Below are 42,437 nucleotides of genomic sequence, written 5' to 3' on the forward strand. Positions count from 1 at the left end.
TTGCTTCAGCGTCGCTGAACCGGGGAGGGGTGGCGGCACGCCAGCGATTCAGCGCGTACTCGGCGCGAGCGCGGCGGTGCCATTCGCGGTCTCCCGGGTTTTCTTGCGGTGACTCATCGGCAGAGCTGTCGGGCACGACCTGAATTCCTTTCGCAGCGAGTATTCGTTCCATGGAGCGCATTGACTTGGCGCTGCCCGCGCGTTCCGGCTCTGCCATGATCAAAATCCGTTCTGGTAAGCGCTGGGCTCGGCTGTGTTCTGGAATGAAGCCCAGCCTCCGGGCTGCCGACGCAGGGGAACGACGTTGCCTTGGGGTTTCGCTGCGGGGGCGTGCGACGGGAGGTCCGCCCAGATGCGGAGCAGGTAGCGGGCCGACTGCGGGGGCCGGTCGGCGTTCCACCGCCGCGCGACCATCTCGACCAACCGTTCATGTCCCCAACGGGCCGCGAGAGCTGTTACCCGATCCCATTCTGATTCGGTCAGCCGCCAGCCGACGAGCATTCCGGCACTGGTTATGGCTGTTACCAGATCCTTGGCGCTATCTGGGACTTTGACCGGATCATGATTGGCTGCGCGGTTCTCTCGGCTCGACCCAAGCAAGCTAGCTTGCTCTGTGGTGGTGGTAATACTCCCGTAGGGAGTATTACCACCACGCGTGCGCGAGGAAGAAACTTCTGAATCGCCGTGCAGAAACTTCCCACTTGCCGCCGCCGAAGGGTAATTCTGGGAAGAGATTTCCTGGAAACTTGTTCCCTCTCCTGGCGCTTCGGGAGACGGAGTCGGAAGTTCCTTCTCTGAATCGTCCGGGGCCTCGGTGCCCATGCTGAACAGGAGTATCGAGTAGCTGTTGGGGTTCGAGGCGCCCCCTCCGCGTTCGTGGCTGAGTTCACCGAGCGCCGCTAGCTCTCCGAGGCACTTTGTTACCGAGCGCGCGGTGAGGCGAGTGAGGCCGGATATATCCTCGAGGGTCAGCGTGGCCCTGCCCTTATCGTCTGCCTCACGGGCAAGTGCGAGCATGACGAGGCGTGAACCCCTGCATGACTTAGATTCCGACCAGACCAGTTCGGTGGCTATGTGGCTCATCAGTCTTTCCCGCCGGATATTGCTATGAGGCGTGCAGGCGCAAGGCCAAATGAGTAATCGTCCTCCGGGACGTACCCGATCCGGTGTGGTTCGGGAGTGAGATACAGCGCCCCAGCGGGCAGGTAGAAATCATGTGCGCGGCGCCAGTCAGCCGCACGTCCGAACCCCTGCCTGATAAGGCGTGCCACTCTCTCTTCGGTCTGGCGGTCGATGAGCATGCGGTAGAAGTCCGATTCGAAGAGATGGGTAACAGACCGGCTCACGGGATACACGCGGGCCAAAACCGTCGTGGGCGCAATTTCACGGATCGCATCAACCAGATTTGAGCAAGGCGAAGCCGCAGGATCATTTCGAGACATGGGAGAACTCCCGGAATCGCAAGGACGGCCTTGCGTGAAGATTCGTTGCCCTTTGGGGCGTATCAGGCAGCGTCAGCGCTATGAACAGAGGAAGACGCGGCCGACACCGACTGGGATTTCTGGCGATGACGTCGCACGAGCTTCAATAGGTATTCGTGCGTCACCCCGAGCCCACGGGCCACAGTGGCGGGTTCGAACGATGGTTCTCCCGTGAATCGAGCGATAACCGCGTTCCGCTCCAGCCTGCTCAGCACGGTGGTAGATCCATGCAGGGCCGCTTGGACGGCTTCTTCGTTCACACGGCCCTGCCATGCAGCACGCAGCGCGGACCGTTCCGAGGCGAGCAGCCCCGCACGGATACCGAACTCGTCGTCGTCCCGGAGGGATTCGACCAGACACCGGGCAGCCACCGACAGCGGACAGGATGCACAGAGATTGCGTGGCCGATTGAGGGAGACGCCCAGCTTGTGCTTCACGATCTCGGGGTCCTCGCGTGGACCGTCACCGAGCGGCACGAAGAGGTTAATGTCTTGGTTTGCGCACCGGGCTTCTTCAGCCCAGTGCTTCCCAGGAGCATTCCTAGACTCCTCGATGAGAGGAGACCAGTCTCCCTGAAAAGCAGCCTCGACGAGACTGGATATGTCAGTGCTCATTTCGTCTCACGATGTTCACGGCGCTCGACGCAGTTCCGCTCGAACGCAGGAGGAAGAGTCAGAAGCGCTTGCGCGACCGCTTGGAAGGCTGGAGCGACATGACTGCCGACTCGTGCTCCTTCCTATCCGCCATGCCCGGGTTGACGAAGTGCATGTCGGAGATCGCGCGAAGGTCTTCTTCTGCGAATTGCACGAACTTTCCGAACTTTCGATGGGGGAGCGTGGAGATTCGCTCTCGCAGCCACTTCTCCGGAATGTTCAGTCGCTCGGCGGCTTCGCTGTATCCGATGTGGAGACGGTTATCGTGGGGCTCAGAAGGGTGGTTGCTCAGCAGTGCGTCGACGTCGCCAACTTGTGCGAGCAGGCGCATCACGGCGGCGAGACCCTGCAACTCGGAGGGGCCGAGGGCAGTCGGGCCTCCGCTCGCCTGCGCCACGACCGGCATCATGCTTCCAGCCCATGCAGCCGAGCCGTCCGCAGGTCGAACGCATGGCCCGTGGCTGCCCATCCGGCGTGAGGGAACGAGCGGATGATCCACCGCGCGATCGTCAGTGCCTTTGCCCGAGGAACACGAAGGGTGTGTCCGCGGTCGTTCACGGCGGTGAGCCCCAGGTGGGGCCAGAGCGTCCGAGGGCCCTGGAGACGAACCTGTACGACGGCGGCCCCGGGCAGCATGGACGCCAGCTGTGCAGCCAGCCGTTCAGCCGGTCCCGGAGTGCTCTCCGGCTTCGGGTTGCAGTCCGCAGTAGGGGACATGCGAGACTCCTCTATGTGGTACGCCGCTCCGTAGTGCCGTGCGAAAGGACAGCGGAGCGGCCGTGCGAGTGATCTTGCGCCCCTCAGGGGCAGCGGATCACGAGCTGTCTGGCGTCCGAGGGGTGCGAACTCTCGGGCGCCGATGGCGTTTTGAGGGGAAGAGCGCGCACGAGTCGTGCGCGACTTCTCCTCTCCACCGGGCCGGTCTCCGGGTGGGGGGTCGACCTGGTGGGCGAAAGCAGAGGGGGTGCGAACGCCCTCGTTTTTCGATAAACTGAAGCTATCCCGGTTCCCACGAAAAGTCAACAGTCCGAGGTTTCCTCGGTTCATCCAAAAAACGAGGTCTGATGCCAGCCCGACGCTTCGATAGAGCCCGTGTGCGCGCGGTACGTCGAGCCGCCGAGATCTCGCAGTCTGACGTGGCATCTGCCACCAGCTCTGCGGACTCGACGGTCGCGGGGTGGGAGTTGGGCTCCAGCGCCCCGGACCAGGAGAAGCTGCCTGCCCTCGCCGGGGTGCTCCAGCAGCCGTTGGATGAACTGTTCCCGCGCGACGGCTTGCCCGACCTCACCGACCTACGATGCGACGCGGGTCTCTACCGGTACGAGATGGCAGCGGTCATCGGCACCAAGAGCGACGGCCCAGTGGCCGGCGCGGAACAAGGGGTCCGGCGCCTCAAGGACAGGTACCTCCCTGACCTGGCGAATGCTTATGGCGTGACCGTGGACGAGCTGAAGCGAGCGCAGGAGCGTTCATTCGCGAAGGCCCGGGGCGAAGAGGTGAAGGACGAGGCTGCCGCCGTCGCGGCGGCCGAGGAGCCCCCTCGAACGCTCGCTGAGAAGATCTCCCTCCTCCTGGAGCGCTCGTACCCGGCGGGGACGGCACCGGGAGACAAAGAGATCGCGGAGGCCGTGAACAGTTACGCGGGGTCGCAGGTCACCACGGCCGAGAAGATCGAGGCCCTTCGAACGGGTACCGATGAAGCCCCCGCCCCAGTCGTCTTGGAAGGTCTGGCCCAATTCTTGGGCGTCACGCGTCTGTACTTCGAGCCTGACGATGCTGTCGCTCGTCAGGTCTACGAAGGACTTCGCCTGATGTCGGCCGCCAAGAGCGGGAAGGTGGGCCGAGTCCGGGCCCGCGGTCTCGGCGCGGAGGGGCTGCCGGCCGACGTTCTCTCGATCCTGAACGATCTCGCGACCGAGTTCGAGAAGAAGGCTGACCCCGACGCCCGCGGCTGATTTAGGGCGTGGGCCATTGATAGCGGTGATCACGACGCGCCTTGTCAGGGCGCAAGTGCTTACCCTCATGGACATTGCCCAGCCACCCGACGACCAGAGTGGCCTCCGCGTCTGACAGCCCTATCGCAGCACATTTGTCGCGGAGAGCTGAGGGGGAAACTTGCAACCAGCGGCCCCGTTCGTACTCCATCTCCGTCTTGATCAGCTGCTTCTCCTCGAAGACGAAGCCGCCGGACGCCTTGACGTTCTGGCCGATGACGTTCATGAACACGTCGATGTCGTCGGGCAGGCTGGAAGTACCCATAAGCCACATTGTGGCCCCAGTGTCGAGCCGCCGCAGCCGCCGCCGCCGCCGCCGCAGCCGCCGCCCAGCCCGTCGGCTGCCTCTACTCCGCCGTGGTGTTGGGCTCGTGACGCAGGCCTGAGGCGAACACAGCCCGGACGTCCTTCAGCGCACCGAGACCAGCGAGCGGGTCCCCGTCGACCAAGAGAAGATCCGCGCGGTAGCCCGGAGCGATCCGCCCCGTCACGGAGCCCAGCCCCAGGGCCGTGGCCGCTTCGGACGTCGCCATGTCGATGATCGAAGCGTTCGACAGGCCCAGGTGGGAGTAGAACGACAGCGCAGAGACCAGGCCGTCGAAGCCCGCGCGCTGCACACCCGCGTCCGTACCGGCTACCAGGCGTACGCCCGCGTCGGCCATCCGCCTCACGAGATCGAACATCGCTGCGGCGCGCTCCTCGCCAAAGATCCGGGGGAGCATCTGCCAGTGAGGGCTTACCGCCGGGCAGACGGTGATTTCCCGGTCGATGATCTGCTTCACTACGTCCGGCCGGAAGTCGAGGCCACCGCCTGTCATCCATGTGCAGTGCTCGATCGTGTCCACCCCGGCCTCCACGGCCGAGGCGATGCCGTCGGCACCGTGTGCGTGGGCCGCGACGGGGACACCTGCCTTGTGGGCCTCGTCCACGAGGGCGGTCAGTTCCTCTGCGGTGAACTGAGACTGGTGGCTCTTGGGGCCGTCCTTCGTCAGCCCACCACCGGTGACCATGGCCTTGATCACCCCGGCTCCCGCTGCGAGGTTGCGACGTACGAGGTCGCGGATCTCGGCTTCACCGGAGACCTCGCCGCCGAGGAAATGGCAGTGCCCGCCCACGGTGGTCGCGGGTGTGCCCGCGGACACGATCCTCGGTCCCGGCGTTCGACGCTCACGGGTCTCCGTAGCCAGACGGATAGCCAGCCCACCCCGGTCACCGAGGTCACGGGCTGTGGTGACACCACTGTGCAGGAGCTGCTCCGCACGACGGCGCATGTCCTCGAACAGGACCTCATCCGTCGAGTCCTTGAGAGTGGACACCGGATCAGGCCCGCCATCGAAAGCGAGGTGGACGTGTGCATCGATCAGCCCCGGCAGAACGGTTCCGTCGAACGCGCAGCGGGGGACGTTGGCGCCAGCCTGTGCCTCGATCTGCTCGCGCGGCCCGACCGCAGTGATCGAGTCGCCGTCGATGAGAACCGCGCCGTCTTCCAGGTAGGTCCCCGAGTCGACAAGCACTCGGCTACCGGTGATCAGCATCTCGTCTCCTTGGTCATTGAGGTTCATGCAGCACCGCGCAGAGCGTCGGACACCGCAATCAGTTGTTTCACATCGGACTGCCGGTCGCTGCCCAGTGCCATGGCGAGGGGAACCGCTCGACGTGGAGCCGGGACGCCCTGCCCGATCCGGGCCGAGGCTCGATGGAGCCTGGAAGCGAGCTCCGTGGAGTCGATGCTGAGGACCGCGCTGTCATCGTCCTCAGTGAGCAGGTGCGGGCTGATGTCCACCAGGCCGTCACGGCACTCCACGATGCGTCGGTGGTAGCGCCGGTGCACGCCCCGAGCCCGCCACCGGTCCAATGCGGCCGGGGACGCCGGCCTCAACACGTTCTGGGGGAATGCCTCCGCCAGCAGCTCCCACAGCGGGGCGAGCCGACGGTGATCACGCCGATGCTGGAGCCAGAGCCGCAGGGAGGAGATCCGGGCTCGCGCTCCCGAGTACGTGATACCCGCTGCGAACAGCAGGATGGATGCCACCAGGAGGAAGGCCACGGCTGCCATGAGGGGTCCGGGGACGTCTACGTCGGCCCAGCGAACGGCGACGATGACGGCGCGGACAGCGCAGGCAAGTGCCATCGCACCCAGGCCGACCGCTGCCATCCAAAGACCGGTGGAGTGCGGGCGCCGGGACATACGGGCGTAGCGGCGAGTCCACCGGCACGCCATGCCGAGGGCGTACATGAGGTAGAGACCGGCCCCACCGTAGAAGAAGGCGATCTGCGGAATCGTCATATCGGCCGTACTGAAGCTGCCGGCGAAGACCTCGTGCGGCACCGACTCCGCAGCCACGGTGATGGCAACCGCCACGACCCCGACCCCGACGGCTTCCTTGCGTGCCCGCCTGCGGCCCGCTTCTTCGTCGGCGGAGGAGTACAGGTAGAAGCACATGAGGAAGTAGACGGCCAGAAGCAGCAGCACGTTCTGGATCAGCTTCGCTGTCCCGTGGCCGGCGACCGTGTCGACGCCGGACGCGCCCCCAGGCATGGCTACGGGGTACGACAGCGCAGCGCAGACCAAGCAGAGGGTGACAGAACGCAAGGGAGCGTCATGAGGGGATCGCTTCAGCTGGTAGAGCTTCCATACGAGAGCAGCCACGAGCCCCAGGAGTAGCGGTTCCACGGGTTACAGCCATCCTCGCCGGTCACCGAGAGCCGACTCCACCCGACGAAGCGACGGGTCGTCCGACAACGGAGTGGAGCCGTCCAACACGGACGACCACTCCAAGATGATGGTGGCGACCAGTTCGACGGAGCACTCCTCGCCGTCCTCGTACGAGCATCGGCGCGCAACGCGCTTGATCGTCTCGGGCTGGAAGACCGGCAACATGGTGGCCCAGCCCTCGACCAAGACAGCGGTCTCCTCGTCTGGATCGACCGCGGGGGCCTCCGCCTTCGTCTCGCCTGCGCTCTCCCGTGCGGCGGCCTCTTCGTTCTCCGCTACAAGGATGTGCCCTATCTCGTGGAGCTTGATGTGATCTTGATGCAGGCGTGTTGTCTCCTGCTGAAAGAGGATCACGTCGTAGTCCTCGTACTCGACCCACATCCCCGAAGGCCCCGGCTTCGGCAGCGGAGCCTCTCGCAGGTACAGGGGCCGCCCACGCCGTCGACTGAGCGCCTGGCAGAGCTCTTCGACGTCGAGCGGGGGAGTAATCCCCAGGTCTTGAAGCTCACGCCGAATCAGACGGTGCAGATCCCTCTCCACGGTCCGATTCGCGGCTGTACGCCAACGTCCAAGGCGCCCGCGGCTGGCTCCGCTCTGCGCAGGCACAGTCGGCTCCGCCGCGTCCCGACCACTCTTTTCTGACCACATTGAGTAATCCCTCCAGCGGCAGTGATGGCTCCCCCGAGCCGGGCGACACCGCGCCCGTATCGATGACGTCCGGTTCCCGGTGCCGGATACGGCCGCAGTCGGACGTGCCTGCGTGCCCCACCAAGCCCCTCAAGGGGGCCCGGATGCCTGGCCTCCAGATCGTCTCGCCCACACCGATGTCACGTACGCGAACGCGCAATGAGACACCCGGTGAGCTGTCTCGATGGAGCCTCCGGGAACTCTTTGGACAGTACGTGACCGTTCAGACAGGGCATGGCGCGAAAAACATGATCGATTCGTGTAGCCCACAGGTAACCACGACCTGGCAAAACGCTCAAAATCGACTGCGGCGCGCCGAGAAGTGGTTTTGAGCTGGAGTTTTGCGTTCTGGCGTGGACTCTTCAAGGCTTGGAACTTGAAGCTGAGTCCGTTATCGATCCGAGACTTTTACCGTTAAAGGACTTCTGACATACGCGCCCGAATCGGGCAAGTTGCCTGCTCAGGCTGGGTGTGGTCGTGGTCACTTCAGGGCAGTTCGGGCAACTGGCGCTATTACGCTTCCAGTCATGTCGAACGCGATACTGAGCCAAACCGATGACTACCTGGAGTTCTTGTCCGAGTACCATCTGTGCACTTTGACTACGCTGCGTCCTGATGGTCGCCCTCACGTTGTGCCCGTGGGAGTGACGGTCGATGTCAACGCAGGGGTGGCCCGAGTTATCACCCGCAAATCCAGTCGGAAAGTCGCCAACGTCCTCGCGGGTGGCAATACGGCACGAGTCGCGGTGTGCCAGGTCGATGGAGGTCGGTGGGCCACGCTCGAAGGCGTGGCGGAGGTCTGCACCGATGCGGCAGTGGTCGAAGACGCGGTTGCCCGGTACGGGCAGCGGTACGGGCGTACGCCAGCCCCGGACCCTGAGCGAGTCGTCCTTCTGATCTCGATCGAACGGGCGATGGGTCAGGCGCTCCGTGCTCGCCCCCGGACCGCCCAGGCTGCGGCGTAGCGCCTAAGCGGGCAGGGCGTAACTACATTCCCCCATCGGCACAAGGCCGGTGCCGCCCGGGGGAGGCGTTGCTCTCGCTTTGGGGAACATGCGGGCCTATGGATGGCCAAGGCCCAGAGCCACTACGGGCCGGGTAATCGGCGCCGCGACCCGGACGGGCGCAGCGGTCGCGCCCTGTTCTGGTTCCAGGAACTGCCCGGCCTTTGTGTGTCGCCCATTGCGACCCCAGGTAGGGAGCCCGGCCTGGCTACGCAGCCTCGTAGTGGTGCGCTCGCCCGCCTCGCCACTTCACTCATGCGGGGTCATCGAGCAGACCCTCCGAGTCCGGCAGCCCGGCCCGGCGCAGGAACTCGATCACGTCCGCGTCCGAGTGGGCGAGGCCGAAAATCTCCCCGCGCGCCGTGACCCGACGTCCCCCGGTGCGGGATGGCGGGTGCACGACTATCGGGGCGGAGTCCATCCTCTTAGCGTCGCGTGGCCGAACGGGCGGCGCATCCGGGCCAGGATGCGGGGGCAGTCGGTGAGAGAAGAGCCTCCGTCCCCGGACCCTGCCCGGGGGCTTGTCACGCGGACACGGTCAGGGCGAGGGCGGCGACGATCAGGGCGCAGGCCACACCGATCATCAGGTAGCGAAACGTTCCTCCTGGGTGGCGCGGAGGCTCGTCGTCATCGAGGGCGTAGAAGCGCAGGCCTTTTCGTTCGAGGACCGGTGAGTCGAGCCAGTAGGCGGGGGACGGCTCGGTCCGCGGCTGAGGAATCGAGGCATCGCTCATGGCCTGTGAACGAGCCCCGCGGAGCCCAGTGCAAGGGCGCCCTCTGAATTTCACACGCCCTTCACGGACCAACTGCACCTGCGGTAGGCCGGAGTACGGATCGACACGCCCCAGCGGCCTGGCTGTGTCAGTGTCTTAGTTTGAGTACCGCGTCCTCGGCCGTCTGGTGTGCGGGCTGGTAGGTGGTTTCGGTCGTGTCGGTGGTCGTGGGGCGTTTCGGCTGGTGCAGGCTGGCTGAGTGACTGCTCCCTTGCGCTGCCTCGGCGCCACACTCTTCGTAGGGGAGCAACAGGCTCCGGTTGAGGCTCACGTGGGCGTGTTCCTGCCGGACACGGGTTTGTGGGGCGGCATCCTGCACCGTGTTCCGACTTGGTTGGCAGTGGGGCTGCCGAGTGCTGACCAGGTCCGTCTGCGTCTGCCGACCGGGCAGGAGCGTCGGGTCCGTCCGCTGGAGATCGCCGAGGCCATCGACGGGAGGGACGTTTCGGTGCCGTTCCTGGGTGAGGGAACGGTTCCGTTTTAGTCCAGACAGGACCGCCTCTGGGCCTTACTTTACGGATGCGCGGATTGCACGAAGGTGTGCTGCCTGTGGCGGTTTTATCGGGGTAGAGGGGCCGCATGAGGGGCGGCAGTTTGGACAGGGGAGCGGGCCGTATGGACCATCTAGGGGCTGGTGACCGGCAGGCTCTGTGGCTGTCGGTGTCTGCGGCGTTCGAGGGCAGTGAGGAGATCGCTGAGGCCCGCGATCTGGCCCGCTCCTTCTTGAGCGATGTGCAGGCCGTTCACGGACTGCCGGTGTCCAAGCGGGCGATGGAAATGGTGCAGCTGGTGGTCAGTGAGCTGGTGACCAACGCCCGCAAATACGCGCCCGGACCATGCCTGTTGACGATGGAGATCGAGGGCGGAGCCGTCCAGGTGAACGTATGGGACAGCAATACGTCTCTTCCGGCCGTCCTGGCGCCCGACCCAGGCCGGGTCGGACAGCACGGCTTGGAAATCGTCATGGCCGCCTGCCAGAGCTTTGCTGTCCACTGCGAGCCGGTGGGTAAAAAGATCGCGGCGGCCGTTGTGCTGGCCGACGACCCCGGCGGGGACGTAGCCGGCCGTCAGGTGTGACGGCTGCTGATCTCACCCCGTGGTGCCTGCGTCATCTGGACACGCGGAAGGCCCGGCCGGGCGTCCCCGGTCGGGCCTCTGCGACATGCGACCGTCCTTGCCGGTGCAGACGGTCGAGTCTTGCGAGATCGCCGTCCCGGGGTCTGGGGGCGCGTCTAGGTGCACGGCTATTGCGGCCAGCCCACGGTCTCGACTCGGTTCCACCGTTACACATTGGCGTCACATGCCGCCAGAGGCGAGGGGTGCTGAAGCGTCATCAACGGCTGCGGGCTTCCTGCCCCCAGTTGGTGTGAGGCCCTTTGCGGGTGAGTCTGCGGGTCATGAGGGTGATGAGTGCCCAGGTCAGATGGGCTTCGGAGTGTTGAGGGAGACGCTCGTAGTCGCGGACGTTGCGCCGGGCTCTCTTGATCCAGCCCAGAGTCCGCTCGACTTTCCAGCGACGGGGCAGGACGACGAATCCCTTCGCCCCGTGCGGCCGGGACACGGTCCTGAGGGTCATGTTGAGGAAGTCGCCAGACCAGTTGATGAGCTGTCCGGCATAGGCGGAGTCGGCCCAGACCTGCGTGATCTGGGGTTGCATGACCCGAAGTCGCCAGAGGAGTTCGCGGGCCGCGTCGCGATCGGCGGTGTCGGCCGGTGTGACGGTGATCATCACCGGTAGCCCGAGGGTGTCGACGGCGATGATGCCGTCACCGTGACGGATTCCGGTGACGCCTTCGATCTCCAGGATCGGGTCCTGCACCTCGACGAGCAGAACACCGCCGACCGGCGAAGTTCGACCCCAACCGTCCACTCACGCCCGCAGACCGGACATGCTGCCCTCTGAATTGCACGAGTTCATTGGACGCATTGCCTGCCTGTCGTCAAATAATGGCGAGCTCAAGCGGCCCGGCTGGAACGGCCGACCCCGCAGCGGCCGAGGTGGACGCCTACCGCCCCAAGATCGAAGCCATCGCCTCTGCCCAGCACAGCGGCTCCGTCATCAAGGAAATCGGCCCCCCGGACAACCTCGCTCTCGTTCTCGGGCTGACCGCTGCCTGGGCCAGCGCCTCACCCGCCCTGCAATCGCTGGCTCCCGAAGCCCCATGGTCCCCTGAGCGACTCCGGCGTCACCGCGCCGCGATGACAGCCGCCGTGCAAGCCTTCGCCGCCCCCTGACCGCCGTTTCCGCGGACGGAAACAGGCTGGCTCCAACGACGGCTGCCAGCTGCTCCTGCCGATCGGACTTTGCCCGCTGCGGACTGAGCCCGTTGCTCTCCGAGCGCTTAGCCGTGCAGGGCTTCCAGGGGTATCGAACGTATGGTGTTTCCGCCGTGCTGACGCTGGGAGGAGAGTCGACTCCAGGCTTCAGATGATTTGCGCAAGCCTCGTGGAGCGGCATGCGCGAATCACCCTGTATTTGTGGGGCGAAGGGGTTCAGGACGGTGGGCGAGATTCGCTAGAGCAATGCGAAGTGGTCCCGTGTTGACGTGTCAACACGGGACCCGGATCGAGGCGGATGGAGTGGGACACAGAGGGATGGAAACGGGGCCTAATGTCCGATTCTCCGACGTTTCCGCAGGTCAGAGAGGTAACGATTTTGGGTTCGAATCTCCTAGGCTCCACAACATCAGACCCCTCTGACCTGCGGAAACACAGTCAGGGGGGTCTTTTTGTCCCTATTCCCCGTGCTGACGTGTCAGCACGGGGGTGTTGACGATTGGCTTCGGACGGCTGCTCTCCGGGGCGCGGGCAGTGTCCGTGCTCTCCTGCTGATCTCCTAGGCACGCCGGATGCTCTGAGGTCCAGCCCTGATTGTGGTCATCACGTTTCAGTAGGCAGAGGCCGTGCCATCCCAGGCTGCTTAGGGCGCGGCACCTTGTGAACTTTGTGAGCCCGTTCCCCTCGGTCCGGCATCATTGGAGCGTGGAGGAGACACTTTCATCGGTGGGATCGAGGGGATAGGAAAGATGCCTGAGAGCAGTCGCCTCCGTCTCGGCGATCTGACGGTGGGGCGGGTCGTGTCGGGCATCGTCATCGATAGTCATGTGACAGTCGTCGCGATGCGGATGTTCGGGCCGACAGCGGCGCAGGTCACGTACCGCCGTCCCGACGGCAGTGTGGAGGAGACGATCCTCTACGAGGACGACGTGGACCTGCTGGCAGAAGCGGCCCCCAGCGTGGTGGACGATGGCTTCGATGCGGATCCCGGGCTGTTCCGGCTGGCGGCCGAGGCACTGCGGATCCGGATGGCGGCGCGGGGCGATGCCATGCTCGCCGTGTCCACGAGCCTTCTCGACCCTTTGCCTCACCAGATTCAGGCCGTCTACAACGAGTTGCTGCCGCGCACCCCGCTACGTTTTCTGCTCGCTGACGACCCCGGCGCCGGCAAGACGATCATGGCCGGGCTCTACATCAAGGAGCTAGCACTGCGCGGGGACCTGGAGCGATGTCTGATTGTCGTGCCAGGCGGGCTGGCCGAGCAGTGGCAGGACGAGCTGCTCGAGAAATTCGGCCTTGACTTCACCCTGCTCACCCGGCAGCTGACCGATGCGACCATCGACGGGAACGTCTTCGACCGGCATCCACGGCTCATCGCACGCATGGACGCCCTGGCCCGTTCCGAGGACCTGCGGCGGCTACTCGAGGAGAGTGGCTGGGACCTGGTTGTAGTCGACGAGGCGCACAGGATGAGCGCCAGTTACTTCGGCGCGGAGCTAAAGACGACTAAGCGTTATGAGCTGGGCCGCCTCCTCGGCCGGCTCACTCGAAACCTGCTGCTGATGACCGCCACCCCGCACGCTGGTAAGGAGGAGGACTTCCAGCTGTTCATGACGCTGCTGGACAGCGACCGGTTCAGCGGCAGGTACCGGGCGGGCATCCACCGGCACGACGTCTCCGGGCTGATGCGCCGCATGATCAAGGAGGAGCTTCTCACCTTCGATGGCCGCAGGCTCTTTCCTGAGCGCCGCGCCTACACCGTCCCCTACGCTCTCTCGCCTGCCGAACAGGAACTGTATGAGCAGGTCACGGAGTACGTTCGCCAGGAGATGAACAGGGCGGAGCGGTTGGACGGGCGGCGAGGCAACCAGGTCGGTTTCGCGCTCACTGTCCTCCAGCGCCGCCTCGCCTCCAGCCCGGCGGCAATCCATCGTTCCCTGGAGCGCAGGCGGCTGCGGCTGGCGGCTCGGCGGCAGGAGATGTTGGCGGACCCTGCCCTGCTTCCCACCGGTGCCACGCCTACTTCCGTGCCTATCCCGTCCGTTCCGGCCGAGGACGGGCTGGACGACCTGACTGGTGATGAGCTGGAGCTGCTGGAGGAGCAGGTCGTCGACGCTGCGACTGCCGCGCGCACGGTCCAGGAGCTTGAGCTAGAGATCGCTGCGCTGAGCGAGCTGGAGCGGCTCGCCGGGCGGGTCCTTGCCTCCGGTGACGACCGTAAGTGGCGGGAGCTGTCGGGGCTGCTGCAGGACGATCCGCTGTTGCGGGACGAGAAGGGGCTGCCGCGCAAGCTGATCGTCTTCACCGAGCACCGTGACACCCTCGACTACCTGTCCCGCCGTATCAGGAACCTGATCGGCCGCCCGGAGACGGTCGTCGCCATCCACGGTGGCACCCCGCGCCAGCACCGCCGTGACATTCGCGACGCCTTTAACCAGGACCCTGAGGTCCGCGTTCTCATCGCCACCGACGCCGCCGGTGAGGGCCTGAACCTCCAGCGCGCCCACCTCATGGTCAACTACGACCTGCCGTGGAACCCGAACCGCATCGAGCAGCGCTTTGGCCGGATCCACCGCATCGGCCAGACCGAGGTCTGCCACCTGTGGAACCTGGTCGCAGCCGACACCCGCGAGGGCCAGGTCTTCCAAAGGCTTCTCGACAAGATCGAGCAGCAGTCGAAGGCGTACCAGGGCAAGGTCTACAACGTTCTCGGCGAGCTTTTCGAGGGCGAACCGCTGCGCGGCCTCCTCCTCCAGGCCATCCGCTACGGAGACCGGCCCGAGGTCAGGAGCCAACTGGATCAGGTCATCGACTCCAGGGTCGGCGAACGCGCCGTCGAGCTGATCAAAGGCCTGGCACTCGATGCCCACGTCATGGGCCTGGAGGACGTCGAGGCGGTCCGGCTGCGGATGGAGGAGGCTCAGGCCAAGCGGCTGCATCCACATTACGTACGGGCCTTCTTCCGCGACGCCTTCGACCGCCTTGGCGGCCACCTCAGGGCCAGGGAGAGCGGCCGGTACGAGATCACCCACATACCTGCCGCGCTACGCGACGCGGGCCGCCTCGGGCGGGGCCTCGGCGGGGTCGTGCAGCGCCGTTACGAGCGCGTGTGCTTCGACCGTGAGCGCGTTACCCTCCCCGGCGCCGCCCGTGCCGACCTGATCGCCCCCGGACATCCACTCTTTGACGCCGTACTGGAGGAGACGGTCCACCGCCACGGCGACCTGCTCACCCGGGGCACTGTCCTCGTCGACGCCTCCGACGCTGGCACCCGCCCCCGGCTACTGACCGCGCTGGTGCAGGACGTTGTCGACGGGCACCGCCGCTCGGTGGACCGTTCCTTCGCCTTCGTGGAACTCCTCCCCGACGGTACGGCGCACGACGCCGGCCCCGCTCCCTACCTCGACTACCGCCCGCCAACCCCTCGCGAGGCGGAGGCCGCCGAGGCGCTCCTCATGGAGGACTGGCTGTGCGACGGCGGGTCTGCCCGCGCCCTGGAGTGGGCCGTCCGCGAGGCGGTACCCCAGCACATCGCCCGGGCCCGGGAACGCCTCCTGCCTGTCATCGACCGCACCCGCACCCAGGTCGAGCAGCGCCTCCGCCAAGAGATCAGCTTCTGGTACGCCCAGGCAGGGAAACTCGAACTCGCCCTCGCCGACGGCAAGAAGGTCCGTCACCGCCCCGAGACCGCCCGGGCCTGGGCCGAGGACTTGGAACGACGCCGCGAGCAGCGTCTCGTCGCCCTAGACAAGGACAAAGCCCTCCAGGCCCGCCCGCCCGTCATCGCCGGCTGTGCACTCGTTGTTCCCGTTGGCTGGCTCGCCCGTCGGCTCGGCCCTGCCGAAACCGCGGCGGAGAAGGCCGTGCTGGATGCCCTGCACGCCGCCGATGGATACGAGACCGACCACCGTGCCGTCGCCGCCGTCCTCGGCGCCGAACGCTGCTTGGGCCGCCTCCCCGAGGAGATGGCCCACAACAACCCCGGCTACGACATCCGCTCCCGTACGCTGGGTGGCCACCTCGTGCACATCGAGGTCAAGGGCCGCCGGGCGGGAGCGCAACATTTCTACGTCAGCCGCAACGAGGTCCTCGTCGCCAAAAACCGGGGCGAACGGCATCGTCTTGCCCTGGTCTCCGTCAGTCCCCACGGCCCGGAACACGACGAGATCAGATACCTCACCGACGCCTTTGCCGACACCGACTTCGGCGACCTGAAGACCGAGGGGCTCCTGCTGTCCTGGCAGGACGCCTGGAACAAGGGAGGAACCCCGCAGTGAGCGGTGCAACCGAAGAGACGGCCCCGGAGCGCCGCACCAAGCTCATCGAGGTCTCCCTCCCGCTGGAGGTGATCAACCGGGAGTCTGCCCGGGAGAAGTCCATCCGCCACGGCCACCCCTCCACCCTTCACCTGTGGTGGGCCCGCCGTCCCCTCGCTGCGGCCCGCGCGATGCTCTTCGCCCAGCTCGTCGACGACCCCTCCGCCCGGCCCGACCTCTACCCTTCCGAGGAGAAGCAGAAGGCTGAACGGCAGCGGCTTTTCGATCTCATCGAAGAGATGGTCCCCTGGGAGGCCACGCGCGACGAGCGCATCATGCGCAAGGTCCGCGAGAAGATTGCCGAGTCGAGTGGCGGCCCCCTTCCGCCCGTCCTCGATCCCTTCGCGGGCGGCGGCACGATCCCCCTAGAGGCCCACCGGCTCGGCCTTCAGGCCCATGCCAGCGACCTGAATCCGGTCCCGGTCATCATCAACAAGGCTCTGATCGAGATCCCGCCGAGGTGGGCGGGGCGCAGACCCGTCTCGCCGACCGCAGATCTACGCACTGACAACTGGCCAGGCGCGAGCGGCCTCGCCGAGGACGTACGTCAGTACGGAGGCTGGATGCGTGAGCAGGCTCTCGCCCGCATCGGCACGCACTATCCGAAGGCCAAATTGGCGGACGGCAGTGAGGCTGCGGTCATCGCCTGGCTATGGGCGCGAACCGTCACTTGCCCGAACCCGGCTTGCGGGGTGGAGATGCCGTTGGTGACCACTTGGTGGCTCTCCAAGAAGAAGAACCGGCCGCAGTGGATCATGCCTGTAGTCGAGGGCCGGAATGTCAGTTTCGAGATTCACGACGGCCCCGAGGGGCCGCCTGATCCGCCGAAGCAGGGCCGTGGTGCCAAGTTCACGTGCCTGGTCTGCGGAGATCCCACCCCCGAGGGCTACATCAAAGCCGAAGGGGTGGCCGGGCGCATGGGGGCGCGGCTGTTGGCGACGGTGGCGGAGGGAAAGCGACAGCGGATCTATCTGGCGGCTACCGAGGAGCATGAGAAAGCTGCCGTTGTTGCTGTGACTGCGAATGCGCCACACGAGCGGATGCCCATCAACCCGCGCTGGTTCTCGCCGCCGTTCTACGGGCTGGAAACTTTCGCGTCCCTTTTCACGAACCGGCAGATGCTTGCCCTAACCACCTTCAGTGACTTGGTCGGTGAGGCTCGCGAGATGGTCGAGCGGGACGCAAGGGACGCGGGTATGGGGGAAGCTCACGCAGCTGAGTATGGAAAGGCGGTGGCGCTGTATCTGGGGTTGGCATCTAGTAGAACGGCCGACTTGAACAACTCCATCGTCACCTGGTCCAACAGCCGTGATCAGGCTCGCAATCTCTTCTCACGCCAAGCCATTCCTATGGCATGGGATTTCGTGGAAGTTAGTCCCTTTGCCAACGCCGCTGGTGACCTTCTAGTCTCTGTTGCGACTGCCGGACGAGTGATCGAAGCACTGCCGACGATCGACGCTTCTGGTGACGTAGTTCAGGCCGACGCCACCACTCGGCCCTACGACAACTTCATCATCAACACCGATCCTCCCTACTACGACAATATCGGATACGCCGATCTCTCCGACTTCTTCTATATTTGGCTTCGCCGCTCCCTCCGCAATATTTACCCCGAGGTCATGAGCACGATCCTTACCCCCAAGGAGCCTGAACTCATCGCCTCTCCTTACCGGCACGGAGGGAGCAGGGAGAAGGCGGAGGACCACTTCGAGCAGGGGTTCATCGAGACGTTCACACACATGCGCGCCGGTCACCACCCAGACTTTCCGCTCGTCGTGTATTACGCGTTCAAGCAGGCGGAGACAGACGATAACGGCACGGCCTCCACCGGCTGGGAGACCATGCTGAACGGCCTGATCCAGGCTGGCTGGTCGGTCACCGGCACCTGGCCGGTCCGTACCGAGCGCTCTGGCCGTTCCATCGGCATCGGTACCAACGCGCTCGCATCCTCCGTGGTCCTCGCCTGTCGCCCCCGCCACGTCACCGCTGGCTCTACCGATCGGCGCGGCTTCCTGCGCGCTCTGCGCAGCGAACTCCCCGATGCGCTAAGGAAGTTGCAAGAGGGGAACTTGGCCCCCGTCGACCTGCCCCAGTCTGCGATCGGCCCTGGCATCGCAGTGTTCTCGCGGTACGCGAAGGTGACCGAGCCCGATGGTTCGGCGATGAGTGTGCGGACCGCACTCGGCCTCATCAACGACGTACTGGCCGACGTGCTGAACGAGCAGGAGGGCGAGTTCGACCAGGACACCCGGTGGGCGATCCGCTGGTTCGAGCAGTTCCAGTGGGGGAAGGGCACGTTCGGGGACGCGGAGACGCTGGCGAAGGCGTACAACGTTTCCGTGAAGGGGCTCCAGGACGCCCACATCACCGGGTCCGGGGACAGCAAGGTGTGGATCGTTTTCCCGGCTGACCTGCCGGAGTCGTACGACCCGGAAACCGACGCCCGGATCTCAGTATGGGAGGCGGCCATGCACCTGTCCCGGGTACTGGAGGGCAAGGGCGCCAGGTCCGGTGTCGGTCCGGCCGGTGAGCTGCTCGCCGGGATCCGTCGGCGCGCGGAGTTCGACGAGGATGCCATCCGCGACCTGACCCATCTCTTGTATAGCATCTGCGACCGCCGTCGCTGGTCGGAGAGTGGGCAGCGGTTCAACAATCTGGCCAGTGCCTGGTCCGATCTTCAGGCGGAGGCCCGTGCGGCCGAGAAGCGCGGCCCCAGCAAGCCCCAGCACCAGCCGCTCTTCTGATTCGCCATCCTCTCCTTACACGCCCACGCCCGGAAAGGCAGGACACCAGCACCATGGCGGTGAACAACCGAGACCGTGTCAGTCGCATGATCGACATCCTCGGGGAGGGGCTGCAGCCCTTCCTGGAGCGGGAGTTGGTCAAGCGGCAGGGTGAGAGCTGGTTCGAGGACGCGGAGAGCGAGGCTACGAGTCAAGGCAGGCAGATCAGCAAGGACGACCCACAGTTCCTGCTGAACCTCCTTCAGCGCTACTGGAGCAGCTATTTCCGGCATCTACTGCCGGGCAGCGCCCGTGGGTTCGCCAGCGAGCTGAATGACGTACGCAACGGGTGGGCGCACAATAGGCCGTTCTCCGCGGACGACACGCTGCGCGCGTTGGACACGGCGGAGCGGCTGCTGCTGGCCGTCCACGCGGAGGCCTCGCTCGTCGACGAGGTCCGGCAGTCCCGGCAGACGCTGCAACGCCAGCTCACGGAGGAGGAGACGAAGAGGTCCGCCCGCCGGGCGCGTGCGGTGCCGAGCGTGGCCGCCGAGGGGTTGCGGCCGTGGCGCGAGGTGCTCACCCCGCACCCTGATGTGGCGCGAGGTGACTTCAACGCCTCCGAGTTCGCCGCCGACCTATGGCGGGTCGCGCGCGGCGAGGGCGCCGCCGAGTACACCGAACCGGAGGAGTTCTTCCAGCGGACGTACCTCACCGAGGGCCTCGACGAGCTGCTCAGCAAGTCGCTGCGCCGGATCAGCGGTGACGCGAACGCGGACCCCGTCATCAACCTCCAGACGAACTTCGGCGGCGGCAAGACCCACTCGATGATGGCGCTGTACCACCTGTACGCGCCGGGCCTAAACGTGAGCCGGCTGCCACAGGACCTTCAGGAGCTGATCGCCGCCGCGCCCGGCGGCGGACTGCCCGGCGGAACGGTCCACCGGGCCGTGCTGGTCGGCAACGAGCTGAGCATCGGGCAGCCCGACACCAAACCCGACGGCACCAAGGTCAACACGATGTGGGGCCAGCTCGCATGGCAGCTCGGCGGTAGGAAGGCGTACGACGTCCTCGCCGAGGCCGACCGTACCAGCACCAGCCCCGGCACCGCCCTGCTCCAGGACCTGCTCGCCGCCTACGCACCGTGTGTGATCCTCATCGACGAATGGGTACAGTACGCCGGTCCGCTGCTCGGTTACGACGGCCTGCCTGCTGGCTCCTTCGAGACGCACTTCTCCTTTGCGCAGTCCCTGACCGAAGCCGTCGCCTCCGTCGAGGGGTCCCAACTGCTGGTATCCATCCCGGCCTCCGCGACCGGAGAGGTGAGCGCTGCCGACCAGTACGACATCGGCGGGGAGAACAACCGCATCGCGCTGGAGCGCCTGCAGAACGTCGTCCACCGCAAGGGCGACAACTGGCGGCCCGCGACCTCCGACGAATCCTTCGAGATCGTGCGCCGACGGCTCTTCCAGACCGCCACCAGCGAGGTCCAGGCCGAGATCAACAAGGTGGCGCGGCTCTACACACAGTTCTACGGCACCGAGAAGCGCGAGTTCCCGGCCGGCTGCGACACCGGCGACTACGAGAGGCGGATCAAGTCGACGTACCCCATCCACCCGGAACTGTTTGCTCGGCTCTACGAGGACTGGTCCACGCTACCCAAGTTCCAGCGCACCCGAGGCGTGCTGCGGCTGATGAGCACCGTCATCCACGCCCTGTGGCGGGACCAGAACCAGAGCCCCATGATCATGCCCGGTGACGTGCCCATACACGACACACGGGTCAACCAGGAGCTGACGTACTACCTGGAGGACCGCTGGAAGCCGATCATCGACGCCGACGTCGACGGACCGGACTCCACCCCGGCTGCCGTCGACAGTGAGAAGACTGTCCTCGGGCAGCGCGGTATGAGTCGCCGCGTCGCCCGGACCGTCTTCATGGGCTCGGCTCCTCGGGTGCACGCCGCCCGCAAGGGCCTGTCCGAAACGCACATCCGGTTGGGCATGGCCATCCCCGGCGAACCCCTCGGCAACTTCCGCACCGCGCTCAACGCCCTCGCCGACCGCTCCACCTACCTCTACGGCGACGGCGAGCGCCACTGGTACGACACTCACGCCAACATCACCCGCACCGCTAAGGACGAGGCGGAGAAGCTCCTCGACGACCCCGACAAGGTGTGGGCGGACGTGGTGCGCCGGCTCAGCCCTGTGCAGAGCGTGCGCGGCCCGTTCACTGCTGTCCATGCCGCGCCCCTGCCCGCCAGTGAGATCCCGGACAACGACGGTGCGCGCCTGGTCCTGCTGCACCCCCGCTTCACTCACCGCAACGCCAAGGGCGTGCCGGACACCGACGCGCTGCACTTCGCTCAAGAGGCCCTCGACCAGTACCGCTCCGGGACCCGCCAGCACCGCAACGCCCTCGTCTTCCTCGCCCCTGACCGCAAGGAGACGGAGGAGGTCGCCGAGGCCGTCCGCGAGTACCTGGGCTGGAAGCAGGTCCTTCAGCAGCACATCCAGCTCGACCTGACGGATAGTCAGAGGTCCCAGGCCAGGACCCGAATGGAGAGAGCCGATGAAACGGTCAGCCTCCGCCTCGGCAAGGCCTACCGGTGGGTCCTCGTTCCCGAGCAGATCCCCGGCGCCAAGATTGACTGGGTCGACTTCAAAGTCGACCTGCCCGCCATCGACGACGCCGCCATCCAAGTCGGTGAACGTCTCAAGCGTCAGGGCATGCTCTACCTTCAGCAGGCCCCCGCCGTTCTCCATCAGCGCATCAAGGACGCATTGGCCCAGGACTGGAACCGCGACGGGCATATCTCCGTCAGCCGCCTCTGGGAGCTGCACACCAAGTATCCGTACATGAACCGCCTGCGTGACCGCAGCGTCCTCGACCAGGGCATCGAGGACGTCCTCTCCCACATCACCTGGGAGAGCGACGGCTTCGCCCTCGCCACCGGCTACGACGTGACCACCGGTCGCTACCAAGGCCTCGTCCTACCCTGCCAAGGCGTCACGTTCGGCCAGATCACCGACACCACCCTCCTGGTACGGTCCGACCTCGCCGTCGCCCAGGAGGCCGCCGACCTGGCCGAGGCCGCCGCCCGACGGCCGGAACCGGCCGATCCGCACGAGGTCGCCGACGACGACAACAGCCGCGGCTCCGGCGGCGCGGCGCCAACCCGCCCCACGTCGGGCGCCACGGCTCCGGCACCGACCCCGCTGCCCCAGGTTCCTACCCGCTTCTACGCCCACGCCAGGCTCGACACCGAGCAGTACAGCAAGCACGCGACGAAGTACGCCTTCGAGATCCTTCAGCACCTCGAAGCCATTGGGGCTGACGTCGAGATCACGGTCGAGATCCAGGCGACCGCCCCCGGCGGCTTCCCTCCGGATAAAGTGCGCACCCTGACGGAGAACGCCAACACTTTGAAACTACAAGCCCAATTTGAGGAAGAGTAGGGCCACGGGACTGGGCCGGGGCGGCGTGCGCCCGGCCCGGCCTGATTGTTTCGGCGCCTGTCGGCGCTCTCGGTACGCTGGTTCACCGATGTCGTCCTACTGCTACGGGGGAGCACAGACGTGGCCGCACGCAACAGGGACAGGATCGTCCACTTCTACGAGATCGCCGACGCCGATGCCCCTGGCGCCTTCCGTCTCCCACACAGGGACTGGGGAGCGCACATCCGCCGCCTGTGCACCCAGCCGCCCACGCAGCGCACCGTACACGCGGGCGACGACATCCTGATCGGCGCCGTCGACCCTCACCAGACCGCCCCGCACCTGCTCCTGGCCAAGGTTCGCCAAGACGTACCACAGCTCATTGACCACGTCGACGGCACTCTCAGCCACCTCCAGCTCGCCGCCGACAAGGAGCTGGTGGACGTCACCACGGTGTACTTCCTGCCCTTCGGCAACGTGATCGCCACCATGGCCGGCGGTACCTCCGCCCCTCGCGCCCAAGCCGTTCGGCGGTGGCTTGACGACATGCACGCCGCCGCGCCCGATGTACGCAATATTGAGCTGCGGCCGGTGGTCAACGCCCGCTCTCGGGAGAAGCTCGCGCACGCAGCGGCTATCGAGAGGCTGACTGTACGCATCGCCCCCGAGCCGCCCGACAGCCCGTCCGCCCTACGCGCCAGCTCCGACCTTGGCACCGCCGTTAGCCGTCTGCACGAGGACAACCCGGACATGGTGATCACCTTGACCCTGGAGGTGCCGAAACAGTCCCGCACCCTTTCGCCACGTCGCCGAGCCCGTGGGCACCGCCAACTCCTCGACTCCACGCGGGTTTTCGCCAACGACATCGAGGACTGGCTGGACAACTCCGACGTGGTCGACACCGCCGCCGCACAGGCCCGCATGGAGGCGTGGCACAGTGAGGCCGACGACGAGAAGATCGATTTCGTCAGCGAGCGCATCACCGCGAAGTGCATCGTGCCGTACTCCTCCGGCAACGGCCATGCCATTGACCTCCAGATGGCCCTGAACAAGCTGGAGCGGGTCTCCCACGAGAATGAACGAGTGCTGCGGGCCGCTGTCAGTGCCGACCTCTAGCCTGTAGGTAACTGGGGCGAAAGCCCTGGTCAGGGTGTGGGGGAGGGGCGGGAATGGCGAGTCTTTGGGAGACGGCACGCGGAATGCTAAATGGATGGCGATCACGGCCAGCAGCGGACTGGCTGTTGGCCGCGGCCGTCCTTGGCGGACATGGTCTGCTTGTCGCGTTGTCCGGTTGTGGCGACATCTTTGGCGCGCCCGGTCGCGAACAGCGCTTGGAGATCTACACCACCGGCGCTACCGTCGTCGCCTTGGTCGGCAGCTTTGTCACGGCCGCCATCGCCCAGTACGCGTCCGCCACCGGTCGCCGTATGCGCGTCCTACGCACCGCGCCGCACCTGGCCTCACAGTTCCGGCGGAACTGGGTGAGCGTCCTGTCGGCCACCCTGCTCATCTCCGCCACCTGCCTGCTCGCCATCGTCCTCGATACCACCGAGACCGACCCTGGGGGCGTTCACTGGGCCGTGGAAGGAGTGCTGATTCTTGGCGCGGCTCGGGCTTACCGTCTGTTGTGGCTGTTCAATGCCGTCATCCAGGCGACAGACAGGGATCTGGCTGACTCTCCTCAGTCGACGCCCCAGCAGCCTTCCTCTTCTACCCCGAGGTGATCTCCTTGCCCGGTAGCTGCTGCCGGTGCAGTCTGCTCCCGTGACCTGGGTGCTCACGGGAAGAACCCATTTCAGATGTGGAAACCGGAAGCGTCCCATCGGGTTGGCTTGGCATTCCTGACAGGTCGACCTTTGAGTTTCACAACTGCAATGTCAAGTGCTCCTGCGTGGTGCCGACACTCCATGGTGGACGTAAGCGGTTGCTCCGATGGATAGGGCTGTTCTGGCTTGATGTACGCAACCGTTCACCCGCTGGGGTGCGCCTCTTGTGCTGTACTTGCAGGGGTGGTGGCCGAGGGGGATTAGCGGGAGCAATGCTCTTTAGCGCCGTGCTGACGTGTCAGCACGAGAGGCTGTTCGAGGGGGATAGAGCAGGACGCAGGAGGAGGGAAACGGGGTTCAATGTCCGATTCTCCTGCGTTTTCGCAGGTCAGAGGCATAACGATTTCGGGTTCGAATCTCCTAGGCTCCACAGAAACGCCGTAGGGCGGGACCACCTCAGCTGAGGTGGTCCCGCCCTACGGCGTTGTCAGTGCTTCCGTGTTTCTGTGCTTCCGTGCTGCCGCGTGGATGACCGCGGACGCGCGGGTCGGCGGCAGGTCAGCGCAGGTCGTCGCGCTCCGCTGCCTCCGACTCGGCCTGCTTGGCCTGGACCTCGGGGTCGAGGGAGCCCTGACCGCTGCCGTCGACCGAGGTCAGCGGCGTGCTGTCGGGGACCTCCGTCGCGGCCGGCGGCTCGACGAGCCAGTCCGGGTTGGCCTGCTTGTCCCACCACTTCCAGGCAGCGACCGCACCACCGGCCAGGATGCCCAGGACGATGAGGCCCTTGGCGGCGCGTCCGGCGCGGGCCCGGCGCTTGTGCTTGCGGGCCAGCCGCTGGATCTCCTTGGGAGAGACCTCACCGCGCAGCGCGGCCAGAGCCGCCGCCCCGCGGGACGCGGCCTCCTCACGGACGGGCTGAGCCACGGCCACGGCGTGCTCGATCCGCGGCTTCGAGTAGTCGGCGGCCTGCTGGGCGGCCTTGCGGGTCTGCTTGGCCGCCTTGCGGGTGCGGACGGCGGCTTCGTGCGCGGCGTGGTCGACCTTCGGCGGCACATGCGTACGGGCCTGGTCGATGCGAGGCCCGACGTGGGCCCCGTACTGGACACGGGCTTGCTCGGCGGCCTGCGACACCTTGGGCGCGAGCCGTACGCGGGTTTCGTGCGCGTAATGGACGGCCTGTTCCTTGGCCGTGCCGGCGTAGGGGGCCACCGCCTCCGCGGCATGCCGCACGCTGTCCCTCGCCGAACCGGTCGCGGCGCGCACGCTGTCGATGCGGGTCACGGGATCCTCCTCCTCGGTGGCGTATAGGTATGTCACCTTTCCACCCTTTCAAGGATCATGCCTTCCGGATGGCTCCTAGGCATGAGAGGGCGGGCATCCGGGTGCGATCAATTTGATCAAATCGGTACAAGGAGACTTCTTCGCCGACAATGCCACGGATCGTCGCGGCGCGCGCCCACTCGGTGGCTACTCGTCCCAATCCGGTCCGTGCGAGGATCAGGGCGTCACAGAAGACAACGGAAGGCAGACCGTGGCCGAGCAGCTTTACGCCACCCTGAAGACCAACCGCGGCGACATCGAGGTGCTGCTGCACCCCAACCACACGCCCAAGACGGTCAAGAACTTCGTCGAGCTCGCCCAGGGCGAGCGCGAGTGGGTCAACCCGGAGACCGGCAAGAAGACGACGGGCCGGCTCTACGACGGCACGGTCTTCCACCGCGTCATCAGTGGCTTCATGATCCAGGGCGGCGACCCGCTGGGCAACGGCACGGGTGGCCCCGGCTACGAGTTCGAGGACGAGTTCCACCCCGACCTCGCCTTCGACAAGCCCTACCTGCTCGCCATGGCCAACGCGGGACCGGGCACCAACGGCTCCCAGTTCTTCGTGACGGTTTCCCCGACCGCCTGGCTGACGCGCAAGCACACCATCTTCGGTGAGGTCACGGACCCGGCGAGCCAGAAGGTCGTCGACGAGATCGCGGCCACGCAGACCAACCCGCGCACCGACCGCCCGGTGAACGACGTCGTCATCGAGTCCGTCGTCATCGAGACCCGCGGCGCCTGACACCGGCGCAGCCCGCGAGGGAACCAAACCGCCCCGCCCATCCGTAAGGAAGGGCGGGGCGGTGCGTTCGCCACGCGCGCGTAGCTGTGCCTTCGTACGGACATTGAGGGGACCCCATGGACCAGGCACCAGGCAGCCCGCAGGGGCCACAGGACGCACCGGGCCTGCCCGGCTGCTACCGGCATCCGGACCGCCAGACCGGCATCAGCTGTGCCCGCTGCGAGCGCCCCATCTGCCCGGAGTGCATGATCAGCGCCTCGGTCGGCTTCCAGTGCCCCGAGTGCGTGCGCGAGGGCTCGGGCACCGGCCACGCACCCGCGGCGAACCAGCCGCGCACCATCGCGGGCGGCTCGATCGCCGCGGACCCGCGTCTGATCACCAAGATCCTGATCGCGATAAACGTTCTGGTGTTCATCGCGATCAGCACGAACGACCGGCTCGCCGGCGATCTCTTCCTGATCGGTGAATGGCCGCCGTACCCGTTCGAGCCGACCGAAGGCGTCGCCGACGGCCAGTGGTACCGCCTGGTCACATCGATGTTCGCGCACCAGGAGATCTGGCACATCGCGTTCAACATGCTGGGCCTGTGGTGGCTCGGCGGCCCCCTGGAAGCCGCGCTCGGCCGCGCCCGTTACCTCGCGCTCTATCTGCTCTCCGGCCTGGCCGGCAGCGCGCTCACCTATGTCCTCGTCGACGCGAGCGACGCCTCGCTCGGGGCATCCGGGGCGGTCTTCGGCCTGCTCGGCGCGACCGCGGTCCTGATGCGGCGCCTCAACTACGACATGCGCCCCGTCATCGCGCTGCTCGCGCTGAACATGCTCTTCACGTTCACCATGGACGGCATCGCCTGGCAGGCGCACGTCGCCGGTCTGGTCGCCGGTGTCGCGATCGCCTACGGGATGGTGCACGCGCCCCGCGAGCGGCGGACGCTCATGCAGTGGGGGACCTGTGCCGTGGTGCTGATCGTGGTCCTTGCGGCTGTGGTCATCAGGACCGCGCAGCTCGTCTGAAGCTCACCGTTGTCGTCCGAAGCCCACTGTTGTCCACAGCGTGTGCCGGATCTTGTGCATGCCGTGGGGAACAACTGTGCCCCTTGTCGCTGACCTGGGTTTCCCCAGGAAGGACAAGGGGCCAGCGGTGGTGCGGATGGTGGACGACCGGTCATACCGGCGTCAACATCACGAGGGTTATCCACAGATCGTCTTTCTTTTCCCCACTGTGGATAGCGCTGTGGATAACTCAGGGCAAGGCTTGCTCTCGCCGCTGTGGGGAACGCGCTCCCAGCCGGTGGAACAGCGTTACTTCCACTGCGTGGAGACGCCGAACCCGGCGGCGATGAAGCCGAAGCCGACCACGATGTTCCAGTTGCCCAGCGGGTCGATCGGCAGCTTGCCGTCGGTGACGTAGAAGACGACGATCCAGGCGAGCCCGATGAGGAACATCGCGAGCATCACCGGAGCCACCCAGCTACGGCTGGTCAGCTTGATGTTCGTCGCCTTCTTCGCGGGCGGCGTGTAATCGTCGGCCTTCTTGCGGATCCGTGACTTCGGCACGAGGGTCTCTCCTGTCGATACGGGGAGCTGAGCCCTCCCCCGGGCGTCCGTTAGCGTAGTGCTTCCGCGGCGCTGAAGGAGATAAGGGTACGTTGAGCAATTCTGCCGACTCCCCCACAGGTCCGGGTCGCCGTCCACGATGGCGGCCGGTCCGCTTGCTGACGGCCGCCGTTTTCGCGCTCGCGGGCCTCCTCTTCTTCACCAGCTTCAACACGGCCAAGGGCACGAACATCCGCACCGACGCCTCGTTGCTGAAGCTCTCCGACCTCATCGAGGAACGCAGCCACAAGAACGGCAAGCTGGACGAGTCCAACGGCTCGCTGCGCGACGACGTCGAGTCCCTGGCCGAGCGCGACAACGGCGGCACGAAGGCCGACGACGCCCGGCTCAAGGCCCTGGAGAAGAACGCGGGCACCAAGAAGCTCAGCGGCGATGCGGTCTCCGTCACCCTCGCCGACGCCCCGCCGAACGCCACCGCCAAGCTCCCCGGCTACCCTGAGCCCCAGCCCAACGACCTGGTCATCCACCAGCAGGACCTCCAGGCCGTCGTCAACGCGCTCTGGCAGGGCGGCGCCGAGGGCATCAAGGTCATGGACCAGCGGCTCATCTCCACCAGCGCCGTCCGCTGCGTGGGCAACACCCTGATCCTCCAGGGCCGCGTCTACTCGCCGCCGTACAAGGTGACCGCGGTCGGTGACCCGGAGAAGCTCAAGACGGCGCTCGCCGCGTCCCCGGAGATCCAGAACTACATGCTGTACGTCAACGCCTACGGACTCGGCTGGAAAGTCGATGACGACGGGGCGATGACTCTTCCCGGCTACTCGGGCACAGTGGATCTCCACTACGCGAAGCCCGTGGAATAGCCGTGGAATAGCTGTGGAATAGCACCCGGGAGGGGCCGTCCGGTGTCGGTGCGAGTGCTCGTCAGGACGTTCAGCGAACTGTGCATCACCATCGGCACGTTGATCGTGCTCTTCGTGGTGTACGTCCTGTTCTGGACCGGTGTGAAGGCCGACAACGCCATGGACAGCCAGATCGACAAGCTCCAGGACCAGTGGTCGCAGGGTTCGGTGCCCACGGGGACGGACGACAAGCCCGCCGACACCTCTCCGAAGAAGCCCGGCCCCTACGAGGACGGCAAGCCCTTCGCCGTCATGTACATCCCGCGGTTCGGTTTCACGTGGAACAAGCCGGTGCTCCAAGGCACCGGGACCGACATCCTCAAGAAGGGGCTCGGCCACTACGGGGACACCGCGCAGCTCGGCCAGAAGGGAAACTTCTCCGTGGCGGGCCATCGCCGCACGTACGGAGATCCGTTCAAGGACTTCCCGAAGCTGCGGCCGGGCGACCCCGTGGTCCTGACCGACGGCACCACCTGGTTCACGTACCGCATCGACAACAAGCCCTACAAGACGCTGCCCAGCGACATTGAGGTCATCGATCCTGTTCCGCGCAAGTCCGGATACGAGGGGCCGGGCCGTTACCTCACCCTTACAACCTGTGAGCCAGAGTGGGGCCACAGCCACCGGTTGATCGTCTGGGCGCACCTCGATGCCACCCAGCCCGTCGAGGCCGGGAAACCGGAGGCACTGCGCCGTTAGTCTGGTGCCGTACGGCTACGGAAGGGACGGCATGTACGGCTGGATCTGGCGGCATCTGCCGGGAAACGCATGGGTAAGGGCGCTGCTTTCGCTGGTGCTCGTCTTCGCTGTGGTCTACGTGCTCTTCCAGTACGTCTTCCCCTGGGCCGAGCCGCTGCTTCCCTTCAACGATGTGACGGTGGACGGCCAGTGAGTACCGCAAAGCGTCCCAGCCGCATCCTGGTCGTCGACAACTACGACAGCTTCGTCTTCAACCTCGTCCAGTACCTGTACCAGCTGGGCGCCGAGTGCGAGGTCCTGCGCAACGACGAGGTCGAGCTGCGCCACGCGCAGGACGGCTTCGACGGCGTCCTGCTGTCACCGGGCCCCGGCACGCCCGAGCAGGCGGGGGTCTGCGTGGACATGGTGCGGCACTGCGCCGGCACCGGTGTGCCCGTGTTCGGCGTCTGCCTGGGCATGCAGTCGATGGCGGTGGCGTACGGCGGAGTGGTGGACCGTGCGCCGGAGTTGCTGCACGGCAAGACGTCCGCCGTGGTGCACGAGGGCAAGGGTGTCTTCGCCGGGCTGCCCTCACCGTTCATCGCGACGCGCTATCACTCGCTCGCCGCCGAGCCGGCCACGATTCCGGCTGAGCTGGAGGTGACCGCGCGTACGGAGGACGGCATCATCATGGGCCTGCGCCACCGTGAACTTCCGGTCGAGGGCGTGCAGTTCCACCCCGAGTCGGTGCTCACCGAGCACGGCCACCGCATGCTCGCCAACTGGCTGGTGGAGTGCGGGGACAAGGGGGCGGTCGGTCGGTCGAGCGGTCTTGCCCCGGTGGTGGGCAGGGCCACGGCGTGACCGCGTTGCGCCCCGAGCGCGATTCCTCCGGAGTTCCGTACGACGACGATCAGTACGCGTCGTACGGGGAGCCGGGGGCATTCGACCAGCCCGGGGCGTTCGAGGCCGCAGTCGACCATCTCGCCGATCCGCTGACGGACCCGCTGCCGGGTCAGCATCCTTCGCCGTGGTTCCGCAGCGGGCCCGCGGAACCGGAGCCGCTGCCTGAGCCGCAGCCGCAGCCGGAGCAGCCTCAGGAGCAGGAGTGGTACGACCCCGAGGGGTACGCCCGCGACTGGTACGGGGTGCGGGAACCGACGTACGAGGAGCTGTACGGCGCGTACGCCCCTCAGCAGCAGCAGCCACAGCAGCCGCAGCCTCCGGTCGACGACGAGACGGTGGGCCTGCGGACGGCGGACACGCGCCGAATAGCCGAGCCAGAGCCAGAACCCGAGCTAGAGCGGGCCCGGGGCCTGGAGCCGGAGCGCCCCACGGAGGGCGGCAGGGCCGCCCGTCGCAGGGCCGCGAAGAAAGGCACAGGCAAAGGCGCAGGCAAAGCCACAGGCCAAGCCACAGGCCAAGCCACAGCCCCCCGCGCCGCGACGGACTCCGCGGCCCCCCTCTCCCGCGTCGAGGCCCGTCGCGCCGAGCGCGCCCGTAAGCCCTCCGCGGGCACGGTGATCAGCCGGGGGCTCGGCGAGGTGTTCATCACCGTAGGCGTACTGATGCTTCTCTTCGTCACGTACCAGCTGTGGTGGACGAACATCCGCGCCCACCAGCAGGCCAACGGCGCCGCCAACGACCTCCAGGAGGAGTGGGCGAAGGGCAAGGGCAAGCCGGGCGCCTTCGAGCCAGGACAGGGCTTCGCGCTCCTGCACATCCCTCGCCTCGACGTGGTCGTGCCGATCGCCGAGGGCATCGACAAGTCGAAGGTCCTGGACCGCGGCATGGTCGGTCACTACAACGAGGGCAGCACCAAGACGGCCATGCCGGACGCCAAGAAGGGCAACTTCGCGGTCGCAGGGCATCGCAACACCCACGGCGAACCGTTCCGCTACATCAATCAGCTCGAACCGGGCGACCCCATCATCGTGGAGACGCAGGACAAGTACTTCGTCTACAAGATGGCGAGCATCCTGCCGCAGACCCAGCCCAGCAACACCTCGGTGATCGGACCGGTCCCTCCGGGGTCGGGCTTCACCAAAGAGGGCCGGTACATCACACTGACCACCTGTACCCCGGAATTCACGAGTAAGTATCGAATGATCGTCTGGGGCAAGATGGTCGAGGAACGGCCGCGCAGCAAGGGCAAACCGAGCGCGCTCGTCAACTAGCACGGTGAGAACGGGGCAGAACCAGTGGCAGCGACGACCGACCACGCCGACCGCGACGAGGAGCAGACCGAGGAGCAGGCCGAGGCGCCCGCACCCGCGCCCGCACCGCGACCCCGGGGACGTGGCCCGATCGCCACGGCGGTCAGCGTCTTCGGTGAACTCCTCATCACCGCGGGCCTGGTGCTCGGTCTCTTCGTCGTCTACTCCCTGTGGTGGACCAACGTCGTCGCGGACCGCGAGGCGCACAAGCAGGGCGACCAGGTGCGTGACCGCTGGGCGGGCGGCCCGGGGAACCTGAACACCAAGGACGGCATCGGCTTCCTGCACGTCCCCGCGATGGGCAACGGCGAGATCCTGGTCGGCAAGGGCACCGACAGCAAGGTGCTCAACCACGGTGTCGCGGGCTACTACGAGGACCCGATCAAGTCGGCGCTCCCGCAGGACAAGGAAGGCAACTTCACGCTGGCCGCGCACCGCGACGGGCACGGCGCGAAGTTCCACAAGATCGACAAGATCAAGAAGGGCGACGCGATCGTCTTCGAGTCCCGGGACAAGTGGTACGTGTACAAGGTGTACTCGACGCTGCCCGAGACGTCGAAGTACAACGTGAACGTCCTGAACCCGGTCCCCAAGGAATCGGGCGCGAAGAAGCCGGGCCGCTACATCACCCTGACGACGTGCACGCCGGTCTACACGTCCAACTACCGCTACGTGGTGTGGGGCGAGCTGGAGCGGATCGAGAAGGTCGACAACAAGCGGACGCCGCCGGCCGAGCTGGACTAGCACCACGTACGAGAGGAGCCCCGGACACCGCCTGCTGGGCGGTGTCCGGGGCTCCTCTCGTGTTCTTACGGAAGAGGCTTACTGAAAGGCCTAGTCCTCGTTGTTGCGGGAGAACCCGGCGCTGCCTCCGAGGAAGCCGCCTCCGTCGTCCCCGCCGTTACCGCCTCCGTTGTCGCCCTGGTTGCCGCCTGCCGTGGTCAGGTTGATCGCGGTGTCCGGTGCGACCTGCTGGTTGGCGGGCGGATCTGAGAGGACCACGAGAGCGTCGTCCTCCTGCGGGCCCGTGATGGTGCCGACCGTCAGACCGGCGTCCTCGATGGCCTTACGGGCGTCCTTGAGCTTCTGGCCGGTGAGCGCGGGCACGGTGGCCTGCTCGGCGGCCTTGGCGACCTTCAGCGTCACCGTCGAGCCCGGGTCGGCCTCGCTCTGCGGGGCGAGGCTCTGCGAGATGACCTTGCCGGCCTCGACAGAGTCGCTCTCTTCTTCCTCGCACACACCGGTGAGGTTGTTGCTCTCCAACTGGGTCTTGGCTTCGTCGCAGGTCTTGCCGGTGACGTCGGGGACCACGGACTTGGCGGCCTCCTCGGCGACGGTGAGCGTGATGGTCTCGCTCTTCTCCGCCTCCGTGTCGCCCTTGGGGTCCTGAGCCGTGACGATGCCAGGCGTCTGGTCGGACTCCTCCGTCTCCTTCTGGACGTCGGTGAAGCCCTTGTCGGTGAGCTGTTCCTTGGCCTTCGCGTAGGTCAGGCCCTTCACATCCGGAACGGTGATCTTCGGCGAACCAGAAGAAACCGTCACGCTGATCGTGTCGCCCTTGCTGACCGTCGCGTTCGCCCCCGGGTCCTGGGAGCAGATCTCGCCCTTGGGGTACTTCGCGCACGGCTTGCGCTCGGAGGCGTCGAGTACGAGGTCCACGTTCTTGGCGGACTTCTTGGCGTCGGCGAGCTTCTCACCGACGAAGTTCGGTGCCTTGATCGTGTCGTCGCCGCCACCGCCCCCGGTGAACGCCCACTTCCCGATCAGGATCGCGCCCACCAGGACCAGCAAGCCCGCCAGGACCAGCAGCACCGTAGAAGTGCTGCTCTTCTTCTGGCGGCGGCGTGAATGGTCGTCGTAGCCGTCGTCCGGGCCGACCGGCGGCATCATCGACGTCTGGCCGCCGCCGTTCTGCGGGCGCAGCATCGCCGTCTGCTGGTCGTCCGGGTGGCCGCCGTAGCCGACCGCGCCCATGGCCGCGGTGGCCTGGACGGGCTGGCCGTCGAGGCAGGCCTCGATGTCGGCGCGCATCTCGTCGGCCGACTGATAGCGGTAGTCCGGGTCCTTGGTGAGGGCCTTCAGGACGATGGCGTCCATCTCCGGCGTGATCTCGCCGTCGAAGACGCTCGGTGCCTGGGGCTCTTCCCGTACGTGCTGATACGCCACCGCGACCGGGGAGTCACCGACGAAGGGCGGGCGCACCGTGAGGAGCTCGTAGAGCAGGCAGCCGGTCGAGTAGAGGTCGCTTCGCGCGTCCACCTGCTCACCCTTGGCCTGTTCCGGCGAGAGGTACTGCGCGGTGCCGATGACCGCCGCCGTCTGCGTCATCGTCATCCCGGAGTCGCCCATGGCGCGGGCGATGCCGAAGTCCATGACCTTGACCTGGCCGTTGCGCGTCAGCATGACGTTCGCGGGCTTGATGTCGCGGTGGACGATGCCGTTGCGGTGGGAGTACTCCAGGGCCTGGAGGATGCCGATCGTCATCTCCATGGCGCGCTCGGGCAGCAGCTTGCGCCCGGAGTGCAGCAGCTCACGCAGCGTGGAGCCGTCGACGTACTCCATCACGATGTACGGGATGGAGATGTTGTCTACGTAGTCCTCGCCGGTGTCGTAGACCGCGACGATCGCAGGATGGTTGAGCGAGGCGGCCGACTGGGCCTCGCGGCGGAACCGGGCCTGGAATGACGGATCACGCGCGAGATCCACCCGCAGCGTCTTCACCGCCACGGTGCGTCCGAGGCGGGTGTCGTGCGCGAGGTAGACCTCCGCCATCCCGCCTCGGCCGAGCACCTGGCCCAGCTCGTACCGCCCGCCGAGGCGACGCGGCTCTTCCATAGCTAATCCAGCCCTCTCCGTCAGTCCCGACCGCACCCTTGTGTGGTCCGGCGGTGTGCTGTCCGGGCATACCGTACCCGGCTCGCCTTACGTGACCCGGCCACCACCGTCACCCGATACAGGACCGGTATCGCAACGTGCACTGATGTGAAGGGGCCGTGACGGGGGTCACTTCTTGCTGTCGAGAACCGCCTTCATCACGTCCTTGGCGATCGGGGCGGCCAGACCACCACCGGAGATGTCGTCGCGGCTCGCGTCGCTGTCCTCGACGACCACGGCGACGGCCACCGGCGAACCGGAGTCGGTCTTGGCGTAGCTGATGAACCAGGCGTAGGGGTTTTCGCTGTTGTCGATGCCGTGCTGGGCGGTGCCGGTCTTGCCGCCGACGGTGACGCCCGGAATCTTGGCGTTCCGGCCGGTGCCGTCGTTGATGACCGTCTGCATCATGTCCTGCAGCTTCTGCGCGTTCTCCTCGGAGAGCGGCCGGCTCATCTCCTTGGGCGCGTGCTTCTCGATCACGTCAAGGTTCGGCGCCTGCAGCTCGCTGACCATGTACGGCTCCATCAGCTTGCCGTCATTGGCGATGGCCGAGGCGACCATGGCCATCTGCAGCGGCGTCGCGGCCGTCTCGAACTGGCCGATGGAGGAGAGTGCGGTCTGCGGCCTGTCCATCTTCTCGGGGAAGACGGAGGCGTTCGAGCGGACCGGCACGAACTGCTCTTCGTTGAAGCCGAACTTCTCGGCCGTCTCGAGCATCTTGTCCTTGCCGAGGTCCGAGCCGATCTTGCCGAAGACGGTGTTGCAGGACACCCGCAGCGCCTCGCGCAGCGTGGCGTTCTTGCAGGGGATGTTCCCCTCGTTCGGCAGCGGGGTCTGGGTGTCGGGCATCGTCCAGGGCAGCGGGGACTTGGTGGGCGAGTCGATGTCGTCGTACAGCCCGTGCTCAAGGGCGGCCGCCGCGGTGACCGCCTTGAAGGTGGAGCCGGGCGGGTACGTCTCGCGCAGCGCGCGGTTGAGCATCGGCTGGTCTTTGTCCTTGTCCAGCTTCCCGAACTGCTCGGCTTCCTTGTCCGTGTTGCCCGCGAAGGTCGAGGGGTCGTACGAAGGAGCTGAGGCCAGCGCGAGGATCGCGCCGGTCGACGGGTCGAGCGCGGCGACCGCGCCCTTGCCGCGGCCCTTCAGACCGTCGTACGCGGCCTTCTGGGCGGCGGCGTTGAGGGTCGTGACGGCGTTGCCGCCCTCCTTCTTCTTGCCCGTGATCATGTCCAGGCTGCGGGTGAAGAAGAGCCGGTCGTCGTTGCCGGTGAGGATGCCGTCCTCGAGGCTCTCGATCTGCGTGGCGCCGATGCGCTGCGAGGCGAAGCCGGTGACGGGCGACCACATGGGCCCGTTCTTGTACGTCCGCTGGTACTTGTAGTCGCCGCTGCCCGCTTCCTTGGAGCCGGTGACGGCCTTGCCGTCGACGATGATGTCGCCGCGCGGCTGGGCGTACCGCTCGATGGAGACGCGGCGGTTCTTCGTGTGCTCGGCGAGGGTGTCGGCCTGTACGTACTGGAGCCAGTTGTCCCGGGCGAGCAGGGCAAGGATGAGGAGCCCGCAGAAGATCGCGATCCGGCGCAGGGGCTTGTTCACGGTCGGACCACCTGGGTCATTTCGGCATCGGGGTTGGGGGCAGGGGCCGGCGCGGGGCGTCGTGCGGTGTCGCTGATACGGATGAGGATGCCGATCAGCGCCCAGTTGGCGATCACCGAGGAACCGCCGTTGGCGATGAACGGCATGGTCATACCGGTCAGCGGGATCAGGCCCATGACGCCGCCCGCGACGACGAACACCTGGATGCCGAAGGCGCCGGAAAGACCGATCGCCAGGAGCTTGCCGAACGGGTCCCGGGCCGCGAGGGCGGTGCGCACACCGCGTTCCACGATCAGTGCGTAGATGAGCAGGATCGCCATGATGCCGGCGAGGCCCAGCTCCTCGCCGAAGGTGGCGAGGATGAAGTCGGAGTTGGCGGCGAAGCCGATCAGGTCCGAGTGGCCCTGGCCGAGGCCGGTGCCGAGCACACCGCCCGAGCCGAACGCCATCAGGGACTGAGCGATCTGGTCGCTGCCCGTGGAGGCGATGACGGAGTCGGAGAACGGGTTCAGCCAGGCGTCCACACGCTCCTGCACGTGCGGCTCGAACGTGGCCACACCCACGGCGCCGACCGAGGACATCACCAGGCCGAAGACGATCCAGCTGGTGCGCTCCGTGGCGACGTACAGCATCACGACGAACATGCCGAAGAACAGCAGCGACGTACCGAGGTCGGTCTCGAAGACCAGGATGAGGATGGACATCGCCCAGACGACGATGATCGGCCCCAGGTCACGGCCACGCGGCAGGTAGAGCCCCATGAAGCGGCGGCTCGCCAGGGCGAGCGCGTCGCGCTTCACCATCAGATAGCCGGCGAAGAAGATCGCGATGACGATCTTCGCGAACTCACCGGGCTGGATGGAGAAACCGCCGACGCTGATCCAGATCTTGGCGCCGAAGACGTTCATGCCGAGGCCCGGCACGAGCGGCAGGAGCAGCAGCACCAGGGACGCGACCATCGAGATGTACGTGTAGCGCTGCAGGACGCGGTGGTCCTTCAGCACGAGCAGCACGGCGACCAGGAGCGCGATGCCGATGGCGGAGTACATCAGCTGCTTGGGCGCGGAAGGGCTGAAGGAACCGGTCGCCGCCTTGGCGATGTCCTTCAGCTTCTCCGACTGGTCCAGGCGCCAGATGACCACCAGACCGAGGCCGTTGAGCAGCGTCGCGAGCGGCAGCAGCAGCGGGTCCGCGTAGGGCGCGAACCTGCGCACCACGATGTGGCCGACGGCAGCGAGCAGTCCGAGCCCGCAGCCGTAGCCGAGCATGCCGGACGGCAGCTCGCCGTCGATCGCGAGGCCTACGTTGATGTAGGCGAACAGCGGGATGACGACAGCGAACGCAAGGAGCGCGAGCTCGGTGTTGCGCCTGCTCGGCGCTCCGATCGCGCCGATGGTCGACGTGTGTGTAGTGCTACTGCTCATGGCGTGCAAAGGCCCCCAACGGCTGCTTACTGCTTACCGCACAGCGGGACCAGCTTCTCCTCGTCCTCGGAGAGGCTGGGGCCGGGTGTGGGAGTCGGTGCGGTCTTGGACTTGTTCTTGTCGGTCGTGCTGTTCTTGTCGTTCGTGCCGTTCTTGTCCGCCGGATCGGTCGGATCGTCGGTGGGGGCCTTGGCGGCCAGGCCGGTGGTGCCGCCCGCCTCACCCTCGCCGGGCTTGGCGTTCTCTCGCTCGGCCTCACGGCGCTCGGCGTCCTTCTGGCAGGCGGACGCCTGCAGGCCGAGCTCCTTGATCTTGCTCTTGGCGTCGTCGAGATTGCCCTCGGGGATGGTCCCCTCGACCTGCTTGCGCTGGTACGGCGGCAGGTACTTGAGTTCGATCTTCGGGTAGTTCTCCTCGACCTTCGACAGGCTGACCCACGCCAGGTCCTGGTCGATGCCGCGGTACAGAGCGACGTTCTCGTCGTTCGTGCCTACGTAGTACTGGGTCTGGGTCCAGCGGTAGCCGCCGTACAGGCCGCCGCCGATGACCGCCAGGGCGAGCACGGTGTAGAGCGATCTCTTGAGCCATTTACGGCCGCCGCGGGGCTTCACGAAGTCTTCGTCGCTGAACGCGCCGAAGCTCCCCTCGGGAGCGTAGCTCGCCGTGTCACCGCTCCCGGGCGGCCCGAAGCCGCCTCCGGAGGGCTGCGGCGGCACGGGACGGCCGAGGCCGGACGCGCGGCCCGCCGGAGTCTGCATGGCGCCGTCGTCCTGCGCCTGGAGCTGGTTCTCGGCGACCGCGCCGACGACCACGGGGGTGTCGGAGAGCTGGCCCGCGAGGGTGTCGCCGCTGTCGATGTCCAGGACATCGGCGACGATCACCGTGATGTTGTCGGGCCCGCCGCCGCGCAGCGCGAGCTGGATGAGCTCCTGCACGGTCTCCTGGGGGCCCTGATAGCTCGCGAGGGTGTCTTCCATCGTCTGGTGCGAGACCACACCGGAGAGACCGTCGGAGCAGATCAAGTAGCGGTCGCCGGCGCGGACCTCACGGATGGAGAGGTCCGGTTCGACATGCTCACCACTGCCAAGCGCGCGCATCAGCAAGGAGCGCTGCGGGTGAGTGGTGGCCTCCTCCTCGGTGATCCGGCCCTCGTCCACCAGACGCTGCACCCACGTGTGGTCCTGGGTGATCTGCGTGAGGACGCCGTCCCGAAGGAGGTACGCGCGCGAGTCGCCGACATGTACGAGACCCAGGCGCTGGCCCGTCCACAGCAGCGCGGTCAGGGTCGTCCCCATGCCCTCGAGCTGGGGATCCTCCTCGACCATCAGGCGCAGCTGGTCGTTGGCGCGCTGCACGGCGGTGCCGAGCGACGTCAGGATGTCCGATCCCGGTACGTCGTCGTCGAGGGTGACGAGCGTCGAGATCACCTCGGAACTCGCCACCTCGCCCGCGGCCTGGCCCCCCATGCCGTCGGCGATCGCGAGGAGACGCGGACCGGCGTAACCGGAGTCCTCGTTCCCCTCGCGGATCATGCCTTTGTGCGATCCGGCGGCGAAGCGCAAAGACAGACTCATGCGCACCTCGCCCGTCGGCTCCGGGTACATCCGCACGGTGCCCACCCTCCGGTCGGGAGCGCGCTGGCGTCCAGTGTGTGGACCGCGTCGGCTCGCTCGCTCCGCTCGCTCATTGTCGTACTACTTCCGCAGCTCGATGACGGTCTTGCCGATGCGGATCGGCGCGCCCAGCGGAACGGGCGTCGGGGTGGTGAGTCGGGTCCGGTCGAGATACGTGCCGTTGGTGGACCCGAGATCCTCGACGATCCACTGGCCGTCACGGTCCGGGTAGATCCTGGCATGCCTGCTGGACGCGTAGTCGTCGTCAAGGACGATCGTCGAATCGTGCGCTCGGCCCAGCGAGATCGTCTGACCCTGCAGGGCGACCGTCGTGCCCGCGAGGATCCCTTCGGATACGACCAGCTTGCTGGGGGCGCCACGGCGCTGCCGCCCGCCGCCCTGCTGCTGGCGCTGGGGAGGTGGTGTGGCCGCCGGCTGTTGCTGGCGGGCGGCCTGCTGCGGACGCGCGCTCTCACGGCGCGAACCGCGCTGTGTGACGCGCGTACCGAACAGGTCGCTACGGATGACCTGGACGGCCACGATCACGAACAGCCACAGAACGGCTAGGAAACCCAACCGCATGACCGTCAGGGTCAGCTCTGACATTGCCCCCGCTTCACCCTTCGGCTTGCCGGTAAACGATGGTGGTTTGGCCCACGACGATCCGCGAGCCGTCGCGGAGCGTAGCGCGGGTGGTGTGCTGCCCGTCTACCACGATGCCGTTGGTAGACCCGAGATCCTGGATCGTCGAGGGCGTTCCGGTCCGGATCTCACAGTGCCGGCGCGATACGCCGGGGTCGTCGATCCGCACATCGGCGTCGGTGCTGCGACCCAGCACCAGCGTCGGGCGGGAGATCTGATGGCGATTGCCGTTGATCTCGATCCAGCGCCGTACCTGCGCACCCGGAAGGGGTCCGGCGCCGGGCCCCTGGGGGCGGCTCGGTACCGGTGCGGGTCCGCCCGGTCGGCCGCCCGGAGGCGGCGCGGCGGGCATGGGGGGAGCGCCGGAGGGCTGAGAGGGCTGCGGGTAGCCGTAGCCACCGCCTGCGCCGCCCGCGGGGGGTCTGGCGGGGCTGTGGCCGGCGTTCGTGGGGCCCCCTGAGGGGCCCGCGGGGCCCGAAGGGCCGGCCGGGGCGCGCTCGGGGCTCTGCGAGGTGCTGGACGCGAGCGTGCGGCTGCGCACTCGGTACAGACCCGTGTCGAGGTCCTCGGCCTTCTCCAGGTGGACCTTGATGGGGCCCATGAAGCTGTACCGCTGCTGCTTGGCGTACTCGCGCACCATCCCGGAGAGCTCGTCGCCGAGCTGTCCGGAGTATGGGCTCAGGCGCTCGAAGTCGGGCGCGCTGAGCTCCACGATGAAGTCATTGGGAACGACGGTCCGCTCGCGGTTCCAGATCGTCGCGTTGTTGTCGCACTCGCGCTGCAGGGCGCCGGCGATCTCGACGGGCTGGACCTCGGACTTGAACACCTTGGCGAAGGTGCCGTTGACGAGACCTTCGAGTCGCTGCTCGAACTTCTTCATGACTCCCATGGGGCACCTCCTCCGTCGTAGTCATCCTGGTACTGCTTACTGATCGTATCCACGCGCCGGGAAATCGGCTGGTTCCCCCTGTCCGCCCAGTCGATGAGTGTCGCCTCTCACAAGGCATGCCCGCACCAGGGTTCCGGGATCCTTCCGGGCTCCTCTCAGGCTCCTCTGACAGGGATCGTAGAGGGGGCCTCAAACCAGTGTCCCGCACCCGACCGCGGAGCTTCGCCGGGTACGGCAGAAGTCGGTCGGCCCGGCCCGGATCTCTCCGGATCACCAGGGCAGGTGCCCCCGAATACGGATGTGAATCCACCCTCGGCAGCGTGCTAATCTTCTGGATGTCGGCAGGCGCTCGCACCAAGCAGTGAGAGACCCAAGACAACACCCATGCGCGGGTGGCGGAATAGGCAGACGCGCTGGATTCAGGTTCCAGTGCCCGAAAGGGCGTGGGGGTTCAACTCCCCCCTCGCGCACCATGTGGAGCGGGTCTCCATCAGGACGAAAGTCCTGGTGGGGGCCCGCTTCTCGTTGTGCTGCGGGTGTATGGGGTGTGAGCTGGCGCCGCGGGTGCCTCGGCACGGTGATCAGGTGCCTCGACGCGGTGATGTATGTCACCGGAAGCCGGTTCGGTGCGCCGAGTTGTCCACAGGTGGCGGGTTGTCCACAGGCTCTGACGCTACTCGGAGCGCGGCGGTACCTTCATGCCAGGTGAGGCCCACGAGGGCCCGCCCGGACGTGGGGGATGCGGGGGCGAGGGCAATGGTCATGGCGGAGACCGACGGTGCGCGATTCGGTGGTGCGGGACTTCCTCAGGTGAAGGGGTTCGCGCAGTGGCCCTCCCAGAGGTCGGCGGGGGCGGCTGGCCCGGCGGCTTCGGCTTCGGCAGAGGCGCGGGTCTCGCCGAAGAGGGAGGGCAAGGCGCTGCGTGCGCGCGTCAGCCGCACCTCGCACGAGTGGTTCGCCGAGGACGACGGACGCCCCGATCCGGTCGAGGCCGTGGAGGAGTCCAACCGCAGCAGGCTCCCCGAGCTCACACCGATCCGGATGGGCAGGATGGCCGCGTCGCCCTTCGCCTTCCTGCGCGGGGCCGCGGGTCTGATGGCGTACGACCTCGCGCGAACCCCCGTGACGGGGATAGGCGCCCAGATATGCGGTGACGCACACGCGGCGAACTTCGGCCTGTACGCGGACGCGCGGGGCGGCCTGGTCATGGACCTGAACGACTTCGACGAGACGGGGCACGGGCCCTGGGAGTGGGACGTGAAGCGGCTCGCGGCCTCCCTCGTGCTCGCGGGGCGTGAGGCGGGGGCGAGCGAGGACGTCTGCAGGGAAGCGGCGTTCGACGCGGTGGGGGCGTATCGCCGCACGATGCGGCTGCTCGCGAAGCTTCCGGCGCTCGACGCGTGGAACGCCATCGCGGACGAGGAGTTGGTCTCGCACACGGACGCCCGGGATCTCCTCGGCACCCTGGAGAGCGTCTCCGAGAAGGCCCGGCAGAACACGAGCGCCCGGTTCGCCGCCAAGTCGACCGAGCGTGTCGAGGGCGAGGGCGGCCTCGTGGGGCGGCGCTTCGTCGACGCCCCGCCGGTGCTGCGACGAATACCGGACGCGGAGGCGGCCGAGGTCGCCTCCGCGCTCGGGGAGTACGTGGGCACACTGTCCGAGGACCGGCTGCCGCTGCTCGCGCGGTACGCGATCCAGGACGTGGCCTTCCGCGTGGTGGGCACGGGCAGCGTCGGCCTGCGGTCGTATGTCGTGCTGCTGGTCGACCACCGGGGCGAGCCGCTGGTGCTGCAGGTCAAGGAGGCGCGGCCCTCCGCGCTGCTTCCCCATCTGCCCACGGCGGGCTTCGCGGTGCCGGAGGTCGAGCACGAGGGACAGAGAGTGGTGCTCGGGCAGAAGCGGATGCAGGTGGTCAGCGACTTCCTGCTCGGGTGGACGACGGTCGCCGGGCGGGCCTTCCAGGTGCGGCAGTTCAGGAACCGCAAGGGCAGCGTGGACCCGGCCGCGCTGGCCGCCGGCCAGATCGACGACTACGGCCGGATGACCGGAGCCCTGCTGGCCCGCGCACACGCGCACAGCGCCGACCCGCGGCTCATCGCGGGGTACGTCGGCAGGAACGACGAGCTGGACACGGCGGTGGCGGCATTCGCGGTGACTTACG

37 protein-coding genes and 1 tRNA gene (1 of these 38 running past the window's edge) are annotated in these 42,437 nt (G+C 66.8%); 20 read left to right on the plus strand and 18 right to left on the minus strand.

Going from position 1 to position 42,437, the window contains the following annotated elements; translation table 11 throughout:
- From ABD378_RS01975 to ABD378_RS01985, 3 genes are all read right to left on the minus strand, one after another.
- Positions 1-217, minus strand: the 5' portion of a protein-coding gene (locus ABD378_RS01975; RefSeq protein ID WP_344518507.1) for an ATP-binding protein. 509 nt of this gene lie to the left of the window's left edge; the window shows 217 of its 726 coding nt (coding positions 1-217); the start codon lies at positions 215-217; its stop codon lies beyond the left edge, outside the window.
- 1,287 nt (positions 218-1,504) lie between these two features.
- Positions 1,505-2,095 (minus strand): WhiB family transcriptional regulator, encoded by a 591-nt coding sequence (locus ABD378_RS01980; protein WP_344518508.1) that lies wholly within the window; start codon positions 2,093-2,095, stop codon positions 1,505-1,507.
- Positions 2,096-2,153: 58 nt separating this feature from the next.
- Positions 2,154-2,531, minus strand: coding sequence for a hypothetical protein (locus tag ABD378_RS01985; protein ID WP_344518510.1), 378 nt, complete (start codon positions 2,529-2,531; stop codon positions 2,154-2,156).
- A gap of 667 nt (positions 2,532-3,198) precedes the next feature.
- Between ABD378_RS01985 and ABD378_RS01990 the strand changes: the two genes are divergently transcribed.
- The gene (locus tag ABD378_RS01990; RefSeq protein ID WP_344518511.1) at positions 3,199-4,089 is read left to right on the plus strand and encodes a helix-turn-helix domain-containing protein; all 891 of its coding nucleotides are present in this window, start codon (positions 3,199-3,201) and stop codon (positions 4,087-4,089) included.
- A gap of 1 nt (position 4,090) precedes the next feature.
- Here ABD378_RS01990 and ABD378_RS01995 read toward each other — a convergent pair whose 3' ends face one another.
- From ABD378_RS01995 to ABD378_RS02010, 4 genes are all read right to left on the minus strand, one after another.
- The gene (locus ABD378_RS01995; RefSeq protein ID WP_344518512.1) at positions 4,091-4,393 is read right to left on the minus strand and encodes a hypothetical protein; all 303 of its coding nucleotides are present in this window, start codon (positions 4,391-4,393) and stop codon (positions 4,091-4,093) included.
- Between the two features lie 82 nt (positions 4,394-4,475).
- Complete coding sequence (locus ABD378_RS02000; protein ID WP_344518514.1) at positions 4,476-5,663, minus strand: amidohydrolase family protein; 1,188 nt, start codon at positions 5,661-5,663, stop codon at positions 4,476-4,478.
- Positions 5,664-5,686: 23 nt separating this feature from the next.
- A complete protein-coding gene (locus ABD378_RS02005; RefSeq protein ID WP_344518515.1) occupies positions 5,687-6,802 on the minus strand; it encodes an MAB_1171c family putative transporter in 1,116 nt (371 codons plus the stop codon).
- A gap of 3 nt (positions 6,803-6,805) precedes the next feature.
- Positions 6,806-7,384 carry a hypothetical protein gene (locus tag ABD378_RS02010; RefSeq protein WP_344518516.1) on the minus strand — a complete coding sequence of 193 codons (579 nt, stop codon included), beginning with the start codon at positions 7,382-7,384 and terminating at the stop codon, positions 6,806-6,808.
- 674 nt (positions 7,385-8,058) lie between these two features.
- On the opposite strand from ABD378_RS02010, the gene ABD378_RS02015 reads away from it, so the two are divergent.
- Positions 8,059-8,496, plus strand: coding sequence for a pyridoxamine 5'-phosphate oxidase family protein (locus tag ABD378_RS02015; protein WP_344518518.1), 438 nt, complete (start codon positions 8,059-8,061; stop codon positions 8,494-8,496).
- 292 nt (positions 8,497-8,788) lie between these two features.
- Here ABD378_RS02015 and ABD378_RS02020 read toward each other — a convergent pair whose 3' ends face one another.
- On the minus strand, positions 8,789-8,956 hold the full coding sequence (locus tag ABD378_RS02020; protein ID WP_344518519.1) for a hypothetical protein: 168 nt from the start codon (positions 8,954-8,956) through the stop codon (positions 8,789-8,791).
- Between the two features lie 103 nt (positions 8,957-9,059).
- Positions 9,060-9,269: a hypothetical protein gene (locus tag ABD378_RS02025; RefSeq protein WP_344518520.1), complete on the minus strand. Its 210-nt coding sequence runs from the start codon at positions 9,267-9,269 to the stop codon at positions 9,060-9,062.
- A 310-nt stretch (positions 9,270-9,579) separates the two neighbouring features.
- On the opposite strand from ABD378_RS02025, the gene ABD378_RS02030 reads away from it, so the two are divergent.
- Both ABD378_RS02030 and ABD378_RS02035 read left to right on the plus strand, forming a co-directional pair.
- Positions 9,580-9,792, plus strand: a complete 213-nt coding sequence (locus tag ABD378_RS02030; protein WP_344518521.1) for a hypothetical protein — start codon at positions 9,580-9,582, stop codon at positions 9,790-9,792.
- Between the two features lie 131 nt (positions 9,793-9,923).
- Complete coding sequence (locus ABD378_RS02035; RefSeq protein ID WP_344518522.1) at positions 9,924-10,385, plus strand: ATP-binding protein; 462 nt, start codon at positions 9,924-9,926, stop codon at positions 10,383-10,385.
- A gap of 256 nt (positions 10,386-10,641) precedes the next feature.
- Here ABD378_RS02035 and ABD378_RS02040 read toward each other — a convergent pair whose 3' ends face one another.
- Positions 10,642-11,127, minus strand: a complete 486-nt coding sequence (locus ABD378_RS02040) for a transposase (protein ID WP_386544504.1) — start codon at positions 11,125-11,127, stop codon at positions 10,642-10,644.
- Positions 11,128-11,255: 128 nt separating this feature from the next.
- On the opposite strand from ABD378_RS02040, the gene ABD378_RS02045 reads away from it, so the two are divergent.
- From ABD378_RS02045 to ABD378_RS02070, 6 genes are all read left to right on the plus strand, one after another.
- Complete coding sequence (locus ABD378_RS02045; RefSeq protein WP_344518523.1) at positions 11,256-11,543, plus strand: hypothetical protein; 288 nt, start codon at positions 11,256-11,258, stop codon at positions 11,541-11,543.
- 791 nt (positions 11,544-12,334) lie between these two features.
- Positions 12,335-15,862 carry a helicase-related protein gene (locus ABD378_RS02050; RefSeq protein WP_344518524.1) on the plus strand — a complete coding sequence of 1,176 codons (3,528 nt, stop codon included), beginning with the start codon at positions 12,335-12,337 and terminating at the stop codon, positions 15,860-15,862.
- Entirely contained in the window at positions 15,859-18,645 is a 2,787-nt protein-coding gene (locus ABD378_RS02055; RefSeq protein WP_344518525.1) for a DUF1156 domain-containing protein, read from the plus strand. The genes ABD378_RS02050 and ABD378_RS02055 overlap by 4 nt, the downstream gene beginning before the upstream one ends.
- 86 nt (positions 18,646-18,731) lie before the next feature.
- Positions 18,732-22,082, plus strand: coding sequence for a DUF499 family protein (locus tag ABD378_RS02060; protein ID WP_344518526.1), 3,351 nt, complete (start codon positions 18,732-18,734; stop codon positions 22,080-22,082).
- Between the two features lie 120 nt (positions 22,083-22,202).
- The gene (locus ABD378_RS02065) at positions 22,203-23,177 is read left to right on the plus strand and encodes a hypothetical protein (protein WP_344518527.1); all 975 of its coding nucleotides are present in this window, start codon (positions 22,203-22,205) and stop codon (positions 23,175-23,177) included.
- A gap of 125 nt (positions 23,178-23,302) precedes the next feature.
- Positions 23,303-23,785, plus strand: coding sequence for a hypothetical protein (locus ABD378_RS02070; protein ID WP_344518528.1), 483 nt, complete (start codon positions 23,303-23,305; stop codon positions 23,783-23,785).
- 600 nt (positions 23,786-24,385) lie between these two features.
- On the opposite strand, the gene ABD378_RS02075 is transcribed toward ABD378_RS02070, so the two are convergent.
- The gene (locus tag ABD378_RS02075; protein ID WP_344518549.1) at positions 24,386-25,108 is read right to left on the minus strand and encodes a DUF5324 family protein; all 723 of its coding nucleotides are present in this window, start codon (positions 25,106-25,108) and stop codon (positions 24,386-24,388) included.
- Between the two features lie 250 nt (positions 25,109-25,358).
- Between ABD378_RS02075 and ABD378_RS02080 the strand changes: the two genes are divergently transcribed.
- Both ABD378_RS02080 and ABD378_RS02085 read left to right on the plus strand, forming a co-directional pair.
- Positions 25,359-25,892, plus strand: coding sequence for a peptidylprolyl isomerase (locus ABD378_RS02080; RefSeq protein WP_344518529.1), 534 nt, complete (start codon positions 25,359-25,361; stop codon positions 25,890-25,892).
- Positions 25,893-26,008: 116 nt separating this feature from the next.
- On the plus strand, positions 26,009-26,902 hold the full coding sequence (locus tag ABD378_RS02085) for a rhomboid family intramembrane serine protease (protein WP_344518530.1): 894 nt from the start codon (positions 26,009-26,011) through the stop codon (positions 26,900-26,902).
- Between the two features lie 288 nt (positions 26,903-27,190).
- Here ABD378_RS02085 and crgA read toward each other — a convergent pair whose 3' ends face one another.
- Entirely contained in the window at positions 27,191-27,445 is a 255-nt protein-coding gene (gene crgA / locus ABD378_RS02090) for a cell division protein CrgA (RefSeq protein ID WP_160506128.1), read from the minus strand.
- A gap of 92 nt (positions 27,446-27,537) precedes the next feature.
- Here crgA and ABD378_RS02095 point away from each other — a divergent pair, with 92 nt between their 5' ends.
- Genes ABD378_RS02095 through ABD378_RS02120 form a run of 6 tightly spaced genes read left to right on the plus strand, consistent with a single transcriptional unit; the run spans position 27,538 to position 31,985 of the window.
- Complete coding sequence (locus tag ABD378_RS02095) at positions 27,538-28,308, plus strand: DUF881 domain-containing protein (protein ID WP_344518531.1); 771 nt, start codon at positions 27,538-27,540, stop codon at positions 28,306-28,308.
- Positions 28,309-28,356: 48 nt separating this feature from the next.
- The gene (locus ABD378_RS02100) at positions 28,357-29,046 is read left to right on the plus strand and encodes a class E sortase (RefSeq protein ID WP_344518550.1); all 690 of its coding nucleotides are present in this window, start codon (positions 28,357-28,359) and stop codon (positions 29,044-29,046) included.
- Between the two features lie 31 nt (positions 29,047-29,077).
- On the plus strand, positions 29,078-29,239 hold the full coding sequence (locus ABD378_RS02105; protein WP_190083025.1) for a hypothetical protein: 162 nt from the start codon (positions 29,078-29,080) through the stop codon (positions 29,237-29,239).
- Complete coding sequence (locus ABD378_RS02110; RefSeq protein WP_344518532.1) at positions 29,236-29,889, plus strand: aminodeoxychorismate/anthranilate synthase component II; 654 nt, start codon at positions 29,236-29,238, stop codon at positions 29,887-29,889. The genes ABD378_RS02105 and ABD378_RS02110 overlap by 4 nt, the downstream gene beginning before the upstream one ends.
- Complete coding sequence (locus ABD378_RS02115; protein ID WP_344518533.1) at positions 29,886-31,202, plus strand: class E sortase; 1,317 nt, start codon at positions 29,886-29,888, stop codon at positions 31,200-31,202. The genes ABD378_RS02110 and ABD378_RS02115 overlap by 4 nt, the downstream gene beginning before the upstream one ends.
- 24 nt (positions 31,203-31,226) lie before the next feature.
- Complete coding sequence (locus ABD378_RS02120) at positions 31,227-31,985, plus strand: class E sortase (protein ID WP_344518534.1); 759 nt, start codon at positions 31,227-31,229, stop codon at positions 31,983-31,985.
- A gap of 90 nt (positions 31,986-32,075) precedes the next feature.
- Here ABD378_RS02120 and pknB read toward each other — a convergent pair whose 3' ends face one another.
- The 6 genes from pknB to ABD378_RS02150 all read right to left on the minus strand — a co-directional run bounded on the left by pknB (position 32,076) and on the right by ABD378_RS02150 (position 40,276).
- Positions 32,076-34,076 carry a Stk1 family PASTA domain-containing Ser/Thr kinase gene (pknB, locus tag ABD378_RS02125; RefSeq protein ID WP_344518535.1) on the minus strand — a complete coding sequence of 667 codons (2,001 nt, stop codon included), beginning with the start codon at positions 34,074-34,076 and terminating at the stop codon, positions 32,076-32,078.
- A gap of 168 nt (positions 34,077-34,244) precedes the next feature.
- Positions 34,245-35,708: a peptidoglycan D,D-transpeptidase FtsI family protein gene (locus tag ABD378_RS02130; RefSeq protein ID WP_344518536.1), complete on the minus strand. Its 1,464-nt coding sequence runs from the start codon at positions 35,706-35,708 to the stop codon at positions 34,245-34,247.
- Complete coding sequence (locus ABD378_RS02135; RefSeq protein ID WP_344518538.1) at positions 35,705-37,132, minus strand: FtsW/RodA/SpoVE family cell cycle protein; 1,428 nt, start codon at positions 37,130-37,132, stop codon at positions 35,705-35,707. The genes ABD378_RS02130 and ABD378_RS02135 overlap by 4 nt, the downstream gene beginning before the upstream one ends.
- Before the next feature lie 26 nt (positions 37,133-37,158).
- Complete coding sequence (locus ABD378_RS02140) at positions 37,159-38,706, minus strand: Stp1/IreP family PP2C-type Ser/Thr phosphatase (RefSeq protein ID WP_386544497.1); 1,548 nt, start codon at positions 38,704-38,706, stop codon at positions 37,159-37,161.
- A gap of 120 nt (positions 38,707-38,826) precedes the next feature.
- Positions 38,827-39,351 (minus strand): FHA domain-containing protein FhaB/FipA, encoded by a 525-nt coding sequence (locus tag ABD378_RS02145; RefSeq protein WP_344518541.1) that lies wholly within the window; start codon positions 39,349-39,351, stop codon positions 38,827-38,829.
- 10 nt (positions 39,352-39,361) lie between these two features.
- Entirely contained in the window at positions 39,362-40,276 is a 915-nt protein-coding gene (locus tag ABD378_RS02150; protein ID WP_344518542.1) for an FHA domain-containing protein, read from the minus strand.
- Between the two features lie 386 nt (positions 40,277-40,662).
- On the opposite strand from ABD378_RS02150, the gene ABD378_RS02155 reads away from it, so the two are divergent.
- Positions 40,663-40,749, plus strand: a tRNA-Leu gene (locus tag ABD378_RS02155).
- A 289-nt stretch (positions 40,750-41,038) separates the two neighbouring features.
- Positions 41,039-42,437, plus strand: a 1,399-nt coding sequence (locus tag ABD378_RS02160) for a DUF2252 domain-containing protein (RefSeq protein WP_344518543.1), incomplete at its 3' end; no start/stop codon positions are given.

The organism is Streptomyces rectiviolaceus (assembly GCF_039533825.1).
Lineage (GTDB): Bacteria > Actinomycetota > Actinomycetes > Streptomycetales > Streptomycetaceae > Streptomyces > Streptomyces rectiviolaceus.

Coding starts and splice junctions, on each gene's coding strand:
- ABD378_RS01980 (WP_344518508.1), bottom strand. CDS start 2,095: ATGAGCACTGACATATCCAGTCTCGTCGAGGCTGCTTTTCAGGGAGAC.
- ABD378_RS01990 (WP_344518511.1), top strand. CDS start 3,199: ATGCCAGCCCGACGCTTCGATAGAGCCCGTGTGCGCGCGGTACGTCGA.
- ABD378_RS01995 (WP_344518512.1), bottom strand. CDS start 4,393: ATGGGTACTTCCAGCCTGCCCGACGACATCGACGTGTTCATGAACGTC.
- ABD378_RS02000 (WP_344518514.1), bottom strand. CDS start 5,663: ATGCTGATCACCGGTAGCCGAGTGCTTGTCGACTCGGGGACCTACCTG.
- ABD378_RS02015 (WP_344518518.1), top strand. CDS start 8,059: ATGTCGAACGCGATACTGAGCCAAACCGATGACTACCTGGAGTTCTTG.
- ABD378_RS02020 (WP_344518519.1), bottom strand. CDS start 8,956: ATGGACTCCGCCCCGATAGTCGTGCACCCGCCATCCCGCACCGGGGGA.
- ABD378_RS02025 (WP_344518520.1), bottom strand. CDS start 9,269: ATGAGCGATGCCTCGATTCCTCAGCCGCGGACCGAGCCGTCCCCCGCC.
- ABD378_RS02035 (WP_344518522.1), top strand. CDS start 9,924: ATGGACCATCTAGGGGCTGGTGACCGGCAGGCTCTGTGGCTGTCGGTG.
- ABD378_RS02045 (WP_344518523.1), top strand. CDS start 11,256: ATGGCGAGCTCAAGCGGCCCGGCTGGAACGGCCGACCCCGCAGCGGCC.
- ABD378_RS02050 (WP_344518524.1), top strand. CDS start 12,335: ATGCCTGAGAGCAGTCGCCTCCGTCTCGGCGATCTGACGGTGGGGCGG.
- ABD378_RS02060 (WP_344518526.1), top strand. CDS start 18,732: ATGATCGACATCCTCGGGGAGGGGCTGCAGCCCTTCCTGGAGCGGGAG.
- ABD378_RS02085 (WP_344518530.1), top strand. CDS start 26,009: ATGGACCAGGCACCAGGCAGCCCGCAGGGGCCACAGGACGCACCGGGC.
- ABD378_RS02105 (WP_190083025.1), top strand. CDS start 29,078: ATGTACGGCTGGATCTGGCGGCATCTGCCGGGAAACGCATGGGTAAGG.
- pknB (WP_344518535.1), bottom strand. CDS start 34,076: ATGGAAGAGCCGCGTCGCCTCGGCGGGCGGTACGAGCTGGGCCAGGTG.
- ABD378_RS02135 (WP_344518538.1), bottom strand. CDS start 37,132: ATGAGCAGTAGCACTACACACACGTCGACCATCGGCGCGATCGGAGCG.
- ABD378_RS02140 (WP_386544497.1), bottom strand. CDS start 38,706: ATGAGTCTGTCTTTGCGCTTCGCCGCCGGATCGCACAAAGGCATGATC.
- ABD378_RS02145 (WP_344518541.1), bottom strand. CDS start 39,351: ATGTCAGAGCTGACCCTGACGGTCATGCGGTTGGGTTTCCTAGCCGTT.
- ABD378_RS02150 (WP_344518542.1), bottom strand. CDS start 40,276: ATGGGAGTCATGAAGAAGTTCGAGCAGCGACTCGAAGGTCTCGTCAAC.